Here is a 56,310-nt window from a genome sequence, read left to right as displayed (position 1 = left end):
GCGCCTTCCGCGGTGCCGCCGGTGGCGATGAGATCATCGACCAGGATGACGCGCTCGCCGGGATGGACCGCGTCGGCATGCATTTCCATTTCATCGAGGCCGTATTCCAGCGAGTAGGCGATCCGCACGGTGGTATGCGGCAGCTTGCCTTTTTTCCGGATCGGCACAAAGCCGGCGGAAACCTGATGCGCGACCGCGCCGCCGAGGATGAATCCCCTCGCCTCGATGCCGGCGACCTTGTCGATCTTCAATCCAGCCCACGGCTGCACCAGCTCATCGACGGCACGACGAAAGGCGCGCGCGTCTGCCAGCAGGGTCGTGATGTCGCGAAACAGAATGCCCTTTTTCGGGTAGTCCGGAATGGTGCGGACGGTGGCCTTGATGTCGTGATCGAATGTCATTGGTTTTTCTCAACCCCTCGTTTGTTCACCGTCATTGCGAGCGAAGCGAAGCAATCCACAGCGCCGCATCGAGAAAAGAATGGATTGCTTCGTCGCTTGCGCTCCTCGCAATGACGGCTGCCTTCAATTCGCATTCAGCCGAAACGCATTCTCGACGATACGCAGCCCCACCTCGCCGCCGAGCGACATCAGCGATTCCGGGTGAAACTGCACGCCGCCGACAGGCAGGATCTTGTGTTCGATCGCCATCGCGACGCCGTCCTCCGTGGTCGCGGTGACTTCGAGAACATCGGGCACGCTGTCGCGCTCGACGTAGAGGGAATGGTAGCGGCCGATCACGATCTCATTCGGCAGGTTCTGCATCAAGCGCCCGCCGCGCACCTGAACCCGGGATGGCCGTCCATGCGCCGGTTGGGTGAGCTGACCAAGCTGGCCGCCAAAATATTCGCCGATCGCCTGCACGCCGAGACAGACACCGAAGATCGGCAGTTTTCGGTCCAGCGCCGTGCCTATGGTCTTCGAGATTCCAAAATCTTCAGGGCGACCCGGGCCCGGCGATAATACCAGGAGATCCCAGCCCTTCCGCTTCAGCATCTCCTGTGCATGCACGTGCCGGACCACGGTCACGCTTGCGCCGACCTGCCGGAAGTAATCCGCCAGCATATGCACGAAACTGTCGTCGTGGTCGATCAAGAGCACCTTGCGGCCCGAGCCGGTGGCGTCAGGCGCAAAGGCCGACAGCGGCTTCGGCGCGTCGCCGCGCAGCGCCTGGAACAGCGCGGCCGCCTTCACTTGGCACTCGCGGTCTTCGGCGGCCGGATCGGAATCGAACAGGCAGGTGGCGCCGACGCGCACTTCGGCCAGCCCATCCTTCATGCGGATGGTACGGATGGTCAGCCCGGTGTTGATGCTGCCGTCGAAATTCACGGCGCCGATCGCGCCGGCGTACCAGCGCCGCGACGAGCGCTCATTGTCCTCGACGAACTGCATCGCCCACAGTTTCGGCGCCCCCGTCACGGTAACTGCCCAGGCGTGCGTCAGGAAGGCATCCAGCGCATCAAAGCCCGGGCGCAGCATGCCTTCGACATGGTCAACGGTGTGGAACAGTTTCGAATAGGTCTCGATCTGCCGCCGCGCCAGCACCTTGATCGTGCCGGGAATGCAGACCCGCGCCTTGTCGTTGCGGTCGACGTCGGTGCACATGTTGAGCTCGAACTCGTCCTTTTCCGAGTTCAGTAATTGCCTGATTTGCTCCGCATCGCCGATCGCATCAACGCCGCGCGCGATGGTGCCCGAAATCGGGCAGGTCTCGACACGGCGGCCGTCGGAGCGAACAAACATCTCCGGCGAGGCCGACACCAAAAATTCGCCGTCCCCGAGATTCATTAGCGCGCCATAGGGTGACGGGTTGATGCGGCAGAGTCGCTGGAACACTTCCGCCGGCGAACGCTCGCAGGGCTCGGCGAAGAGTTGCCCGGGCACGGCCTCGAACAGGTCGCCGCGCGCAAACGCCGCACGCGCAACTTCCACGGTCGCCTGATATTCGCCGGGCGCGTGATCGGCAAATCCCTGCCGCGGCGTTTTGGCGTAAGTGCTCTCGGCGGTGTCGCGCGGCAGACTCTGGGTGGACTTCCCCTTCCACGAGAAATCGTAGCTCAGCACGACGCCGCGGCCGGTCGCACGGTCGTAGGCCAAAAGGCGATCCGGTACGTAGAGCACGATGTCGCGCTGGTCAGCCTCCCGCGCCCGCTTCTGCACGAGGTCCTCGATTTGGAACACGAGGTCATAGGCGAAGGCGCCGAACAGGCCGAGCAGCGGATCGTCATTTGCGGTGAAGGCAGCGACGAGATCGCGGACCAGCGACATCACGCTGGCACGGCGGGTGCGCTGGTCTTCCTCGACCGGCGCGGCACCGCGGATGATGTGGCCGGCCAGCCGCGTGGAGCTTCGCTCCGAAATGACGACACAGGGCTCGCGCAGCACGTCGCCGAGGAAGGCGATCAGCACCTCGCCGCGCGCGTTCAGCGCTTGGAGCGAGAAATTCGAGCCGGCCGTTTCCAGCGCCAGCGGCGGATCGGCAAAGCCGAGGTCAAAACTTTCGTAACGCCCCGGCACCGTGGTGCCGGAGGACAGCACCACGCCCCGGCAGCGATCGAGCAGTTCGATCAGGTCGTCAAGGCGCCTGGCGTTGCCGGTGAACTGCTCGACGGCGCGCGAAACCGCCAGACCGCCGCTGGTCCGGTATTCGCTGTGCTCGGGCAGGGAGAAGGCTGTCCTGTTCATGTGATCCTCTTACGAAACTTCGGGAGGGCGCGCCACACAGGACAAACGAAGGGACCGTCGCACTGCGATGGCGACCTTCGACGATTGAAAAAATGAAATCGCACCGGCCACCTCTTAGGAGGTGCGCCACCAGAGACGGGAGGGCGTAACAACGGTGCTCATGGGAACCTAATCACCATCCGGCGGAGGCGATGTCAAGGGAGGGGATGGGCCGGGACGCCCGCCCAAGCCCAACTTTGGGTGACGGGCGGCGCCAAACTTGCGTAGGATTTGAGCAAGCAGCGGCGCTTTCAACGCGCAAAGATAGCAACCCATGGAGGCAAGGATGGCACTGCTGGGTCTGGGATATGCCGGCTTCGGATCTGATAGCCTCGAGGACTGGCGGCAGTTCGGGACCGGTCTCGTCGGGCTGCAGGCAGTCGAGAGCGGCAATTCACTGCTGGCGTTCCGGATGGACGACCGCAAGCAGCGCATCGTCATCGACCGCGCGATCGGCGAAGGCACGCGCTTCTTCGGCTGGGAGGTCGCAGATGCCGCAGCGCTTGATGCGCTGGCGGCGCGGCTGGAAAAGGCCGGCGTGCATGTTGTAGCTGAACCGCAGTCGCGGGCCGACGCGCGCCGCGTGCGCAGCCTGATTTCGTTCCAAGATCCCGCCGGCAACCGGCTGGAGGCGTTCTACGGCGCGGAGATCGACGACACGCCTTTCATACCGGGGCGGTCGATCTCGGGCTTCCGCACCGGCCCGCTTGGGCTCGGGCACGCCGTGCTGACGGTGGAGAACATCGAACCGGTCATGGCGTTCTATGTCGACGTGCTCGGCTTCGGCCTCTCCGACTACATCTCAAAGCCGTTCCGCGCCTACTTCTTCCACGTCAACGCGCGGCATCATAGCCTCGCGTTGATCGAGACCGGCAGGAACGGCATGCATCATCTGATGGTTGAGTTGTTCTCACTCGACGATGTCGGCCAGTGCTACGACATCGCGCAGACGGAGGAAGGCCGCGTCAGCGTCACGCTCGGCCGGCACACCAACGATTTCATGACCTCGTTCTACGCCAAGACACCGTCGTCCTTCATGATCGAGTGCGGCTGGGGCGGCCGCGAAATCGATCCCGCGACATGGCAGCCGGTCGAGATGCAGGACGGCCCGAGCCTGTGGGGCCACGAGCGCGTCTGGCTGCCACCCGAAGACCGCGCAGTCGCGCGCGAGATGCGCCTGCGCGCCGCAGCCTCTGGCCTGCGCGCGCCGGTGCAGGTGATGGAAGGCAATTACAAGCTGATGTCGGGGACGTGCGCGTGGTGGGACGGGGCGAAGCAGAGCAATGAGTAATTACCGCTGCTCCTGCGGCACGATAATTCCAGCTTGCGAAAGCAATCGAAGAGCTGCGTCAATTTCCTTCACCAAGCGCTCGTCCCCGTAGTAGCTAGGGTCCTGAGCACGAGTAGCCGGATCAGCTACGTAGAATGCGAGATCGTAAACGAGATCATCAAGAATATCGAGCACGTCACGGCCGATCGAACGCCGGGCAATTGTGCCGATACGGCCATAGTATCGTTCAAACTCTTTCACCGTCTCCTTACGAGACGATGGCTCTCGCAAGATCTTGGTGAGTAGCCAAAGTATCTCATCGATCGGGTTCACAGCGCCTACTCCCGATAACACCCGCTCTCGATCTCCTCGATCAGGCCGCATGCGGCCGGCCGCCATCCAAGTTCCTGCCGCGCGCGCTTTGCCCGCACCCTGCTATTCGAAGCCATCGTATCCTCGGCCGTACCCTCGCCCCATCCGGCGGCAGCCTCCTGCATCGACATCGCCGCCGGCGGTCCCGCAAAACCCAGCATGCGGTTGATGGCCTCACACACTTCATGCATCGAGCTCTCGCCGTTTTCGGCGAAATAGAACGCACCGGCTGGCGCCTTCTCGATCGCAAGCGCGTAGAGCATCACGAGGTCGTCGATATGCACGTTGGACCAGATGTTCTCGCCGGGCCCGGCATGCGTGGCATTGCCGCGCTTTTTGGCGAGCTTGATCAGCAGCGGCACCTGCACGCTGTCGCGCCCTGCCCCGTGGCCGATGCCGTAGATCAGGCTCGGACAGATGATGACCGGGCGGCAGCCCTTGTCGTGAAAGCCGAGAATGAAGTGGTTCAGCTCGACCCGTGCGGCGCGCGCGGGCGACGGTGTGATCGGCGTATCTTCGTCGAAGATGTCATCGGACCGCTCGCCGCGGGAACGGCTGCCGACGATGCTCGATCCCGATGTGTGGATGAAAACCTTGCCGCTTCCGGCGAGAGTATCGAGCAGTGCGACGACGGCGCCCCTGTGGTCGGCACTTGCGGCGTTCACAACAACATCGGCCGCCTGCGCCGCGCGCGCGAGAACTTGCGCGTCATCCAGCGTGCCCATCACCGGCTCAATCCCTAACGCACGAACGGCATCTGCCTTTTCGCGGGAGCGAACAAGGCCGGTGACCTGATGTCCGGCGGCGATGAGATGAACCGCAACCGACCCGCCGATATAGCCCGATGCGCCGGTGCAGAAGATTTTCATGCGCGGCTAACTCCTTCGCCGAGATGCGCTCAATTTAGCCGAGATGCTTCCTGAAGAACTCCGTCGCCCGGCCCCAGGCGAGCTCGGCGGCCTCGCGATCATGCACGGCCACGCGCTGCTCGTTCACGAAGGCATGTTCGGCATCGTAGCGGAACAGCTCGAGCGACTTGCCGGCGTCCTTCATCGCCTTCTCGAAGGCGTCGACCGCAGCCGGCGTGCACCAGTCGTCCTTGTTGGCGAAATGCGCCTGCAGCGGGATCTTCACGTCGGCAGGTTTTGCGGCCTGCTCCGGCGGGATGCCGTAGAAAACGACGCCCGCCGCTAGCTCCGGAATCTTGGTCGCGCCGATGATGGTCACGGCGCCGCCGAGGCAGAAGCCGGTGAGACCCACCTTAGCGCCGTTGCGCGCGAGATATTGCGCGGCGCCACGTACATTCTGAGTAGTGGCGTCCATGAAATCGAGCGAGGTCATTTGCGCGTTGGCCGCCTCCGTATCGTGATACGGCACCACGACGCCCTTGAAGAGATCGGGCGCCAGCGCATCGAAGCCGGCCATCGCAAAGCGGTCGCACAGACCCTTGATGTTCTCCGACAGGCCCCACCATTCCTGCACCACCACCACGCCCGGCGCGTTGCCGCGCGCGGCATTGGCGAGATAGCCGGCGGTTTCCTTGCCGTCCGGACGTTTGAAGGTGATGTGGGTGCCCATGGGTTCCTCCGGGATTGCTTCTTGAACGTGATGCTTGCGGCCATTTTGGCGGCTGCAAGAGCCGGACGCAATCGCCTGTCGGCGCATTGCTGCGCCCAATAAAAAAGCCCCCGCAGGGGCTTTTCCGAATTGCGGTAAAGACGCCGTGATCAGTGGGCGTTGGCCCAGACCTTCTTCTTGGTGAAGTACAGCAAAACGGTGAGCAGGATCAGGAACACGAACACCTGCAGGCCGAGTTGCTTGCGCGCCTCCATGTGCGGCTCTGCGGCCCACATCAGAAAGTGGGTGACGTCCTTGGCGTATTGCGCAACCGTGGCCGGCGAGCCGTCGTCGTAGGTGACCTGGCCGTCGTTCAACGGCTTCGGCATCTTGATGGCGTGGCCGGGGAAGTAGGTGTTGTAGTATGAACCTTCCGGCAGATTGAAGCCGGCCGGCGGCTTGTCTTCATAACCCTCCAACAGCGCCGTGACGTAATCCGGTCCCTGCTCCTGATACTGGGTAAAGAAATCGATCAGGAACATCGGGAAGCCACGGCTGTAGCTGCGCGCCTTGGTGATCAGCGATAGGTCCGGCGGGAACGCGCCGCCATTGGCCGCACGCGCCGCCTGCTCGTTGGGGAACGGCGACGGGAAATAATCGGCGGGCCGGCCCGGCCGCTCGAACATCTCGCCTTGGTCGTTCGGGCCGTCCTTGACCTTGTATTCGGAGGCGAAAGCCTGCGCCTGGGCCACCGAATAGCCGGGACCGCCGGTTTCTGCGAGATTGCGGAAGGCGACAAACGACAGGCCATGGCAGGACGCGCAGACCTCTTTGTAGACTTTCAGACCGCGCTGCATGGCGCCACGGTCGAACTTGCCGAACGGGCCTGAAAACGACCACTTCTGCGCCGGCGGCTTGGCGCTGCCTTCGGCGGCGCGGGCGCTCTCGGCGCCGCCTAGGAGCAGACCGCCGGCCACCATCAGCGCGATCACGGTCGAGACCATCGGCGCAGGCTTGCCGCCCGTCTTTGCCAGCACGTCGTCCGCGATCGAGTTCGGCACCGGACGGGGCTTCTCGATCCGCGCCAGCAACGGCAGCAGGATCAGGAAATAGGCGAAGTAGAGGAAGGTCAGGATGCGGCCGACGATGACATAGATGCCTTCCGGCGGCTGGGCGCCGAGATAGCCAAGGCCGATGCAGACGACAACGAACATCCAGAAGAACTGCTTGGCGAGCGGACGGTACTTCGACGAGCGGGTCTTGGCGCTGTCGAGCCACGGCAGGAAAGCCAGTATGATAATCGCGCCGAACATCGCCACGACGCCGGCAAGCTTGTTCGGGATCGAGCGCAGGATCGCGTAGAACGGCAGGTAGTACCATTCCGGCACGATGTGCGCGGGCGTGACGGCGGGATTGGCCGGGATATAGTTCTCGGGATCGCCGAGATAGTTCGGCATGTAGAAGATGAACCAGGCAAAGAACAGCAGGAAGCAGGAGACGCCGAACATGTCCTTCATGGTCGCGTAGGGCGTGAACGGCACCGTGTCCTTTTCGGTCTTCGGCTCGACGCCGGCCGGGTTGTTCTGACCCGCCACGTGCAGCGCCCAGATGTGCAGCACGACGACGCCCGCGATCACGAACGGCAGCAGATAATGCAACGAGAAGAAGCGGTTCAGCGTCGGATTGCCGACGGCATAGCCGCCCCACAGCAGCGTCACGATGCTCTCGCCGAAATAGGGCACGGCCGAGAACAGGTTGGTGATGACGGTGGCGCCCCAGAAGCTCATCTGCCCCCACGGCAACACGTAGCCCATGAAGCCGGTCGCCATCATCAGGAGATAGATGATGACACCGAGGATCCAGAGCACTTCACGCGGCTCCTTGTACGACCCGTAATAGAGGCCGCGGAACATGTGGATGTAGACGGCGAAGAAGAACATCGACGCGCCGGAGGCGTGGATGTTTCGCAGCAGCCAGCCGTAATTGACGTCGCGGACGATGAGTTCGACCGACTTGAATGCCATATCGGCATGCGGCGTGTAGTGCATCGCCAGGATCACGCCGGTCAGGATCTGCACACCCAGCATGAACGAAAGGATGGCGCCGAAAGTCCACCAGTAATTCAGGTTACGCGGCGTCGGATACGCCACGAACGAGGAATGCATGAGTCCCATGATCGGGAGGCGCCGTTCGATCCACTTCAAGGCGGGATTGGTCGGCTGGAAATCGGATGGTCCGCTCATTGATGCGATCCTGAGGAAGTAAAACGACGCGACGGCTTAAAGGGTGTCTCGGACTGGCGTCCGAGCCCTTTAGCCGATCTGGATTTTGGTATCGGAGACGAAGGTGTAGGGTGGCACGGCCAGATTGGTCGGCGCGGGTCCCTGACGGATGCGGCCCGAGGTATCGTACACCGAACCGTGGCAGGGGCAGAAGAAGCCGTCGTAGGCGCCCTCATTGGCGATCGGGATACAGCCGAGATGCGTGCAGATGCCGACCACGACCAGCCACTGGTCATGGCCCGGCTTAACCCGCTGCTCATCGCTCTGCGGATCGGGCAGGCTCGATACCGGCACCTTGCGGGCCTCTTCGATCTGCTTCTTGGTTCGATGGCTGATGTAGATCGGCTTGCCGCGCCAGAACACCTTGATGTCCTGTCCTTCGGCGATCGGGGTCAGGTCGACCTCGATCGGTGCACCTGCCGCGACCGTCGAGGCATCCGGATTCATCTGGGAAACCAGCGGCACCACCGTGGCGGCCCCGCCTACGGCGGCGACGGCTCCCGTTGCAACATAAAGGAAATCACGGCGTGTCGGATTGTCCGCCGAAGACGCTGTCGTCACGATCTCAAGCCCTTTCTTATCTGCAACCAGCGGAACCGCCCCGGACCCGCGCAAACGCGCGCCCCGGAGGAGGCTGCCGGCGCCCGCGGCCCCCGCGGCGGCAGAAAAAACCGCTTTTCCTCCCCCATTCCGGCGGAACAAGCAGTCCAGAATCGTTCTATTGGCACCCTTGCCGTGAGAGCGCAAGCCCGCTATCGGCTCGCAAGCGTGCAATGCACTAAATCAGCGCCCGACCGTGATTATTCAGTCATTTCATCCGCGCGTCCGAAGCCTAGACACATGCATATCGCCCTCTTCCAGCCCGATATTCCCCAGAACACCGGGACGATTCTGCGCCTCTGTGCATGCCTCGGCGTGGCCGCCCATATTATAGAGCCGGCCGGATTTGCGACCTCGGACCGCCATTTCCGCCGGGCGGGAATGGACTATCTAGATCATGTCGCCATCACGCGCCATGACTCATGGCAAAAATTCGAGCAATGGCGTAACGAGGCGGGTTTCCGGCTGGTGCTGTTTACGACCAAGGGCTCCAGTTCCTATCTGGATTTCAACTACCGGCCGGACGATGTGCTGCTGTTCGGGCGCGAATCCGCAGGGGTTACCGCCGAAGTTGTGTCTGCCGCCGATGCGCGGCTGGTGATTCCAATCAGGCCGGGCTTGCGTTCGCTCAATGTCGCCATGGCCGCCGCCATGGCATTAGGCGAGGCGCTGCGGCAGACCGGTTCCGCGGTACAAGCGGACGCGGTTCTCAAGGAGAGATGGTGAGCTACGCGGTCAAAGAGATATTTCTGACCTTGCAGGGCGAAGGCGCGCATGCGGGCCGCGCGGCGGTGTTTTGCCGCTTTTCCGGCTGCAATCTCTGGAGCGGCCGCGAGCAGGACCGCGCCAGCGCCACCTGCCAATTCTGCGATACCGACTTTGTCGGCACCGACGGCACGCTCGGGGGCCGCTATGCATCGGCGGACGAACTCGCCGATACTATCGCCGGGCAATGGACGGGCGACAGCACCAACCGCTATGTGGTCCTGACCGGCGGCGAGCCGCTGCTGCAGGTCGATCCCGCCTTCATCGATGCACTGCATGCGCGCGGCTTCGCCATTGGTATCGAGACCAACGGCACGATCGAGCCGCCCGAAGGGGTGGACTGGGTCTGCGTCAGTCCGAAAGCCGGCGCCGATCTTGTGGTGCGCCGCGGTCACGAATTGAAGCTGGTCTATCCGCAGGCGGGCGCGCCGCCGGAAAATTTTGCGGGCCTCGAGTTCGAGCGCTTTTCGCTGCAGCCGATGGATGGACCCGACGTGATCGAGAACACCGCGCGTGCGGTCGATTACTGCCTACGCCATCCGCAATGGCGGCTCAGCCTGCAGACGCACAAGACGCTTGGCATCAGATAGGATGTAGATTTTCAAGATGTGGGAACTGACGAAATCGTTTCGCTTCGAAGCTGCGCATTCCCTGAAGGGAACAACCTTCGGCGCGGCCAGCGAGGAAATTCACGGCCACTCGTTTCGCGCCGAAGTGAGCGTGCGCGGCACGCCCGACCCGGAAACCGGCATGGTGCTGGATCTCGGCCTGCTCGAACGCAGCATGGAAGAGGTTCGGAAAGCCCTCGACCACAAGCTCCTCAACAACGTCGAGGCGCTGGGGGCGCCGACGCTGGAAAATATCTCGCGCTATATCTTCGAGCGAGTCCAGCACGCCGGCAAGATCACCCGCGTCAGCGTTCATCGCGACAGTTGCAACGAGAGCTGCACCTATTTCGGGCCGCAAGGGTAACTTTCACCGTCATTGCGAGGAGCGAAGCGACGACTTGTCCGCCGTAGCTCGAAGAGCGAAGGCGGAAGCAATCCATTCTTTTTCGTGGCACTATGGATTGCTTCGCTCCGCTCGCAATGACGGAAGCAGGCCGGGGAATACCTAATGGACATCTCACTAATCGAGGATCGCAAGAGGCGCGCGAGGGCCTGGTTCGAAGCATTGCGCAACGACATCTGCGCGGCCTTTGAAAAGCTCGAAGACGAAGCGCCGCCTGCCCTCTATCCCGGCGATGCCGGTCGCTTCGTGCGCACGCCCTGGGACCGCACCGACCACACCGGCAGGCCAGGAGGCGGCGGGGTGATGTCGATGATGCGCGGGCGGCTGTTCGAGAAGGTCGGCGTGCACTGCTCGACCGTGCATGGCGAGTTCGCCCCCGAGTTCCGCGCACAAATTCCGGGTGCGGCTGACGATCCCAGATTCTGGGCATCAGGCATTTCGCTGATCACGCACATGCGCAACCCGCATGTGCCGGCGGTCCACATGAACACCCGCTTCGTGGTCACCACCAAGGCCTGGTTCGGCGGCGGCGCGGACCTGACGCCGGTGCTCGACCGCCGGCGCACCCAGGATGACCCCGACACGCTGGCCTTCCATCAGGCGATGAAAGAGGCATGTGGCGGACCGAACAGCGTCGCCGACTACGACAAGTACAAAAAATGGTGTGACGAATATTTCTATTTGCCGCATCGCAAGGAAGCACGCGGCATCGGTGGCATCTTCTACGACTGGCATGACTCGGGCGACTGGGACGCCGACCTCGCCTTTACCCAGGAGGTCGGCCGCGCCTTCCTGAAAATCTATCCTGAACTGGTCCGCCGCAATTTCGCCTTGCCCTGGAATGCCGCCGACCGCGAGGAACAGTTGATCCGGCGCGGGCGCTACGTCGAGTTCAATCTGCTCTACGACCGCGGCACCATCTTCGGGCTAAAGACCGGCGGCAATGTGGATTCTATCCTCTCGTCGATGCCGCCAGAGGTAAAGTGGCCATGATCGCATGATTGGTTGTCATGACTGATCGCTATGGTGCGATTCGTGTCATGTAATCCGAGGAGTAATCATGGATTTGAAACCAGGCGACGTCGTCATTCTGAAGTCCGGCGGCCATCCTCTCAGTGTGGTGGAGGTCAAAGACGGCAACGTTGCGTGCGTATGGATGGGCAATGAAGGCGATCTGTTCCGCGAGACGCTGCCGCTTGCTGTCCTGGAGCTCGCCGAAGCCGATACGTCAGAGGACGACGAAGAAGACGACGAAGACGAGGACGAAGAGGAAGACGAGGACGAGGAAGAGGACGACCGCGCCAACAAGGTGGCGTGAGGCACTTTTTGACGCCGCCGGGATTGATGGTCCGGCGGCGTCGTTTCCCGGGATTGGACCCGGTGCGGGTGATCTGATATTCGCGGCAAGTCCGCCGCTGCTTCCCGCGGCCGACGACGCTCGAAGTGAGATGGCCGCGAAACAATGACCCACCTGCCCCGCGCGATGCTGATCGATATGGATGACACCATCCTGTCGGCCTATGGCCGCCCGGAGATCGCCTGGCACAATGTCACGTCCGAGTTCGCCGCCGAGTTCGCCCCCCTGACCTCGCAGCAGGTTGCCGCCGCCGTTCTGGATTCCGCGCGCAAATTCTGGGCCGTTGCCGAAGCCGAATGGCGGCTGAAGCTCGATGAGGCACGGCGCGTCACCGTCAGGAACGGATTTGCCGCGCTTGCCGAAGGCGGTCACGTTTTGCCTGAAGACCTCGCGATACGGTTGGCAGACCGCTTCACCGCCTACCGAGAAGAGGAAATGTTCGTCTTCCCCGGCGCGCATGACGCCATAGACGAACTGAAGGCGCGCGGCGTCAAGCTGGCGCTGGTGACGAACGGCGCCGCGGGTGCCCAGCGCGCCAAGGTCGAGCGCTTTGCGTTGTCGCACCGCTTCGATCACATCCAGATCGAGGGCGAGCACGGTTTCGGCAAGCCGGATGAGCGCGCCTATCTGCACGCGATGCAGGCGCTCGGCGTCACCGCACCCGAGACCTGGATGATCGGCGACAATCTGGAATGGGAAGTGGTGGCGCCGCAGCGGCTCGGTATTTACGCCATCTGGATCGACGTGCATGGCGACGGCCTGCCGCCGGATTCCACCGTGAAGCCCGACCGCATCATTCGCTCGCTGGCGGAACTGCTGCCCCGCAAGGGGTGAAAGAGCGTCAGAAGTTCCACTATCGGCTCACCGCGGCATGACACGATCGCGTGCAATGTGCGTTGCCTCACAGTGCGGTAGCCCGCAATCGCAGATCGTACCGACGTTGGTCGAAGGTTGAAGTCCGTGGGATGGGAGTTCACCAATGCCGAACGTCGACACGCACAAGCAGCCGCCTCCGGCAGACGATATCGCACCAAAATTCGGCCCGCTCAGGTGGCTCTGGAAGTTCAATCACGGGTTCGACATCGTCAAAGGGCTGTCGATGGTTACCGTGGCGAGCAGCCTTGTGGTCGGCTATTTCCAGTACCTCAACGCCTATCAGGAGAAGGTGGGGAGCCAAGCCAAGGAAGACATGGCCGCGGCGACAGCGACATACACTGAGATTTCGCGCGCATTCGCCGAAATGCAGGCATTGCAGCAAACCCTGTATTCCGATTTCACGCGTGCCGTGAGGGAAAAGTTCGACGCCAGCGACAAGGCGCTCGACACCAAGAATGCGCAGGCGATTTCCGAGCGTTACGAAAAGGCGCGGATCGCACTGCGCGAAAATATCGACGTGCTGACGCGAAAGGCGGAAGTCTATATCGACTGGGCAAGCAATACCTATCGCGACCCGGCCGAGAAGCATAACATCGGCGACGATCCGCTGTCACGGCAGGTGTTGCGCGAGTACGCCTTCGACTGTTCCGACAAGTATAATTTTCCGGCGTTCGGAAACGTGCATGTCGAGGACGATACGCCCACCAAGGAAGTTGCAGACGATGAATATTGCGCAATCGCCGAGAAACGAGGCGTCGACGACCGGACCAAGCCCAAAGATGCATTCGTCCGGATCTGCGCCGGCCCTCAGGACAGGGCAGCAAAGCGAATCTATTGGTACAGCGCCAAGCACCATGTCCTGACGATGCACTACTGCTTCGAGGCCGCGCACGACAGACTAGCAGCAGCGCGGCAATGGGCCTCCCGAAGCGATCGGGACATCGCGAAGGAGAAGGAAATCGTCGAGCGCGAGAAAGAGATCAATGCCCAACTGGACGATCTGGCCGGCCGGGTCAGCGCGTTCAGCAGCCTGGCGCTGCATCAGATGGAGCGAATTCGGGTGAAGTACCGTCCGGTCGGCTTCCTGTGCAGCGTGCCGCTGGTCCGCAACATACCGAATATCAACTGCTTCCCGATCCGCACGGCATCGCTCACGCATTGATCCCAATCAGTGCCGCAGCGCCGCGGTGATCATGACGAGGCCGCCGACAATCACGGCGGTGTCGAGGATCGCAGTATGGATATGCACCGGCATGCGTTCAACGAAGGCTTTCGCAAGGAACGCGCCGGGAATTGCGATGGCGCCGATCAGGAGCGCGAAGGCAAGCACCTGCGCGGTGACGACGCCGGCAAGGCCGAACACCGAAATCTTGATGAGACCGATCACGACCGAGATCACCGCGTCGGTAGCGATCACGGCAGCTCCCTCGAGACCGGAGGCCATCAAGAGCGACAGCAGGATCACCCCGGAACCCGATGTGCCGCCGACCACCACGCCATAGCCTACTGCGCTGACGCCGAGGCCGGTGTCGCCGATCCTGATATCGCGGTGCTTGGCCAGCCGGCGTAGCGGCACGCTCAGGACCAGCATGCCGCCGATTACGAGCGCCGCACCGGCGCTGGTCAGCCGCGTGTAGCCATAGGCGCCGAGCGCTGTTGTGAGCATGGCGGCGCCGATCACGATCAGCGCGCGCCGCCGGTCCGCGTAGCGAAAATACGCCACGAAGCGGCTGATATTGGTGAAGATCGCTGAGATCGCGATGATCGGCACCACGGGCTCGGCGCCGACCAGCGGCACGAGGACCAGCGGCATCAAGGCGCCGGTACCATAGCCGGCAAGTCCGCCGATGACGGAGGCCAATAGCGACATGCCTCCGACCAGCACGAGTTGACCTAGCGAAACATCGGCAAACCCGGCCAGAATATTCACAGCCGGTGATCGCGGGTGAAACGGGCGGCGGCCTGGTCGGCGATCGCGGCAAGCGCGGATGGTTCAAGCGGAAAATCCGCGGCCAACCAGGCGTCTTCCGCAAGCGTCAGCACGTGACCGAGGCCGGGACCTTCGGCAATGCCGCGGGAGATGAAGTCGGCCGCTTTCAGCGGAAATTTCGGCGCGCTCCAGCGCTGCGGCAACGTTGCAAGCTCACGCCAGCGCGCGGCGCCATCACCGATTCCGCCTGCCCGCGCCCACGCCAGCATCAGCCGGTCGCGGTAGGGATCCTCGCCGAGCCGATAGAGAAGCTGCCGCGCTCGCGCGTCGTCCTTGCTCGCAAGCCGCCACCAGCGATGGCCCATTGAATCCAGCGCTTTGGCTTCCGCGTTGGAAAGCCGAAGCCGCGCCGAGACGCGCCTGGCGTCCTCGGTGACGGCGACCGTAAGCGCGGCGAGCCGGCGCACGGCGCTCGGCGGCAGGCCCAGCGCCCGTTCGGCCGCGATCATCGCCGCGAATGTCCCCGTGTAGGCGACGCCGCCGAAGATCAGCAGCAGCAGGCCGGCATCCGCCATCGCCTGCACCGAAACCGCGGCGCCTTCCGCGATCAACAGCTTCAATATCTCCATGCGCACGCGTTCGGCGGAAAGACTCGAAAGCCCCGCACGCCCGTCGATGCAGGCGAGATATCCGGCACGATCAGGCTCGCCCGCCCCGTAGGCGGCATGCATGCGAAAGAAGCGCAGGATGCGCAAATAATCCTCGGCGATGCGCTGTCCGGCGTCGCCGATGAAACGCACGCGTTTGGCCTGGATATCGGCAAGCCCGCCGACATGGTCGTGCACGACACCCTCGGCGTCGACGGAAAGCCCATTGATGGTGAAATCGCGCCGTTCCGCATCGCGAATCCAGTTGCGCCCGAACGCAACCCTGGCCTTGCGGCCAAAGGTCTCGGTGTCCTCACGCAAGGTCGTAACCTCGAATGGGTGAGATTCGACGACCAGCGTGACCGTGCCGTGGTCGATCCCGGTCGGGACGCATTTGATGCCGGCCGCCTTGGCGCGGCGGACGACCTCGTCGGGCAACGCCGTTGTCGCGATATCGACATCGCCGAGAGGAATTTTCAGAAGCGCATTGCGCACGGCGCCGCCGATCACGCGGGCTTCCTCGCCCTCGCCATTGAGCAACGCGAGCACGCGCGCGGCCGGACCGGATCTCAGCCAGGGCGCGTCCGACAGCACGCGTGCCTCGCTCATTTCTCCCCCCCGTGAACCAGCTTGCCGTCTTCCAGCTGCGCTGGAACATAGCTCGAATTCGGCGGTGCGCCGGAAAACTGCGCCAGCAGGACGAAGCTGATGGCGACCAGCAGCAGCGATCCCAGCGCTAGTTTGGCAACAAGATGTGCCGGCCAGGAGGAGGACGCGAAGACGCCGGAACGAGTGGCAATCAGGAACAGCGCGTAGACCGCGAACGGGATCAGGAATATTGCGATTTCGGTGAGAATCGGACGGATCATGCGAGATAAATCCGCTCATATAGCACGCGAAGGATCCCCGCGGTCGCGCCCCATATGTAACGCTCGGCGAACGGCATGGCATAATAGGAGCGCTCCATGCCGCGGAATTCCTTGGAATGGATCTGATGGTTCTCGGGATTCATCAGGAAAGCCAGCGGGACCTCGAAGGCGTCGACCACCTCGCCTTCATTGATCGTCAGCTCAAAGCCGGGCTTCACACGCGCCACTGTCGGCAGGATACGAAACCCGAAGGCGGTTCCATAAAGATCGAGATAGCCGATCGGCTCGATGAACTCGCGCTTGAGACCGACTTCCTCCTCCGCCTCGCGCAAGGCGGCATCGAGCGGCGAAGCGTCGGTTGCATCGATCTTGCCGCCCGGGAAGGAAATCTGGCCGGCGTGGCTGGAAAGATGCGGCGAGCGCTGCGTGAGCAATACGGTCGGCTCGCGATGATCGACCACCGGGATCAACACTGCCGCCGGGCGCACCGGCTGCTCGCGCGCGATGATCTCAAGCATGCGGTCGTTGCCCGCATCACCAGTCCGCGGAACGATGTTGGGATCGACCAGACCGGGCGGCACGTCGAAGTTCAGCCGGGCCTTGCTTCGCGCGAAGAACTCGGTCGAGTTGACCGGAGCCGCCGCCTCCATCTTCTTCAGCATCGGCTCGTTCAAACCGCATCCCTCACCTGCTTCGCGTCCGCCATGGCAAAGAACTCGCCGCCGGACTCGACGCCGAACATCGGCTGACCATCGACCATCCGCTCTTCCCCCAAGTCAACCAGATCGTAATAAAGCGCGCGCGTCACCTTCGCCCACAGATCGGCGCGGACATGCAGGTAGGGAGTCAGCCCACCGTCGGCGGCCACCTCGAAGCGCAGGCGATGCGCGGAATCGCACGGCACCCAGTCGTCGACATTGGTGCGGAAGCGGAGCAGCCGGCCGCGATCGCCGGCCTCGTTTTGCATCTCCACCGCCAGGAACGGCGCATCGTCGACGCGGATGCCGACCTTCTCGACCGGGGTCACGAGAAAGTGCTTGCCGTCCTCGCGCTTGAGAATGGTCGAAAACAGCCGCACCAGCGCCGGACGCCCGATTGGCGTCCCCATGTAGAACCACGTACCGTCGCCTGCGATTCGCATATCGAGATCGCCGCAGAACGGCGGATTCCACAGATGGACCGGAGGCAGTCCCTTTCCGGCTTGGGTGCGATTGACGGCTTCCCTGGCGGCAACCGTCAGACCTTCAAGCCCCTTGCTGTCAGAATCCTTGCCTTCGTGCCGTTGGCCGCTGGTTTGCCCTTGCTTCGCCATTGTTTGCCCTGAGTCTCGGCGCCTCGATTGGCACGATTGGTGCACACATATACCGAGATATGTGTTCCCGACGATTTGGGTCCGTACTATTGCGGATCAAGTCGCCATATCGTGATGCCGTTCATACCCCGAAATACCGATAATGTGGGGATAGTTTAATTCAACGAATGCATGGCCTTTGCACAGGTTTAGCATGAGTTCGTGGCATGACGACGCAACCAGCGGTGTCATGAGCGGTTAGGTGCTTGAAGGAGAAAGTCATGGCGAGTGCAGACGGTGTCGAGAAACTCGAGGACGCGATCGTCCGGTCGGCGGAGCAGGTCGCCGGCCAGATCCGCGCCGCGAAGGAAGCGATCTCCACCGTCATCTTCGGCCAGGAGCGGGTGATCGAAAACACCCTGGTGACGATCCTGTCCGGTGGCCACGCGCTCTTGATCGGTGTTCCCGGCCTCGCCAAGACCAAGCTTGTCGAAACCTTGGGCATCACGCTCGGACTGGACGCCAAGCGCATCCAGTTCACGCCGGACCTGATGCCGTCGGACATTCTGGGCGCCGAGGTGCTGGACGAGAGCAATTCCGGCAAGCGGTCATTCCGTTTCATCTCCGGACCGGTATTCGCGCAGCTCCTGATGGCCGACGAGATCAACCGCGCCAGCCCGCGGACGCAATCGGCGCTGCTGCAAGCCATGCAGGAACAGCACATCACGGTTGCGGGCGCGCGGCATGATCTCCCAAAACCGTTCCACGTGCTCGCCACGCAAAACCCGCTGGAGCAGGAAGGCACCTATCCCCTGCCCGAGGCGCAGCTCGACCGCTTCCTGATGGAAATCGACGTCGATTATCCCGATCGCGACGCCGAACGCCGCATCCTGTTCGAGACGACAGGCGCGGAAGAGACGCTCGCCAAGGCCTCGATGGACGCGGAAACCCTGATCGCGGCGCAGCGGCTGGTGCGGCGCCTGCCGGTCGGCGACAGCGTCGTCGAGGCGATCCTGTCGCTGGTGCGCGCCGCGCGACCCGACCCGGAAGGCGGCAGTGACAAGCTGATCGCCTGGGGGCCAGGCCCGCGCGCCAGCCAATCGCTGATGTTGGCGGTCCGTGCCCGCGCCTTGCTCGACGGCCGCCTTGCGCCGTCGATCGACGACGTGCTCGATCTCGCCGAGCCCATTCTCAAGCACCGCATGGCGCTGACCTTCTCGGCGCGCGCGGAAGGCCGCACCATTCCCGACGTAATCAGACAATTGAAGACGCGGATTGGTTGATGGCCGCAGAGACCAGCCACGAGAACAGGGAGATTGTTGCGATCCGACGTGCCGATGGCGAAAGCCGAACGCTCGCCGCATCGCTGCCCCGTCTCGTGCTCGACGCCCGCCGCATCGCTGCCAACGTCATCCATGGCTTGCACGGCAGGCGCCGCGCCGGCGCCGGCGAGAGCTTTTGGCAATATCGCCGCTTCGTCTCCGGCGAGCCGTCGCAGAACGTCGACTGGCGGCGCTCGGCGCGCGACGATCATCTCTATGTCCGCGAGCAGGAATGGGAGGCTGCGCATACGATCTGGCTGTGGCCCGACCGTTCGCCGTCGATGGCATTTGCTTCCAAGGGCGCCCGCGACTCCAAGCTGGAGCGTGGCCTGATCGTGACATTTGCGCTCGCCGAACTCCTGGTTTCGGGCGGAGAACGCGTCGGCATTCCCGGCCTGATGACCCCGACCGCAAGCCGCAACGTGATCGACAAGATGGCGCAGGCGATGCTGCATGACGATGCGGTGCGCGCGAGCCTGCCGCCCTCCTTCGTGCCGTCGGCGCTGGCCGAAATTGTCGTGCTGTCCGACTTCTGGTCGCCGATGAGCGAAATCAGGACGATGCTCGCAGGGCTTTCGGCCTCCGGCGCCCATGGCACGCTGATCCAGGTCGTCGATCCCGCCGAGGAGACCTTTCCCTATGCCGGCCGGGTCGAATTCGTCGAGCCGGAAGGTTTTGGCGTCATCACTGCCGGCCGCGCCGAGAGCTGGGCCAGCGACTATGTCGCCCGCGTCGCGCTGCACCGCGACGAGATCCGCAGCGAAACCAACAAGCTCGACTGGCTGTTCTCGACCCACACCACCAGCCGGTCCGCCGCCGAACTGCTGCTGTTCCTGCATTCCGGCATGATGGCAGCCAAAGGAAACGTGCGCGGCTCAACGGTCAAGGCGGGGCGCAGCGCATGATGGCAGCCCTCCCCTTAAGCTTTGCGCAACCGCTGCTTCTGCTGGGCCTCTTGAGCCTGCCGGTGCTGTGGTGGCTGTTGCGCGTGATGCCGCCGCGGCCAAGACGGATCGAGTTTCCGCCGACGCGGCTGTTGTTCGACATCAGGCCCCGGGAAGAAACCCCGTCGCGCACGCCATGGTGGCTGACGGCGCTGCGCCTCGCCGCCGCGGCGCTGGTCATCCTTGCCGCCGCCGGCCCGATCTGGAATCCACAGACCGCGGTCGGCGGCAGTAACGCGCCGTTGGTGATCCTGCTCGACGACGGCTGGAGCGCGGCTGCAAGCTGGGACACCCGGATCAAGTCCGCTGACGAACTGATCGCCAATGCCGACAATGACCGCCGCGGCGTGGCGCTGGTTCCGCTCTCCGAACCCGCGCGCGACATCACGCTGATGCCGGCCGGTACCGCGCGCGTCGCGCTGCGCCAGATTGCACCAAAGCCCCATTCGATCGACCGCGTCGAGACGCTCGGCGCGCTCGACCGCTTCCTGAAAGCCACTGGCGACGCCGAGATCGCGTGGCTGTCCGACGGCGTCGATACCGGGCGCGGCGCCGAATTCGTCGAGAATCTCGGCAAGACCATCGGCGAGCGCAAGCTGACGGTGTTCGAGGGCGGCGCGGCGCCTGCGCAGGCGTTGGTCGCCGCCGAAAACGCCGCGGCCAAGATGACGGTCAAGGTGCTGCGCACCACCGGCGGCGTCGCAGCCGGCGTGGTTCGCGCGACCGACGCCAAGGGCTCGCCGATCGGCGAGGCGCGCTACGCTTTCGGCATGCAGGACCGCGAAAGCGAAGCGGCGTTCGATCTGCCGGTCGAACTGCGCAATGACATTTCGCGACTGGAAATTTCGGGTGAACGATCGGCCGGCGCGGTGCAATTGCTCGACAAGCGATGGCGGCGGCGCGCCGTCGGCGTCGTCACCGGCGCGACCAGCGATACCGCCCAGCCGCTATTGGCATCGACTTTCTATCTGACCCGCGCCCTGTCGCCATTCGCCGACGTGCGGCTCGGCGACCGCGGCGCGCCGCAACAGGTGATCGCGCAATTCCTCGATCAGCGGCTGCCGATGATCGTGCTCGCCGATGTCGGCACGCTGTCGCCGGAAATCCGCGAGCGGCTGAACGCATGGATCGATCAGGGCGGCGTGCTGGTGCGTTTCGCAGGTCCCCGCCTGGCGCAGGCCGATGACGATCTGGTGCCAGTGAAACTGCGTCGCGGCGGCCGCACCCTCGGCGGCAGCCTGACCTGGGAAAAGCCGCAGCATCTGGCCTCCTTTGCCGCCGACGCTCCGTTCGCGGGCCTCGCAGTGCCCAAGGATGTCACCGTGAACCGGCAGGTGCTGGCCGAGCCGGATGCGGTGCTCGCCACCAAGACCTGGGCATCGCTGGAAGACGGCACGCCGCTGGTGACCGGCGAACATCGCGGCAGGGGCATTGTCAGCCTGTTCCATGTCGGCGCCGACTCGCGCTGGTCTGACTTGCCGATGTCCGGCAGCTTCGTCGAGATGCTGCGGCGGCTGGTCGACATGTCCGGCTACACCACGAAGCCCGGTGCTGGCGTTGCGAGCGAGGCGACCAATGTCGAGACGGTGGCGCCACTGCGCACACTCGATGGTTTCGGCGCATTCGGGCCACCGCCCTCGACCGCCAAGCCGATGCCCGCGGATTATCGCGATCGCGCCACATCAGACCATCCGCCAGGCTTCTACGGCCCGGCCGATGGCCCGATCGCGGTCAACACCCTAGCTTCGGCCGATCGCATCGCGCCGCTCGATACATCCTCGTTGCGCGCGCAGCGCGCCAGCTACACCAACGCCGAACCGCGCGATTTGCGCGGCATCCTGCTGTCATCGTCGCTGGTGCTGTTCCTGATCGACGCGGTCGTGGTCGCGATGCTGGGCGCGGGTCTTGCCGCTCTGTGGCGGCGGCGCACGGCGGCTGCCACCGTTCTACTGGCCCTGATCCTGTCTGCGAGTTCGATCGCGCCCTCGCCGACGCGGGCCCAAGGCAACGATGAGTTCGCCATGAAGGCGGTGTCGCAGACGCGCCTTGCCTATGTCGTCACCGGAAACGCCGACGTCGATTCCATCGTCAAGGCGGGCATGGCCGGACTGACGCTATTCCTGGCGCAGCGCACGGCGCTAGAGGCCGGCGATCCCGTCGGCATCGATCCCGCAAAGGACGAACTGGCGTTTTTCCCACTGATCTACTGGCCGGTGGTACCGGGCGCGCCGAAGCCGCCGCAGGACGCCATCAACCGCATCGACGCCTATATGAAACAGGGCGGCACGGTGCTGTTCGATACCCGCGACGCGGTCGAGGCGCCGCCGGGCGAGAACGGCGCGTCGCAGACGTCGGGCATGCGCACCTTGCGCGAAATTCTCTCCTCCCTGGACGTGCCTGAACTTGAGCCGGTGCCGCGCGAGCATGTGTTGACCAAGACGTTTTATCTGCTGCGCGATTTTCCCGGCCGCTTCACCTCGGGCCAGACCTGGGTCGAGACCCTGCCGCGCGAGGATGAAGACGAGACGGCCTCGCGCCCGGCGCGCGGCGGCGACGGCGTCTCGCCCATCATCATCACCTCGAACGATCTCGCCGGCGCCTGGGCGCATCGCCCGGACGGCCAGCCGATGCTGCCGCTGACGCCGAACGAGCCGCGCCAGCGCGAATTCGCCTTCCGCTCCGGCGTCAACATCGTGATGTACACCCTGACCGGCAACTACAAGGCCGACCAGGTCCACGTGCCGGCCCTGCTCGAACGGTTGGGGCAATGATGGGCGCGATGAACGTTACTGGCTTCCACAATCACGCCGTCGTGGCCGGGCATCGCCGTCTCAAGGACGGCGTCGCTGTCGCACGCCTATACCCGGCCGTCCACGCTTTGATACTTGGCGAGAAAGACGTGGATACCCGGGACAAGCCCGGGCACGACGATGCCGATAGGAATACGCCATGAGCTACGGTATCGCGTTCACTCCCCTCGTTCCGGCAATCGTGCTCTGGATCGCGCTGGCCGCGATCGTCGCGATTTCTGCGCTATTGCTGCTCGGCCGTGCGCGCGGTGCCGCGGTGCGCGTCGCGGCGCTGGCGCTGATCCTGCTGGCGCTCGCCAATCCCTCCTTCACCCGCGAGGACCGCGAGCCGTTATCATCCGTCGCCGCCGTCGTGATCGACAAGAGCCCGAGCCAGAATTTCGGCACGCGTAACCAGGAGACCGCGAAGGCGCAGGAGGCGCTGGTCGATACGCTGAAGAAGATTAAGGGACTGGAAGTCCGCGTCGTCGAGGCTGGACAGGCCGACGGCGAAACCGACGGCACAAAACTGTTCGGCGCGCTGTCCTCGGCGCTATCAGACGTTCCCGTCGACCGCGTCGCCGGAGCGTTCCTGATCACCGATGGCCGGGTGCATGACATTCCTGCCAACGCCGCGGCCGTCGGTTTCCAGGCGCCGGTGCATGCACTCATCACCGGCCGCAAGGACGAGCGCGACCGTCGCATCGCGATTTCGGCTGCGCCGCGTTTCGGTATCGTCGGACAGCCGCAGACCATCACATACCGGCTCGACGATCAGGGCGTTACCGGCCAGCGCGCCAAGATCGTGGTGCGCCGTGACGGTGAGGTGATCAATGAGCGCAACCTCTCGAGTGGCCAGACCGCCAATGTCGAGGTCGACATCAAGCATGCCGGCCCGAACATCATCGAGATTGAGGCTTCGCCCCTCGAGAACGAACTGACTCCGGTCAATAACCGCGCTGTGGTCGCAATCGAAGGCGTGCGCGACAAGCTCCGCGTGCTGCTGGTATCAGGCGAGCCGCATTCCGGCGAACGCACCTGGCGCAATTTGCTGAAGTCGGACGCCAGCATCGACCTCGTCCATTTCACGATTCTGCGCCCGCCGGAGAAACAGGACGGCACGCCGATTAACGAATTGTCGCTGATCGCGTTTCCGACGCGCGAATTGTTCCAGCAGAGGATCAACGAATTCCAGCTGATCATCTTCGACCGTTATGCCCGCCAGGGCGTGCTGCCGATTGCCTATTTCGACAACATGGCGCGCTATGTCCGCGCCGGCGGTGCGGTGCTGGTATCGGCCGGCCCCGATTACGCCTCCACTACCAGTATCTGGCGCACGCCGCTGGATACGGTGCTGCCGGCCGAGCCCGTCGGCGTCACCGAGAAGCCGTTTTACGCGCATCTGAGCGACGCCGGTAAGCGTCATCCGGTGACGCGCGGCCTCGAAGGCTCCGCCAGCGAGCCGCCGCGCTGGAGCCGCTTCTTCCGTACCGTCGATACGCGCAACGCGATCGGCTCTCCCGTGATGACCGGCGCCGACGGCAAGCCGTTGCTGCTGCTGTCGCGCTTCGGCGAAGGCCGCGTTGCGCTTCTATTGTCGGACCACATCTGGCTGTGGGCGCGCGGCTATGAGGGCGGCGGCCCGCATCTCGATCTGCTGCGGCGGATGTCGCACTGGCTGATGAAGCAGCCTGATCTCGACGAAGAAGCGCTGCGCCTTCAAACCCAGGGCAAGGACCTCGTGGTGCTGCGCCAGACCATGGCCGACAACGTGCCGCCGGTAACGGTGACCTCGCCGAGCGGCGCCACCAAGGAGCTGACGCTGACGGCAAGCGAGCCCGGCACCTGGCGGGCGACCATTCCTGCCAACGAGCTCGGGCTGTGGCAGGCAACCGACGGCGCGCTGAAAGCGCTGATCAATGTCGGGCCGACCAACCCGAAGGAATTTTCGGAAGTCACCTCGACGACCGAAATGCTGAAACCGTTAGCGCAGGCCACCGGCGGCGACGCCCGCCGCGTCGCCGATGGCGGAAGCGTCGACCTGCCCCGCGTCGTGCCGGTGCGTGCCTCCGGCATCTTCCACGGCGACGGCTGGATGGGCGTCAAAATGCGTGACGCCAGCGTCGTCAAAGGCGTCGGCGTACTGCCGATGTTCGCCGGGATTGTCGGATTGCTGCTGCTGCTCGGCGCGTTCGCCGCGACCTGGGTGCGCGAAGGGCGCTGAGGGCACGCCCGCCTCGCCGATGCGCCCTACGCAGCCTCGGCCGCGCGTCGCCACCTCGGGAATGGATCGACGAGCCCGGACCATTCCGCAACGCGCATTCCCGGCTTTCCTGAAACAAGGCACGCATCAAGACGTGCCGTGATCGCCTCCTGATCCATATTCGTGCCGATGAAGACGATCTCCTGCCGGCGATCACCGTACACCTCGCTCCAGTTCTTCTTGAGCGATTGTCGCCAGAACGGATCGTCCGGCCACCGATCTACCGGCACATTCGCCCACCAGAAGCCCAGCCCTTCGGTTCGGACGATCGCGCCGGCCTGGCTCAATTCGCCAAGCCATTGCGGGCGAGTTGCGATCCAGAAATGTCCCTTGGCGCGGATGACGCCAGGCCAGCTTTCTTTCAGGAATTGGTGAAATTTCGCAGGCTCGAACGGCCGTCGCGCGCGATAGACGAAGTTCTTGACGCCGTATTCTTCGGTCTCGGGCCTATGGTCTGCAAAGCCATAAAGCTCCTTGAACCACAGCGGGTGTTGCTGCGCGCGCTCGAAATCGAAACGGCCGGTATTGAGAATGCGCTCCAGCGGTGCATTGGAGAAATTGGTCTCGATGATATCGGCCTCGGGATTTAGAGACCGGATAATCATTCGGGCGGAGTCGCGTTCTCCCTGCGACGCCGCATCGATCTTGTTGAGTACGATCACATCGGCAAATTCGATCTGCTCGACCAAGAGATCCACCAGTGTGCGCCTGTCGCTTTCGCCGAGCGACTCACCGCGATCCGCCAGAAACACGGTAGAGGAATAGTTCTTCAGCAGATTGGCGGCATCGACGACCGTGACCATCGTGTCGAGGCTTGCCACGTCGGACAGGCTTTCTCCGTCTTCGGACCGGAAATCGAAGGTCGCCGCGACCGGAAGCGGTTCCGAGATGCCGGTGGATTCGATCAGCAAATAGTCGAACCGTTCGCTCTCGGCGAGCGCCCGCACTTCCTTCAACAAATCGTCGCGCAGCGTGCAGCAGATGCAACCGTTGGTCATCTCGACCAGCTTTTCGTCAGTCCGCGAGAGGTTCGCACCGCCATCGCGGACGAGGTCTGCGTCGATGTTGACTTCGCTCATGTCGTTCACAATCACCGCAACCTTCAGGCCTTGGCGATTGTTGAGCACGTGATTCATCAAAGTTGTCTTTCCAGCCCCGAGGAAGCCGGACAAGACGGTGACGGGGAGTTTTCGCATGGAGATCGAAAAGCCTCTTGAGCTCACGGGGCCCCAACCGGAGAGGAAGACGCATGCAAGGGACACCGTCGGTGGCGAAAAATGCAATGTTATAACATAACAGCGGAAGGTTGCGAGGTTGTCAACTGGCAAAACAGGCGGGGTGCGCGCTAGCAGATGCACACATTGCCGGCTGCGACGGAATGACTCGATGTCTTGATTTGGCCTTCCGCAGCGACGGTCTGCTGTGATTCTGTATCTGGCACTTCGATTCCATTGAGGTGCCAAGATGTTGAACGAACAATTCAGGCTTGGTCGGTTCGGGGATGGCCGTCTCGATAAAGGGGGGCGGCTCTGCTCGAAGGGATGGTCACGCGCGCCAGCTCGTGCTTGCGTCGAGCGGCGGATGGTGATCGGGCCAAGATAGTCCGATACGGCCGATTTCTCGCCAATGAGAACGTGAGCTTGGAAGCACTGCTCGCAGGCTGGGGCGAACAGACGGCGGTTGCGGCGGCCGGCCGGCACGTGCTGGCGATCCAGGATACAAGCGAGATCAACTTTAGGACCCAACCCGAGCGTCGGCGCGGGCTGGGTGAGATCGGCAAAGGGAACAGCCACGGCTTGCTGTTGCATGCGATGGCCGCCGTGGATGCCGCCAGTGACGCCTGTCTGGGGCTGGTAGGCGGGAAGATTTGGACGCGCCAGGGCCGGGTTACGGTGCCGCACGATCAGCGGCCACTGGAGCAAGGAGTCGGAACGTTGGATCAGCACGGCCCATCGAGCCAAGCAGGTGCTCTCTGCGGCCACGATGGTCACGGTGATCGACGATCGCGAGGGCGACATCTATGCCAAATGGGCGAGCGTATCGGCCTCAAACTTCCATCTGTTGACGCGGAGCATGCATGATCGCGTGCTGGCCGACGGTGCAAGCATGTATGCCACCGCCAGCAGTTGGCCCGTCGTCGACACTGCCACCATCGACGTTGTGGCGCGTGCCGATCGGCCCGCCCGACAGGCCAAGCTGGTGCTGCGGTTCGGTCGGGTCACCCTCAGAAGGCCGCAGAACGCGTCTGCCGACTTACCGCGGACAGTCGAACTCGCTTTGGTCGAGGTCGTTGAAGTCGATCCGCCAGCGGGCGTCGAGCCGCTGCACTGGTACCTGCTGACGACCCATGACGTGAACGATGTCGCGTCTGCCTGGCAGATCGTCAACTGGTACAAAAAGCGTTGGATTATCGAGCAGCTGTTCCGCCTGATCAAAACGCAGGGGCTGCAACTCGAAGACAGCCGGATCGAAACCGCCGATCGGCTGCTCAAGCTCACCGCGATCGCCGCCAAGGCTGCCGTCGTGATCCTGCAACTGGTTCAGGCTCGCGACGGACGCAGCGCCGAACCTGCCAGCAACGCGTTCAACAAAGAGCAGATCAAGCTGCTCGCCGCACTGGCCACCAAGTACGAAGGCAGAACCAAACTCCAAAGCAATCCACATCGCCCGCAAACCTTGGCTTGGGCCTCATGGATCATTGCTCGCCTCGGCGGATGGGATGGATACCCTCGCACCAAACCCGGCCCCATCACCATGAGGCATGGCCTCCAATACTTCTTGGGCGTGGCTTCCGCCTGGGAGACCCTCAAAGATGTGTGAATCAGCTAGGGGGTGCGCGGGGGCAAAAGCGCCGATGTTGCGCGAATCCCACACTTGGCGGAATTGTCAGGGCTCCGGAAAGACGGCACTCCGGTGTCGATTGACACTCCGCGGTCTTCGCGACGTTATAATGTAACACTGGGACGGCGAGATGCCTGAGCCGCCCCGGGGACAAGGCGTCAATCGTCGTGAACTGGTTCCGAAAACACCTCAAGCACGGCTCGCGGTTGGCGCTGTTTGCGCTCGCGATCCAGTTTGCGCTGTCGTGCGGGCATTTTCACGCGGCGGCCACGCAGGCCCCACCGGCCGTTCAAAGCGGGCTGGTCGGCGCAAATCTTGCGGTCGTCACGCCCGTTGCTGCAGGAGATGTGCACCCCGAAGCCGCGCAGCCGCAGCAGCCTGCGGGCCACGATGACGACCAGCACACGGCCAATACCTGCGCGATCTGCGCCGTCCTCTCCCTGGCCAACAATTTCCTGTTCATCACGCCGCCCGTACTGCAGTTGCCGGGGGCTGTCGAACTTCTGTACCTGGTCACCGGCGCTGAATTCGCGCACCTCGGCTCGTCTCATCTCGCGTTCCAGTCTCGCGCACCGCCCGCCTCCTGACACCGATTGAATTAGTGCACTCCCCAAGGGATTGCCGCGTGAGGCGCGGTTCTTGAGGGAATCGGAATCGTCCGTCGCACATCGACGGAATCAGGATCGGACCATGACATTCAAGAAGAAACGTGCGTTCCACATCGGTGGGGCTAGCTGGCTATTGCTGTGCGCAGCGGGCACCGCCGCGATGGCGCAGGGCGCGGCATCGCCAACCGCTTCGACACATCTGCCCGAAATTACCGTGACGGCGCCGAGCCCGATCGTGCGGCGCAAACCCGTGCCCGTACGAACGCCGGCGCGCGTCGCCCGCGCAGCGCCCGGCCAGAACCGCGAGCGCGCGCCAGAACCGCAACCGGCCCCCGTCGCCGCCGCGCCCCAGCAGGGCGTGCTGCCGGTCGTGACCGACCAATTCGCAACCGTTACCGTCGTGCCCAACGAGGAGATCCGCCGCCAAGGCACCGCCCAGCTTGGCGATCTACTGTTTTCGAAGCCCGGCATTACCGGCTCAACCTTCGCGCCCGGTGCCTCGAGCCGGCCGATCATCCGGGGCCTCGACGTCAATCGCGTCGGCATCATCGAGAACGGCACCAACGCTGGCGGCGCCTCCGATCTCGGCGAAGACCATTTCGTGCCGGTCGATCCATTGGCGACAAACCAGGTCGAAGTCATCCGTGGTCCGGCGGCGTTGCGCTACGGATCAACATCGATCGGAGGCGTCGTCAGCGCGACCAACAATCGCATCCCGGACGCCCTGCCTTCATGCGCGGCCACACCATTCCAGACCTACGGACTGCCGGCGAAGGCGCCGCTCGCAAATGTGGGATCACCTTCCTGCGTCACGGTCGAAACCCGAACGGCCGTCAGTTCCGTCGACCGCGGTGTCGATGGCGGCATCCTGATCGATGCCGGCGGTGGCAATTTCGCTGTTCATGCCGACGCCTATGGCCGCAAGGCCAGCGATTACAGCATTCCGAGCTATCCGTATTTGTTCGACCAGACCCGCCCGGTCAACGGCCGGCAGCCCAATTCGGCGATGCAGGCGGCTGGTGCATCGATTGGCGGCTCCTACATCTTCGATGGCGGATTTATCGGCGCGGCGATCACGCAGAACGACACGCTGTACCGCATTCCCGGAATTGAGCCCTCCGATCACCAGTCCCGGATCGACGCGCGCCAAACCAAATTCACGGCCAAGGGCGAATACCGGCCGGATGGGGCGGCGATCGACGCCATCAGGTTCTGGGCAGGCGCCACCGATTACAAGCACAACGAGATCGCGCTCGCCGATCCCGCCGACTTCTCGTCCCTTGGCGTGCGGCAGACCTTTACCAACAAGGAGCAGGAAGGGCGTGTCGAGGTGCAAATGGCGCCGTTCAACGCGCGCTTTGCCGCTGTGACGACCGCCTTCGGTTTGCAGGCCGGGCATCAGGAACTGACGGGATCAAGCCCGGACGATCCGGGCAGCCCGCTTAACGGGTTGTTTGATCCTAACAAGAATAACAGGGTCGCCGGCTATGTCTTCAACGAGTTGAAGTTCACTGACTCAACCAAGGCGCAGATCGCGGGTCGTATTGAGCATGTCAGTCTCAGCGGAACGACGCCGGCATTTATTCCGGAGCTGTTCGACCTCAATGCCAATCCCGGCGACGTAGGCCCGCCTACGGCGCGCAATCTGAGCTTCACGCCGAAGAGCGCGAGCATCGGCTTGATCCAGGATCTTCCAGGTCAACTGGTCGCAAGCATCACCGCTCAATACATCGAGCGCGCGCCCAAGCCGGCGGAATTGTTTTCGCGCGGACCGCACGAAGCAACTGTCACCTTCGATATTGGCAATCCCAATCTCGGCATCGAGACCGCCAAATCGATCGAGATCGGACTACGGCGCGCCACCGGCCCCTTCAGGTTCGAGGCGACGGCTTACTACACCAAGTTCAATGGCTTCATTTACCGCCGTCTCACCGGCAATACCTGCGAAGATGTCGCTTGCGTCGGTCCTGCGGACCCGGCTTTTCCCCTTGAGCTGAACCAGGCGATCTATTCGCAGCGCGACGCTACCTTCCGTGGCGGTGAGTTCCAGAGTCAGTTGGACGTCGGGCCGCTCTACGGCGGCACCTGGGGCATCGAGAACCAGTTCGACGTCGTCCGCGCAACCTTCGACGACGGCACCAATGTCCCGCGCATCCCGCCCGTGCGCGTGGGCGGCGGCCTGTTCTGGCGCGATGCCAATTGGCTCACGCGGATCAATCTGCTGCACGCCTTCGCCCAGAACGACATCGCCCCGATCGGCGAGACGTCAACGGCAGGCTACAATCTGTTGAAGGCAGAGATCAGCTACAAGACCAAGCTTGATTCTTCCTGGTTCGGCGCACGCGAGATGATGGTCGGCCTCGTCGGCAACAACCTGTTGAACGAGAACATTCGCAATTCGGCGTCCTTCAACAAGGACGAGGTCCTGCTGCCGGGCATCGGTGTGCGGGCATTCGCGAACTTGAAGTTCTAGCCGGACGGCATGGTCCATGGGGTGGCGTTAGCTGGTGCTACCAGCTAACGTCCCTGTGGGACGACGGTGGATACCGCGCACATCCGCCGTCAGATATCCCTTGCCCCATGGAAGCGAATGCACAACCGGTAGATGACCGCGCCTATCAATATTCCCGTCTACAGCGACGCGCTCGTCCTGCTCGGCACCGCGGGCGTCGTCATTCCCTTGGTGCGGCGGTTCGGCCTCAATCCCGTTCTCGGCTATCTAGGTGCCGGCGCGATCCTGGGCCCTCTCGGATTGGGATCGTTTATCGAGAGTTTTCCGTTTCTCTACTGGTTCACCGTTGTTGACCCCAAAAACGTTTCAGGGATCGCGAACCTTGGCGTCGTGTTCCTGCTCTTCCTCATCGGGATGGAGCTGTCCTACGATCGACTAAAGGCAATGCGCCGCCTGATATTTGGGCTAGGCAGCTTGCAGATCGTACTCTCCACCGTGGCAATCGGCGCGGCTGCGGCCCTTGTCGGCAACAAGGCTCCGGTAGCGCTCATTCTCGGCGCCTGCCTTGCCTTATCCTCGACAGCCATTGTCGTCGAAATCCTTTCCAGGCAACGGCGGCTCAGCACAAGCGCAGGCCGGGCAAGCTTCGCGACGCTGCTCGCGCAAGACTTGGCAGTCGCCCCTCTCCTGCTTTTTATTTCCATTTTTGGCGCGAGCGAATCCGGTTCGGTCGCTGCGACGCTCGTTCTCGCACTCACCAACGCTGCCGTCGCGCTCGCAGTGATCGTCATCGTCGGCCGCGTCGTAATGCGACCGCTGTTCCGTCTGGTGGCATCAGTGGGCATGAGCGACCTGTTCGTCGCGACGACGCTGTTCGTGATCGTCGCCACGGGAGTGGCTGCTGCCGTGGCCGGCTTTTCCATGGCGCTCGGCGCCTTTGTCGCCGGACTGCTGCTTGCCGAGACGGAATTTCGCAAGGCGATCGAGACCGCCATCGATCCATTCAAGGGCCTGCTGCTTGGCCTGTTCTTCTTCACGGTCGGCATGAATATCGATTTCCGCGAGCTTGCGCGCGAACCGGTCTGGCTGATCACGGGTGCGGCCGGACTGATCGCCGTGAAGGCCGTCATCCTCATCTTCCTGGCGCGGATGTTTCGCCTCTCATGGCCGGCTTCTATCGAAGTCGGTCTGCTGCTGGGTCCCGGCGGCGAGTTCGCTTTCGTCGGGATCGGAATGGCGACGACGCTTGGTCTGATCGATGCCAGCGTATCGAGCTTCACGGTCGCACTGACCTCGCTGACCATGATGCTCACCCCTGCGCTATCTCATGTCGCGCGGCGACTGGGGCCGATGATGCGCGAAGACAAGCCGACTGACCCTGAACTCGCCGTTGCGCCAAGCGGCGGAAGCGGCCATGCCATTGTCGTCGGACACGGCCGCGTGGGACAGGTCGTCTGCGCGATGCTGGACCGGCACCAGTTCAAGTACATTGCGGTCGACAATGATGCCGCGGCCGTCCCCGAGCAGCGAAGGCAGGGACGTACCGTCTTTTACGGTGACGCAACCAACCCGGAGTTTCTGAAGAGCTGCGGCCTGATGGAAGCCGCCGCCGTCATCGTCACCATCAACGAGCCTGAAGGCATCGACGAAATTGTCACGCAGGTCCGCGCGCTGAGGAAAGACATGCTGGTGGTTTCGCGGGCCCGCGACGCCGACCACGCGCGGCATCTCTACCAGATCGGCGTTACCGACGCGGTGCCAGAGACCATCGAGGCAAGCTTGCTGTTATCGGAAGCTGCCTTGATCGGGCTCGGGGTGGCGATGGGTCATGTCGTCGCCAGCATCCACGAGAAGCGCGAGGAGTTCCGGCACGAATTGCAGAAGGCCGCCGGCAGCGCACGATCTGCGCCGGTTGAGACGACCGGTACCAAAAGGCGTCGATTTTTCTGACGGATCGCGACGGCAGCCCTACCGCGCCTTGCTCCAGTCCGGACGGATATTGCCGGACACGCCGTCGAACGCGCCCTCGACCAGTTCCGCCACCAACAGGCGGCTGTAATCGACCGGTCCCGGCATGGTCACCCTTCCCTTTGGTATGACCTTGAAGCCGACGCGGCTGTAATAGGCTTCGTCGCCGACCAGAATGACCAAGCGATGGCCCTTGGCCTTGGCATCCCGCAGCGAACGATCGAGCAGCATGCGGCCGACGCCGCGGCTGCGAAATGGCGGCTCGACCGTCAGCGGCCCGAGCATCAGGGCCGGCGTGTCGCCGATGCAGATCGGCAACTGGCGCACCGAGCCGACCAGCAACGTGCCGATCCGCGCCGTGAACGAGAGGTCCAGCAGGTGATCGACATGCTCGCGCAGGCGGTAGGCACTCAGCACGAAACGGCCGGGACCGAACGTGCGCTCGTGCAGCCGTTCGATCGCCTGGGCGTCCTTTGGTGTTTCGGCCAGGATGGTGACGTCAAGTTCGCTCATGATGGGGCGCGGGATAGCATCTGGCGACGGCGCGGTCCATTGCTGGAAGATGGCAATCCCTGTATTGCCTCAATCCAGGACGCGGGCGGGTTGGGACAAATAGGCCAGGAGCTTCATTTCGCGGCGGCCGCGCGTCACCGTATCCAGCACCAGCCCCGAGCTTACCGACAGCACCGCCACGATCATCAGGCCCATCGACAGCACCGCCGTCGGCAGCCGTGGAACGATGCCTTCCTCGAGATAGGTGATGATCACGGGGATTGCGAGGCCGACCGAGACCAGCATCAGGAAGACGCCGATCACCGTGAAAAACCGCAGCGGCTTCTCCGACCGGTACAGCTTCAGGATGGTGCCGAGGATCCGGAAACCGTCGCGCCAGGTGTTGAGCTTACTGAACGATCCCTCGGGCCGGGCATAATACGGCGTCTCGACTTCCGCCACCGGCAGCGCCAGTTCGAGCGCGTGAACGCTGAGCTCGGTTTCGATCTCAAAACCGTCCGACAGCACCGGAAAGGATTTGACGAAGCGACGCGAGAACACGCGGTAGCCGGAAAGGATGTCCTTGAACGCCTGGCCGAACACCGAAGAAAGGAAGCTCGTTAGCATCCAGTTGCCGGTGCGGTGGCCGGGCCGGTAGGCCGCGATCGATTGATCAATGCGAAAACCGACCACCATATCGAGATGGTCCTTGACCAGCGCATCGATCATGCGCGGCGCGCTCGGCGCATCATAGGTGGCGTCGCCGTCGACCAGCACATAGACGTCGGCATCGACATCGGCGAACATGCGCCGCACCACATGCCCCTTGCCCTGGCGGCGTTCGCTGCGCACGATGGCGCCGGCTGCGTGCGCGACCTCGATGGTGCGGTCCTTGGAATTGTTGTCGTAGACGAAAATCTGAGCCGTCGGCAGCGCCTTGCGGAAATCGGAGACCACGGTGGCGACCGCGGCTTCCTCATTGAAGCACGGCACCAGAACCGCAATCCGCAGCGCCGGTCCCGTCATCGCACGCTCACCGAATCAAGTCTGTCCATAGCGCGTTATATCGCAATCAGGCGTTGGCCGGTTGGTGAAAGGCCGCGCTGTCGGCGGCCCGTTCGCCGCGCAGGTCGAGCGTTGCGAACAGCAGAGTCCAGAGCGAGAGCATGTCGATCGGAATGATATAATATGGCGTAAATATCGGATGGGTCATGAAGAAAATCAGGTTCACGGCGAGGTTTGCCGCGACCAGAACGGCTATCCGCCCGGCTCTTGCGCGATTAAAGCGCCATAGCAGGCCGGTCCAGACGGCCGCAATCCCCAGCAGGATAAACTGAACGTCGACGAAATATCGCCAAAGAATGCCCGGGTTCAGCTCCGGCGGAACGACGTCGACGCCGCTATAGGTTGTCGAGAGCGGATTTCCCGCATTGATCGTGTTGGCGATCAGCGTCGGCGCCATTCCAATCAAAAGCGCGACACCGAACACGACGCCCTGCAGGAACATTTCCCTGCTTCTAGTCCACAGGAATGCGCCGCCAAGATAAAGACAGTAGCCGGCCGCCAGAAACAGGTTCGGCAGGCGGACGTTGACGGAGATACCTATTAGCAGGCCAATCAATGCGAGCAGAAAAAGCCGCTGCTGAGGCCCGTCGGTGAAGAGCTTCGCAGTCAGAAATCCCGCGAGCGCGCAAATCATCATGGTCGGCGCCACCGAATAACTTGCCTTCGTCGGATTGATCATCAGATAGATGGCGGCATCACCGAACGCGGCGACCAGCATAAGTTGATAAAACGTGGACGCATAGGTCAGCGCGATCAGCGAAAAGCCGACGGCGACGACCGACGTCAATATGTAGAGCGGGACGACCTGAAATCCGGTGGGAAACAGCGACAGGATGAAGCCGGTCCCGGGCGGATATTGCAGCACATATTTGGCCGCATTGGCGATCCAGGTGTGGCAGGGAATTCGCTTTGGATCGTTCCAGTCCGAAAAGCCGATCTCCTTCAGCTGGCCGGCAAGATAATGATCGTCATCGAGGACAATGTTGGTGTCGATGCCACGAAGTCCGAATCTCTCGAACAGATGCGCCTGCCGCAGGTAGCAAATATCGTCGTAGACCCCACGCGCTTCGACCCAAGTGGATATCGACCAGATGTTGCTGACCAGCACGACGAGGAAGCCGACGGCGCAGAAGACTTTCAGGAATTTCATCTTTGTCCCGTCGGCGGCGGCGTTCGATGGTGCTCTGAAGGGGTCAATAGCACGAGCTCTCCCTAGCGCCAGGTCGCGGTCCGCGCGGCGCCGTCGAGCACTTCGGCGATCCGGAGCCGCGTGCCCCTGGTCGTCTCCGCCGGCAGCGCCCCTGCCGCGTAGAACCCGCACTCGACAATCTCGTGGTTGGGCTGCGGCAGGCGGTCCTGCCGGAACTGCCTGACGACGTAGACCGCGACATGGTCGCGGCGGGAAACGTGGCCGTTGAAGAACAGGCCGTGCAGGACCGGCTCTCCGGTCAATTCGATCCGCCCCTCTTCCAACAGCTCCCTTCGCAAGGCTTCGAGAAAGGTTTCGCCGACCTCCACCCCACCGCCTGGCAGGTGCCAGCCCGCGACATAGCTGTGCCTGACCAGAAACACCCTGTCGTCGCCATCGAGCACGACGCCGCGAACTCCCAGCGTCATGCCGCGGGCCATCCGCCAATAGAGGTGAAAGGCCTGCCGCAATTGCGGCTCCAGACGTTTTCGCAAGTGCTGCAGCGCCGTCACGCAAACCTCGGATGGACAGCTATCACGTTTGATCCTTATATCGCCGACATGATGGTGCGACGGCTCTATATCACAGAGAATGCGGCGGAGCGCGAATGACCGCTATCTTCACGCTGGCGCATCTGTCGGACCCGCATCTGCCGCCGCTGCCCGCGGCGCGGCTGCGCGATCTCGCGGGGAAACGTGCGCTCGGCTACTTCAACTGGACCCGCAACCGCCATAAATATCACCGTCGCGAGGTGCTGGACGCACTGGTTGCCGATATGCAGGCGCAGCGGCCGGACCACATCGCGGTGACCGGCGATCTCGTCAACCTGGCGCTTGAGGCGGAATTCACTCCGGCCCAGGCCTGGCTCGAAAGCGTCGGGACGCCACAGCAGGTCACGGTTGTTCCCGGCAATCACGACGCCTATGTGTGGGCGACGCGGCATCATTTCACCGGCGCGTTCGAGCAATATCTGCGCGGCGATGCCGCGACGGACGGCGCGTCGTTTCCATTCGTGCGCCGCCGCGGTCCGCTGGTGCTGATCGGGGTCTCCTCAGCGGTGCCGACGCTGCCATTGATGGCAACCGGCCGGCTCGGCCGCGCGCAGCTCGATGCGCTCGACCGCCAGCTTGCCCAGTTGCGACCGGACGAGGCGTTCCGGGTGCTGCTGGTCCATCACCCCCTGGAATCGACTTCGCGGATGAAGCGGCTGACCGACTCGAAGGCGCTTCGCGCCGTGCTGAAGCGGCGCGGCGCGGAACTGGTGCTGCACGGCCATGACCACATCCATTCGACGATGTGGCTTGAAGGCGCCGGCCACCAGATCCCCGCGGTTGGCGTGCCCTCGGCATCGGCGCTGGCGCACCGGCATTATCCGGCCGCGGCCTACAATTTGTTTTCGATCACGCGCGACGGCGGCAAATGGCGCTGCGTGCAGACCGTGCGCGCCGTCGATGCCGACTTCCGTGTCAAACAAATCAAGCAGGCGACGCTGCTCTAGCGTTTCCTCACGCCTGCAACTGGGCGAATTTCTCAATCCCCGCCGCCGCAGCCACCGCCCCCGTCGCCACCACCGCCGCCATCACCACTTGCGTCGCTGCCGGCGTCGCCAAACCCGTCCGTAGCACCATCGATCGAGCCATCGGCGAAATCGCCGCCGCAATACGCAGCGCCGCTGCCGTTCTTGCGCAGCTCTTCGCAGTCGGGGTGGTAGACGAAGCCGTTGGCGATGTTGAGCTTGCTGTCGAGCGCAAACAAGAGCGGCAGGCGCGTCGGACGAACCGGATCGATATTCTCGTATTTGCAGCAATACCACCAGACGCGGCGGAGGCCTTCGTTGCTCTTGCGGTGCTCGCTGAGCACGACGGCGGGCGTGTGGTGGAGGAAACCGCCGAAGGCGCGCCGGCAGAACGTGTCGTACTCGCGCGTGTACAGAATGAATTCGTGCCAGAGATCGTCGGCGACCTGCGAGGGCATCGAGACGTAGCGCTTGCCGCTCATGAGATAGGCGAGAAAAAACTGCCGCAAGCCCCGCGATACCAGCGCGCTGTCCTTGCGCTGAAAACCGGGATGATGCTTCTCGAGCCGTTCGAGCAGCCCGCGCGGCCACCGAAAGGTGCGGATGAATTCGGCGCGGCGCAGCGTACGCCACTTGCCGTACAGATAGGACGTTCCGAACAGCGCTGCGGCAAGCAGCGCGATCAGCGGTATGGATGACGCCACAATGCCCCCGAATGCCCGACCGCCGGCTCTGGCTACATATTGCTCAAGCTCGCATACAGCGCCAATCCGAACAGCGCCACCGCGCCCAGTGCGAAGCCGAGCACGAACATGCCCAGGCCGCGACGGCGCGGTTTCTTTTCCACAACAGGCTCGGCCACGGGCATTGCCACCATCGCATGCTCGCGCTCGATCATGCGGCGCGCGACATAGCCGGTGACGGCATCGACGATGACGGGTACGTCATGCGACTCCGCAAGCACGATGCGGCCGAAGCGCGTATCCTGCACGAAGCGGTACATGCGCTTGTCGCGTCCCATCACGATATGCGCCACCACGTCGATCCACAGCCGCGGCGTTTCGCCCTGGCTGACACCGCGATCGAACAGATCGACCTGCTCGGGCACCTCTGCGAACAGCGGATCGAGCGCCTCGTTCAGTATCTCGAGCCGCGCGACCTCGGCATCGCGCAGTTCGACCACGACGCCGGTCCGATCGGCAGCCTCGATCCGCGCCTGGCGGAGCGCATCGCGCAGCCGGGTCGGTCGCATGTCGCGGGCTTCGTTGCCGGTATTTTGCGCGTTTGACATCGGTAGCCGCCTTTATCCTGCAGGGGTTAGCCTGAGCTTAACCTAGCAGTAACCATGCCTGGCGCAATGGTTGTTTGTTTTCAATGAGTTATGCTTCCAGCTTTATCCCCCGTGGCGGCACCCCCACCGTAGCCGATGCTCTGCATCGGCGTTTTTCTTCAAGGACCGCGGCCGCAGGCCGCCTACGCCGGCCCCGCGAGCGGGAGAGGGTGAAGAAAAGGCTATCCTCAAAACCGCAAACGGCCCCACCCGGGGTTCCGGATGGGGCCGCCTGTCCTTGGACGTTTCTTCTGATAATTCGGCAGCAGCCGGTCAGGCCGAGACGCGCGAGGGCTCTTCGACGATCGAGAAGCGTACCCCGGCTTTATGGCGGCTCTCTTCCGAGACCTCCTTCCAGCACTCTTCGGCTTCCTTGCGGGTCTTGAACGGGCCTCTGACCTGGGCCGAGCCTTCGACGAGCTTGTGGAAGTTCATCGAGCCGAACTCGCCGCCGATCACCCAGAAATTGCTGCCTTTGGTCATTGTCGTCTCCTGTTGTCCGAGTAGCGCGACCAGTCTGGCATCCGACCAGACCCCAGACTGATCAATTCCACCGTTAGCCGAACTGGTTCATCGTGTTGTGGACGCCGCCCGCCTTCAGAGCGGCTTCACCGGCGAAATACTCCTTGTGATCGTCGCCGATATCGGAGCCGGCCATGTTCTGATGCTTGACGCAGGCGATACCCTGACGGATCTCCTGGCGCTGAACATTCTTCACATAGCCCAGCATGCCCTGCTCGCCGAAGTACTCCCTCGCAAGATTGTCAGTCGACAGAGCTGCCGTGTGATAGGTCGGCAACGTGATCAGGTGGTGGAAGATGCCGGCACGCTTTGCCGAATCGGCCTGGAAGGTGCGGATGCGCTCATCGGCTTCGATGGCCAGCGGCGTATCGTCGTATTCCGGCTTCATCAGGTCGGCTCGATTGTACTTGCTGACGTCCTTGCCGGCTTCCTTCATCGCGTCGTACACCTGCCAACGGAAGTGGAGCGTCCAGTTGAACGACGGCGAGTTGTTGTAGGCCAGCTTCGCGTTCGGAACCACCTCGCGAATGCGGTCAACCATCTTGGCGATCTGCTCGATGTGCGGCTTCTCGGTCTCGATCCACAGCAGGTCGGCACCGTTCTGCAGCGAGGTGATGCAGTCGAGCACGCAGCGATCTTCGCCAGTGCCGGCACGGAACTGATAGAGGTTGCTGGCAAGCCGCTTGGGACGCATCATCTTGCCGTTGCGGTTGATGATGACATCGCCATTCCTGGCGTTGGCGGCTGTCACGTCCTCGCAATCCAGGAAGCTGTTGTACTGATCGCCGATGTCGCCGGGCTTGTGGCTCACAGCGATTTGCTGCGTGAGACCGGCACCCAGCGAGTCGGTGCGCGTCACGATGATGCCGTCTTCGACGCCCAGCTCGAGGAAGGCATGGCGGCAGGCCCGGATCTTCGCCAGGAACACCTCGTGCGGCACAGTCACCTTGCCGTCCTGGTGACCGCACTGCTTTTCGTCGGAGACCTGATTTTCGATCTGCAGAGCGCACGCACCTGCTTCAATCATCTTCTTTGCGAGCAGATAGGTCGCCTCCGCATTACCAAAACCAGCGTCGATGTCGGCGATGACGGGCACGACATGCGTCTGGAAGTTGTCGATCTTTTCGATCAATGCCTTTTCCTTCGCCTGGTCGCCTGCCTTGTGGGCGGCGTCGAGGGCGCGGAAGATATCGTTGAGCTCACGGGAGTCCGCCTGACGGAGGAAGGTGTAGAGCTCTTCGATCAGCGCCGGCACCGAGGTCTTCTCGTGCATCGACTGATCAGGAAGCGGCCCGAATTCGGAGCGAAGCGCGGCGATCATCCAGCCGGAGAGATACAGATAGCGGCGATCGGTCGTACCGAAATGCTTCTTGACCGAAATCAGCTTCTGCTGCGCGATGAAGCCGTGCCAGCAACCGAGCGACTGGGTGTATTTGGTGGGATCGGCGTCATAGGCAGCCATATCGCTGCGCATCAGCGCCGCGGTGTACCGGGCGATGTCCAGGCCGGTCTTGAAGCGGTTCTGCAGACGCATGCGCGCCACGGCTTCGGCGGTGACGCCGTTCCAGGTCGGCTTGGTCTTGAGGAGCGCCTCGGCAGCTTCAATCTCGCTCAGATAGGAAGCCGGTCCCTGGATAGCCCGGTCGCTGATCCCACGTGGCTGGTAGTTCATCTGCGTGATCCTTTCGGTGACGACAAAGCTGCAGCGCTATCTGCTACTTCTCTATCGACATTCTTGACAGTGCATTGCGAAATGCGTGGCAAGAGCTAAACGCGAGAAAGAGAAATTCGTATAGATGTCTTGTTTTTTATTGGTGATGTCATGTAACATATGAACTTGTCACATATGTCATGTTGTAAATTTTGTCACAAAGTTGGGTCAGGAACTCTGCCATGGCCGCTGATACCGGAAAGAAGCTCTTCGTCGGCCCCCGCTTCCGGCGGATCCGCCAGCAGCTTGGGCTGTCGCAGACCCAGATCGCGGAAGGGCTCGGGATTTCGCCGAGCTACATCAACCTGATTGAGCGGAACCAGCGCCCGGTGACGGCGCAGATCCTGTTGCGGCTGGCCGAGACCTATGACCTCGATTTGCGCGATCTCGCCACCGCCGACGAGGACCGCTTCTTTGCCGAACTGAACGAGATTTTTTCCGATCCGCTGTTCCGCCAGATCGACCTGCCGAAGCAGGAACTGCGCGACCTCGCCGAACTCTGCCCGGGCGTGACCCATTCGCTGCAGCGCCTCTACGCCGCCTATACCGAGGCCCGCCGCGGCGAGACGCTCGTGGCGGCGCAGATGGCCGACCGCGATGAAGGCGCCCGCTTCGAGGCCAACCCGATCGAGCGCGTGCGCGATCTGATCGAAGCCAACCGCAATTATTTTCCGGAGCTGGAACAGGCTGCGGAAAATTTGCGCGACGAACTCCACGCCTCCGCCGAAGAATTGTTTGCTGCGCTCGCGGCGCGCTTGCGCGAAAAGCATTCGATCGTCACCCGCATCATGCCTGTTGACGTGATGCGCGAGACGCTGCGGCGGTTCGACCGCCATCGGCGCCAGCTTCTGATCTCCGAACTGGTCGACGGCTCGGGCCGCGCCTTTCAGCTCGCGCTGCAAATTGGCCTCGCCGAATGCAGCGCGTCCATCGACGCCATCGTCAACCGCGCCGGCCCGCTCGACGACACGCCGCGGCGGCTCTACCGGATTACACTGGCGAATTACTTCGCCGCCGCCGTCATGATGCCCTATCAGCCATTCCACAGCGCGGCGGAAAACCTGAACTACGACGTCCATGTGCTGGCGCAGCGTTTCAACGCCGGCTTCGAGCAGGTCTGCCACCGCCTCACCACACTGCAGCGCCCGAACGCACGCGGCGTGCCGTTCTTTCTGCTCCGCGTCGACAATGCCGGCAACGTCTCCAAGCGGTTTTCCTCCGGCACGTTTCCGTTCTCGAAATTCGGCGGCACCTGTCCGCTCTGGAACGTGCATTCGACCTTCGACACACCGGATCGCCTGCTCAAGCAGGTCATCGAACTTCCCGACGGCACGCGCTACTTCTCGATCGCGCAGATGGTGCGCCGGCCGATCGCCCCGCATCCGCAGCCGCAGCCGCGCTTTGCGATCGGTCTGGGCTGCGAAATCCGCCATGCGTCGAAACTCGTCTATGCCGCCGGGATGGACCTGGAGAAGGCCGAGGGCACGCCGATCGGCGTCAACTGCCGGCTCTGCGAACGCGAAAACTGCAGCCAGCGCGCCGAGCCACCAATCACGCGGACGCTGATTCTGGACGAGAACACGCGGCGGGTGTCGTCGTTCGCGTTTTCGAATGCGCGGGAGTTGTGAGGGTGCGATCGCCCTCCGCTTGTCGTCGCCCGGCTTGACCGGGCGATCCAGTACGCCGCGGCTTCTCGATTCAATCACTGGCGTCTCTGGAATACTGGGTCACCCGCTCCAGTGCGCAATTGCCCACAAGGCGGGTGACTACACTGAACATGACTTCGCCGTCTCGCGACGTGGATAGCGCCCGAGTTGTGCTTGAATTCTTCGCCCCGAATTCAGGGGCGCAGGGAAGGCCGGGTGCTGGCTGGCACCCGCGGTCTCCTGTGCAAGGATGCGGGATCATGTGTTTACGCGGAAGATGAAGGTTTGTTCATCAGCATTGCGCGTCAGCCGTGAGCGGGAAAAAGTGGAACACCACCGCGAGCGAGACGTTGCTTGGTTTCCTGCAACAGGAGAGACCGCCAATGCTGAAGACTTTCATTACCGTTTCGACCGTGCTGCTGACGACCGCGGCGTTTGCGCAGGGCACCACGAAATCCAAGGGCTCCTCCGAGTACGCCCCGGGACAGAAGATGCAGAAGAGCAAGACTTCGACCGCGCCGGGCGCGTCGGAATACGCACCGGGACATCAGAAAAAGACGGCGAAGGGCCACTCGGAAAGCGCGCCCGGCCAGCAGACGACAACCGGATCGGCTGCGAAGAAGAAGTACTAATTCTCCAACAGCGCGGCCCGGCATCGATGCCGGGCCGTTTTGCGTGCGCGTGTAGGTTGATCTTTTCCGCAGGTCTCTGCGTCATTTGCACAGTGCGATGCATCAATGGACCGCTTTCTCTCACCGGAAAGCCGCTTCTGTGTCCCGCTGGTGACGATCACATTTAAAACGTGGGTATTCCGTAATTTTGCGATGGAACGGCCATGCCGATTCGCTAGTTTGAAGGTAGCGATTCCCAGAACTCGCAGATGGATGCAAAGGACGATGTTGCGACTCGCCAAGCTGATAAACCCGTTCGAAATCGCCCAAGACCGGGTCAGTCAAGACCGGATCACCCACGACCGGCCGCAGCCGATCGAGCGCAAGGTGGTGAATCGCGCTGCCCGTTCGACGCCGGTGTGCGACGCCTGCGGTTCCGACGACATCATCTGCCACGCCACCGCGCAGTGGAGCAACGAAGCGCAGGAATGGCAGCTCGCCAACACGTTTAATCAGCCGGCGCGCTGCAACACCTGCCACACCGACTGCAACCTGGTGTGGCTGACGCTGAATTAGGGCGCGCAATGCGGCGGCATAACGCCTAGAGTAGCCCGGATGGAGCGCAGCGAAATCCGGGGGCGATCTCACCACAGCGCGACCTGTCCCGAATTGCGCTGCGCTCCATCCGGGCTACGATTCTCGCCCGCGTCAAATCTCCGCATATACCTCCAGCAGATTCCCATCGGGATCCCTGAAGAATAGCGTGCGATGGCCGAACGGCTGGTCGGTCGGCGGCTCCTGCAGATCGACGCCGTGCCGCACCAGTTCGTCGGCGCAGCGATCGACGTCGTCAGCACCAACCTTGAAAGCAAGCTGCAACGAAGCGCTGCCGGCGGGCACCGGCGCATCCTTCGCCGTCCGGCTCGGCCGCGCCAGCGCGAGCGTGTTGCCGCCGATCTGATATTCGATCCAGCCCGCCGACAATTCGCGCGTCAGCGGAAACCGAAGGACGCCCTCATAGAAGCGGCGCATCGCCGCCATGTCGCGCACGAAGATGACGGTGTAGTCGATCGCGTGGATGGAGTGGAAGGGGGAGGTGGTGGGTGGATTTTGATCGTTCACGATATTTCCATAATGAGATCCTGCGGACACTCATCGGCATCCGCTTCGGTTCGATATCGATGTAGCGACAGGGCGACACCTGCATCGCGTCAGTCACACACGTTAGATGAGCATACATTTTCGACAACGTGCACCACGCTATGAAGGGCTCGCTCATCGGGGCCACCTCACTTACTTCGCCGCTCCTCGTTGCAAAAACTCAAACCTCACCGTCCGGTCTCGCCCCAGATACGCTGCTCAGTCCAACCCAGCTCCGCGAACTCCGCCGCCCGCAACGGCGCTTCACCCGCCGAGAAAAACTCGTCGAGTTGCGGCGGACTCACCGACGTGCCGCTCAGCATGCAGTGGACCTGGCCGCGATGGTGCACCTGGTGCTGGAACAGATGCAGCAGCAAACGGTCCATCCGCTCGCGCTGGATAGAGGTGCCGCGATGCACGGAGACGATACTTTGCAGTCCGGTTCCGTCGAGCGCTTCGACGATCTTGAGCAAACGCCGATCTACCGCGGCTTGGGCTTCCTTCAGCTCGGCAACGGTTGCGCAGGGCTCTTCGTCCGCCCAGGCGGCGGGTCCGAGCGTGCCGCCTTCCATCGCATCGACGTAGAAGTGGTCGATGATCAGGATGTGGTTGAGCGTGGCGCGCAGGCTCGGAAAGAAGCCGGTTCGCTTCGCGGTGAATTCATCCTGCGTCAGCCCGAGGCAGGCGGTGAGCAGCCGGTGGTTTGCCCAGGCGTTGTTATACGCCATGGTGCGATAGGGAAGCACATCGTTCATTGGCGTTGCCAGCTTGTAGCCCGCATGAGCGCAGCGATATGCGGGGAACGACAATGAAGGACCCGGATATCGCTTCGCTCATCCGGGCTACGCATGCTTTTGGGAAGTCGCCTACGGGGTTGGTCATTTGCCTCCTAGCTCGATAGATTTCCAGTCTGGCTTTTCTCGAAGGCTCAGGAGCCGCTTCACAAGAGCAACATACAAGTCGCAGCTCTCCTGAAGTACTTCGTCGACTGATGTCTTAGCCGACTTTGTTTTCAACGTAGCGCCGTGCGCTGCCTGATTTCGAAGCTCATAAAGCGCACCGATTTTTTCGCGTGTTTGCTGACGGGCTGCCAGAGGGCCACCAATCATTTGTGCAGAACGAACACTGACCTTCCAACCTGGAGGCGCATTGTCGCCCCGTTCGCTCACAGCAATTTCGAACGCGAGAGCAAGATCGAGAACGCGGTCAACCGCTTCCCGGCGCGACTGGCTAAGCCTAAACCGTTCCATCGATCTAAACAGTCTGCCGCGCTGTTCTTCCGGGAGAAGATAGTAACCCGCTACGCTGGCTTGAATATCATCGACGTCCACGGAAATGAGGCGCTTCACATGAGGAGGAATTTCGGGAAGCAACCAAGTGCAGTCGTTTTCCCATTCAGCGTATTCAAGCTCGGAATCGGCATACTCAAACCAACACGCCACAGCTAATGGATGACCTATGCAGGCGGCTTGCGCTAGAATAAAGAATTCATGAGCCTTCCAAATCAGTTCATCCATCTTCAAGAAGGCTGCGTTATCCTCCCGGATGTAGGGAAAGCCACGGACTTGCTCCACGAATGCGGCAGACGGAGCATCAAAATAGTTTTGCGTCATCCACACCGAACCGTCGTAACAACGTCGAATGCGCTCTACAATTTTTCGCCGCATGTAGGAGTCCGGCAAAACTGCAAAGGGCATCAACCATGACGTTTCAGCTAATGCGACGTCTCGATCAATGCTGAGTCCCCACACGGCGGCCTTGAACAAGCCGGTGGTCTCTCGCGTGGTCATCAGGCGGATTAGCCAGTCGACGGCCTCCGACGTATTTCTAGAGGATAGCGCCCTTTTCCCAAAAAGCCGCGTTGCCAACGAGTGAGCATCCAGGACTGGACCGTCACCACCGCTGAAAATAACCAAACCCGCGATTGCTCTATAGGTTGCGCACCGTTCGATGGCTTCCGTCAGAATGTTCAAAGTTTCCTTGCTGGGACCGCCAAGTATTGTCGGGCGCGGCATGGCTTGATCATGGAGGACTATCGCTCTCTCCAGAGCCTCTCCTAGACTATCGCTCTCTCCAGAGCCTCTCCTAGGATGACTCTATCGTCTTCATAGTCCATTGTGATTTCAGCGGTCGGCTTGGAGGGGCATTCCAGCTTCTCTACCACCTTCGGCAGTGACATCGGTAATAAGTAGCGTGGATTAGCGAAGCGCAGATCCGCCGTTATTGCCGCAAGCGGTGGGTTACGCCTTCGGCTAACCCACCCTACGAAGCCGATCCCTACTCCGCCGCCTGCTGCACTGGCTCGTCCAGCTTCTCCAGCACCTTTGGCGGCGACATCGGTAGCGCATAGAACCGCTTGCCGAGCGCGTTGTAGATGGCGTTGGCGACTGCGGCCATCACCGGCACCAACGGCACCTCGCCGACGCCCTTGACGCCTTGCGGGTGTTTCGGGTTCGGGATCTCGACCATGATGCAGTCGATCATCGGCAGGTCGGAGCAAACAGGCATGCGGTAGTCGAGAAAGCCGGGATTATCGACCTTGCCTTCTTTGGTGTAGATGTATTCCTCGTTCAGCGCCCAGCCGATGCCTTGCGCGACGCCGCCCTGGAGCTGGCCTTCGACATAGCCGGGGTGAATGGCGCGGCCAACATCCTGCACGGCGGTGTAGCGGATCACGCGCGCGATGCCGAGATCGACGTCGACCTCGACGTCGCAGATATGCGTGCCGAAACCGCCGTCGGCGCCCTGGGTATTGAGCTGCACGCCGGCCCCAATGGGTCCACCCATCGCGGGCGCCTTCTCGGCGAGTTCTTCCAGCGTCAGCGGTTCGAACTGGCCGGCGTTCGGGCTCACCGGATGCGCCGCGCCGTTCTCCCATTTCACCGCTTCGGGGTCGATCTCCCAGATTTTTGCCGCGCGCTCGCGCAGCGTCTGGATGATCTTCTCGGTCGACTGCGTCACCACCATCGACGAGGCGAACAGCACGCGGCTGCCGCCGGTGAGGTTGGAGAAACCGACCGTCTGGGTGTCGCCGATGATGACGGAGACGCGGCGGTAATCAATACCAAGGAGCTCGGCGCAGATGTTGGCGATGCCCGCGCGCGAGCCCCCAATGTCAGGATGGCCTGTCGTTACGACGACGTTGCCGTCTTCGGTGATATTGACCTGCGCGGAAGACTCACCGCCGGCGTTGAACCAGAAGCCGGACGCCACGCCCCTGCCCCTGAGCTTGCCGTTTCCGTCGCCGAGCGGCGCGGCATAATGCGGCGAGGCTTTGGCTGCTTCCACCGTCTCGATATAGCCGATGCGCGGGAAGACCGGGCCGTGCGCGGCTTTGGTGCCTTCCTTCGCGGCGTTCTTCAGGCGGAAGTCGAGCGGGTCCATCTTCAAGGCTTCGGCGACTTCGTCGAGCACGCATTCGACCGCATAGGCGCCGATCGGCGCGCCCGGCGCGCGGTAGGCCGCGACTTTCGAGCGGTTGGAGCAGACGTCAAAACCTTCCGAGAGCAGGTTCGGGATGTCGTAGGGCGTGAAGCTGCATCCGGCCGCACCGCGGATCGGCGAGCCCGGGAAGGCGCCGGCCTGGAGATAGAAGGTGCCGTGCGCGGCGACGATTTTGCCGTCCTTGGTCGCGCCGATCTTCACCGTGCTCTTCGAGCCTGAGGTGGGGCCGGTCGCGCGCATCACTTCCTCGCGCGTCATCACCATCTTCACCGGGCGGCCGGATTTTTTCGCCAGCAGCGTCGCCAGCGGTTCGAGATAGACGATGGTCTTGCCACCAAAGCCGCCGCCGATCTCCGCAGGGATGGCGCGGATGTCGCTCTGCGGGATGCCGGTGAGATAGGCCGTCATCGCGCGGACCATGAACTGGCCCTGGCTGGAGCTCCAGATCGTTGTCTTGCCGTCTGGCGCCACCGAGATCAGGCAGGCATGCGGCTCGATATAGCCCTGGTGCACCGGGCGCGTGGTGAAGGTGCGCTCGATGACGGTGTCGGCCTGCTTGAAACCTTGCTCGATGTCGCCCTTCTTGTGCTCGAGGCGGCCGACAATGTTGGACGGCTTGCCGTCGAACTTGTTGAACTCGTGCAGGATCGGCGCGTCGGGCTTGATCGCGTCGTCGATCTTGATCGACCACGGCAGCACCTCGTAATCGACCTCGATCAGCGCGCATGCTTCGGCCGCGATCGCTTCCGTGGTCGCGGCGACGGCAGCTATCGGGTGCCCGGGAAACAGCGCCTTGTCGCGCGCCATCACGTTGCGGCACATCCAGCGCATATCCTGGATGCCCAGCATCACCGCGCCCTTCTCGATCGGGAAATCGACGATGTCCTTCGAGGTGACGACGGCCTTCACGCCCGGCAGCTTCTCGGCCTTCGAGGTATCGATCGATCTGATGCGTGCATGCGGATGCGGGCTGCGCAGCACCTTGCCCCAGATCATGCCGGGCATCGTGGTGTCGGCGGCGAACTGGGCGCGGCCGGTGACCTTGTCCATGCCATCGGGGCGAATGGTGCGCTGGCCGATCCACTTGTTGTTGGTGACGAGGTTCATTGGGCTATCTCCCGCAATTCATTGCGCGCGCATTTCGGCAGCGGTTTCCATCACCGCGCGGACGATCTTGTCATAGCCGGTGCACCGGCAGAGGTTGCCGGCGAGCCAGAAGCGGACTTCCTCTTCGGTCGGGTCCGGGTTTTTCTTGAGCAGCGCATCGGAGGCGACCAGCATGCCCGAGGTGCAGATGCCGCACTGAAGCGCGGCCATTTCCAGAAATTTTTGCTGCAGCGGATGAAGCCTGTCGCCCTGCGCCAGGCCCTCGATGGTCCTGATCTCGTGCCCCTCGGATTCGACCGCGAGCATCAGGCAGGAGCAGACCAGCCGATCGTCAATCGTGATCGAGCAGGCGCCGCAATCCCCGGAGGCGCAGCCTTCCTTGGAGCCGGTCAGCGCCAGCGGCCCGCGCAGCGCGTCGAGCATGGTGTCTGATGGCTCGCACAGAAATTCCATCGGCTCGCCGTTGATTGACGTGGTGACGTGAACTTTGGCCATGAATTATTTTCCGATCTCAGTTCTTTTGGGTCGCGCGTTGGGCGGCGATCACGGCGGTGCGCTTGAGCAGCACGCCGGCCACCTTGGTGCGATAGGCGATGGTGCCGCGCTTGTCGTCGATCGGGCGGCAGGCGGCGGAGCATGCAGCGGCGGCCTTCGCCAGCGCGGCGTCGTCGAGCTTTGAGCCGATCAGCGCCTTTGCGGCGTCTTCCACCAGCAGCACGGTCGGCGCCACCGCGCCGAGGCTGACGCGGGCGGCGATGACGGTGCCGTCCTTCATGGTAAGGCTGACGCCGCAACCGACCACGGCGATATCCATTTCAGTGCGCGGGATCATGCGCAAATAAGCATCGCTCGATCCGGGCGGGCGCGGCGGCAGCGTGAAACCGACGAGGATCTCGCCAGGCTTCAGATTGGTGCGGCCGGGGCCGGCGGGGACATCCTCCACCTTCATCTCGCGGCGGCCGTCCGGGCCCTGCACGGTGACGATGGCGCCGGCCGCGACCATCGCGGGCACGCTGTCGCCTGCGGGCGAGCCGTTGCAGAGATTGCCCCCCGCAGACGCCCTGCCCTGCACCTGCTTGGAACCGATCAGGTTGACCGCTTCGAGTACGCCGGGCCAGACTTTGCCAAACGTCTTTTGTTCGGCGAGAGCCATACCCGAAACGGCGGCGCCAATGCGAAAGCCGCCGTCGGCGGTCTGTTCGATTGCCGTCATCTCGGGAATATTCTTGATGTCGACGATCAGGCCGGGCTTGAGCGCGCCCGATCGCATCTGCACCAGAAGATCGGTGCCGCCGGCCAGGATGCGCGCGGCGCTGCCGGCTTTCGCAAATGCGCCGACCGCTTCGTCAAGCGTGCCAGGCGCCAGATATCGGAGTTCCGTCATGGTCTTTCCGCCATCTCCCTCGTTCCGCCCGCCCCAGTGATTGTCGGCTCACCTTCAAAAGTCGGGCAGACGGCAAGCCTACACGGGGAAAAGCGGTTGGAACAGCCTGCGAGATCAGGTTGATACGGCAGGCTCCTATGCACAAGGCGGGATTGTGTGGGCGGCAGGGCTGGTCGGAATCGCCAATTTGTGGTCGAGATCGCTACTTTCGTTTTGATGAGGGAAATGCCGGATGACAGCAAGGCTCGCGGGCAAGGTCGCGATCGTGACAGGAGCCGGACGCGGCATCGGCAGCGCAGTGGCTAGGGCGCTTGGCCGCCAGGGAGCATCGGTGGTCGTGAACTACGCGCATAACCACAGCGCGGCAAAGGAGACGGTCGCTGCGATCGAGGCCGGGGGCAGCCGCGCGCTCGCGGTGCAGGCGGAACTGAACGGCGAGGCCGCCGTGCGCGCGCTATTCGACGCGGCGCTGGCCGCATTCGGCCGCGTGGACATGCTGGTGAACAACGCCGCCATCGCCCGGTTTGCGAAGATCGACACGGTGACCGAAGTCGACCAGACGGTGGCCGTGAACGTCAAGGCGGCGTTCTTTGCCTTTCAGCAGGCCGCGCTGCGGATGGCGGATGGCGGTCGGATCGTGAGCATTTCGGCGGCCATGACCGCGGTAGGTTATGAGAACACGGTGCTCTATGCCGGCACCAAGGGCGCACTGGAGCAATTCGGCCAGGCGGCCGCGAAGGAGCTCGGCAAGCGCAGCATCGTGGTTAACACCGTCAGCCCTGGCGCGACGGAGACCGAACTTTACCTTGGCCTCAGTACCGAAGCCGGGCGTGCCGCGGCAGCGCAGCGTTCGCCGTTCGGGCGGATTGCGAAACCTGAAGACATCGCGGATGTGGTCGCCTTCCTGTGCGGGCCGGAAGCGCGCTGGCTGTCCGGCGAACGGCTCCGGGTCAACGGCGCGGCATTGTTCTGATGGCGTGCGCTGGGCTGATGACGGTACGGCTCGGGGACTCTACGATCCCTCTGATTGCGGCGGTGACATTGATGCCAACTTGCAGATTTCTCCTGGTCGCCGCGGCATCGTTGGCATTCTCATCGGCAAGCATAGCGCAACCGGCGCCCACCCCCGTCCGGCCCGCCGCGGTCCGGCCCGTGGCAGCGCCGAGACCTCCGGTCGCCGGCGTTGCCGCCCAGCCGGTCGCCCTCGCCCCCTCGCCCCGCGCGGCGGCCTGCCACAACGGCATGTCGTTCGATCGTTTCCTTGCCGACCTCAAGCAGCAGGCGGTTGCGGAAGGCGTCTCGCAGCGCACGTTGGCCGAAGCCGCACCTTACCTCGTCTATGACCAGGGCATCGTCAACCGCGACCGCGGCCAGCGCGTATTCGGCCAGGTGTTCACCGAGTTCGCGCGGAACAGGGCCTCCGATGCCGCGGCAAGAAATGCGCAAGCGCGAATCCGGATGCATGCGGCCGCGTTCAACCGCGCCGAGAAGGAATATGGCGTGCCGCCGGCCGTGATCGCCGCGTTCTGGGGGCTGGAGAGCAGTTTTGGCGCCGAGTTGGGCAATCTGCATACGCTGCGCTCGCTGGTGTCGCTGGCCTATGACTGCCGGCGCTCCGAGATGTTCCAGAAGGAAACCATCGCCGCGCTGAAGATCATCGACCGCGGCGATCTCACGGCAAGCGAGATGATCGGCGCATGGGCCGGCGAGCTCGGGCAGACGCAGTTTCTTGCGACGCACTACTTCAATTACGCGGTGGACTATGATGGCGACGGCCATCGCAACCTGTTGCGCAGCGCGTCCGACGTAATCGGCTCGACCGCGAACTATATCGCCAACGGATTGAAATGGCGGCGCGGCGAGCCGTGGCTGCAGGAAGTGCGCGCGCCGCAAAATTTTCCGTGGGAGCAGGCTGACCTCACGACAAAACTCCCGCGCGCGAAATTCGCGCAGCTCGGCGTTACCTATCCCGACGGCCGGCCGCTGCCGAACGACGACTTGCCGGCCTCGCTGCTGTTGCCGATGGGCCGCACCGGGCCGGCGTTCCTGGCGTATGCGAATTTCGCCGCGTATACCGAGTGGAACAACTCGCTGATCTATTCGACCACCGCAGCCTATCTCGCCACCCGTATCGCCGGCGCCCCGCCGATGCGGCAGCCGTCGGCGCCGGTGGCGCAACTGCCGCTTAACGAGCTGAAGGAATTGCAGCTTTTATTGGTGCGCGCCGGCTCCAATGTCGGCAAGGTCGACGGCGTGATGGGGCAATTGAGCCGCACGGCGGTGAAGGCGATGCAGATCAAATACGGCCTGCCTGCGGATTCCTGGCCGACGGCGGAGCTCTTGGCGCGAATGCGCGGCCCCAGCGTCCAGGCGCAGCCCGCCGGCCTGGTAATGCCGGCGGCGCGGTAGCACCCCAGTCATTCCCCGCGAAGGCGGGGAATCCAGTACGCCGCGGCCTATCGGGTTAATCGCAACTGCTCTGGAATACTGGATCGCCCGGTCAAGCCGGGCGACGACGAGCGGAGAATATTTGACCGCGTTCGGTAAGCTGCGAGCGTTGTATTTCCTTCGCAGCTCCCCATCTCGAACAAGCCTCATCCTCCCGAGGCACCATTCCACATCACGAAAAGAGCATCGCATGTCATTCCACGACCTAACCGTGCCGGCCTTCCTGCAAATTCTCGGCAGCCTTTCCGGCCTGCTCACCAAAGCGGAAGCGCATTGCAAGGCAAAGAACATCGAGCCCGAGGTGCTGCTCAATGCGCGGCTCTATCCGGACATGTATCCGCTGATCCGCCAGGTGCAGACCGTCTGCGATTTTGCCGCGAAAACCTGCGCGCGCCTCACCGGCAGCGAAGTGCCGTCCACGCCCGACACCGAAAAGAGTTTTGAGGAATTGCAGCAGCGGATCGCGAAGACGGTCGACTATGTGAAGGCGTTCAAGCCGGCGCAGTTTGAGGGTGGCGAGATGCGCGAAGTGACCTTCCCGATCGGCCCCAGCAACACCATGACGGTGAAGGGCCAGCAATATCTCGTCAATTTTGCGTTCCCGAATTTTTACTTCCACGCCGCCACCGCGCACGGCATTTTGCGCCACAACGGCGTGGAAATCGGCAAGCGGGATTTTCTCGGGGTGAGGTAATCGTCAGCGCAAGGACGCCAGTTCGCGCGCAAGGTTTTCGCGGGCCTGCCGGTCATATCTCGCAGCAAAGGTCGCATCGGGAAAGATCACCGGCCGCGCGGCGAACTGGCCGAGCACCCTGGCGCGGCCGGCGCGATAGTCGGCGTTCGGCACGTGGATGAACTCCTGCCGGATCGCGGCGGCGTAAGCGTCGTAGCGCGCGGGCTCGGCGCCGAGGATGCTGAGATCGATCGAGATCAAAATGGCGCCCAGACGATCGCCGGGCTGGACGTCATGCGTCTTCGTCAGGCGGATCAGGCGGGCTACTTCCGCTCCGATATCCTCGCGGACGTGCTGCTCGGCCGATTGCGCGCTGAGCTCTTCATTGTCCGAGCGGGTCGGATCGTAAACGACATCGTGCCACCAGATCGCCTCGGTGAGGATTTCGCGCTCGGCTGCCGAAAGATTGTCGACGCGCGAGAGCGCAGCAAGGCAGTCCTCGATGTGCGTGAGGTTGTGGTAGTGGCGGCCCGGGGCAGAGTAAGCGGCGATCAATTGTTCGCGGTTCATCGCAAGGCTCCGCGTCCCTGCCGTAGGGTGGGCAAAGGCGCGAAGCGACGTGCCCACCATCCAAGACACTGATCAAAATGGTGGGCACGCTGCGCTTTGCCCACCCATCTCTTTTCTACCGCATGGTGATCGCTAGCCCGCTGAGATCCGCGTTCGCCATCAAGCCGACCTGGTGCCCGGTCAATTCCAGCACCGCGCCCTTCTGGTTGGTGAGCACGATCGCGCGCGCGCCGCGGCCGATCGCAAGGCCCGCGCCGGCTGCGCCGTAAACGCCGGCGACGTCGCTGGGGCGATAGATGTTGCTGACGCGGCCGCGCAGCACCGTCTTCGATCCGCCGAACACCAGGCCGTAGTCGAGCCCGCCGGTCGAAAGCGGGTAGCGCCGCCCGCGGAAATCCAGGACGCCGCTGCCGCCGGAGCCGCCGATCACCCAGCCCGCCTTGTAGATCGTGAGCTGCACGAAACCTTCGTCGGCATGCGCGGCGGAGGACAGCGTGACGCCCGCAAAAGCCGCAAGCGCGAGCACGGCGGCGCGAAGGGCGGATGGCATGTTCATGGATCGTATCTCCGGAGGCTTGCAAAATCAGAAAGTGTCGGGTGGGCTTTGCGGCTCAGATTGAGTCGCAACTATCGGATTGTAACCGATCGGCGGAAGGGGCAAAGCATATTCAGGCCCCTGCGCGACGGACTCCGCGTCGACCCGCGCCGTGCGCCCGACACAATTTCATCACGATTGCACGAACACAAAATCCCGGCCCTGTGAACTGCATTACTGTCACAGCAACCGTAACCCGCTATTTCGTGTCGGGCGAATTTCCCTGACTTGCGGGACCTTCAAACCAATCGGCGGGTCGTGAAGCGCGTGCGCCGCTGCCTTTCCAGCGAGGCAGCGGCGCGTTAGGCTTGAATGCACCGAACCATCCACGAGGTGTCCCATGCCCCCGATCCAGCATTTTGCGCCGCCTGCCGGCGTCAAGGCCCCGCCGCTATCCTTTGCCACGCGCACCGGCGACCTGCTGTTCATCTCGGGCATTCCGGGCTTTGACGACAAGGGCGCGCTGGCGGATGGTTTCGAGGCACAGTTCGGCTTCGTCGTCGCCAATATCAAGCGCGTGCTCGACGAAGCCGGCGCGACGTTTCGCGATCTGGTCAAGGTCAACGTGCTGCTGACGCGCGCATCCGACGTCGCCACGATGAACGTGCTGTATGCGGCGGCGTTCGGGCCGGCGCCCTACCCCGCCCGCACCACCTGCGTGGTGCAGGCGCTGCCCGACCCGAAGATGCTGATCGAGATCGAAGCTGTTGCCTCACTGACGAAGGCGTAGGGCGGATTGGCTCTACTGCGTCACCTGCTTGAACCCCTCATCCTGAGGAGCCTGCAGAGCGGGCGTCTCGAAGGATGTAGGCCACGGACCGGGCCTCATGGTTCGAGACGGCGCGGAGCCTGTCATCGGGCCGCGCTTTGCGCGGACCCGTTGGCGCTCCTCACCATGAGGGGCTTATGACGCTCACGGCTTCGGCATGGATTCCTTCAGCGCATTGCCGACGAAATCGGCGGCATGGCGATAGGCGGCATCGTTATCGCCGCGGAACGTCACGGTTCGCCGCATCAACAGTTTCTCGGCTTCGAGGTCGAGCAACTGGATTTCGCCCCATTGCACCAGCGTGCTCATCTTGCGGATGCCGCCATAGACCACAAGGCGCGCGCCAGCCTTGCGGGCAGCGGCGATGAAGAGGTCCTGCGACATGCTGGTGGCCGTGCAGGGATGATCGGGACATTCGATCGGCACCACGCGATAACCGCCCTGCGCCGCCAGATTATCGCGCAGCAACGCGGCAAACGACGCCACGCGAGCGCGATGCTCCGCGCTCTGGTCCAAAACCTCGCCGGAAGTATCGAAATAATCGAAATCCGCTACGGCGACCGCGATCGGCGCGGCGGCCGGCGATCCGCCCGATGCAAACGACAATGCGGCCAGCGCGCACAGCATCGTCAGCACGCCGCTGCGCCGGCGCGACGCTCGCCATCCGGTTGCCGTTTGCGTCATGCCTGGCCTCCTTCAACTCCAACGGCATCGCGCCGCGGCCGACGGCAGCAAATTGGAACAGGGCCTGAGGATTTCGCTAACCCATTCCGCAGCTCTCATCTTTGAACCTTCTCGCCCTCCTCGCTACTCAATCGGTGATCGGGCGCTGAGCGCCGTATGCCAAACAGGAGATTGAAGATGCGTCGCATTTTTGCCCTTTGCGCCGTTGCCGTTATCGGTTTCACCGCACTTGCCGCGTCGAGCCCGGCGCAGGCCGCGTATCACCTGATCCGCTGGCAGGACACCGGCTTCTGCCAGATCTGGGACCGGAGCATCCCGACCGCGCCGTATCCCGGGAATTATGCTGTGATCGCCGGCAGCGAAGTGCCGACGTTCGGCGACGCGCTGCTCTTCAAGGACGGCATGCTGCGCAACGGCACCTGCTCGTTCTGACTTCGTTCGTAGCCCAGCGATATCCGGGTCCTTCGAACAGACCCGCATGTCGCTGCGCTCATGTGGGCTACGAAAAAGGGGCCGGCGAGAGGATGACTCGCCGGCCTTTTTCGTGAGGCACGTTTGAACCAATCACGGGTCGGTTACACCAAAGGGATGCCCGGTCATCCCGGCCGGAAGCCCGCTCCGTCAATTCCCCTTGCGGAGCGCGGCCACGTATTTCTAAGACAGGAGTATTTTGCCCA

56 protein-coding genes (2 of these 56 only partly in view) are annotated in these 56,310 nt (G+C 63.0%); 26 read left to right on the top strand and 30 right to left on the bottom strand.

The window, feature by feature from the left end; all coding sequences use genetic code 11:
* On the bottom strand, positions 1 to 401 hold the 5' portion of the coding sequence (locus tag RX328_RS14260) for an adenine phosphoribosyltransferase (RefSeq protein WP_057841738.1). The gene continues 139 nt to the left of window position 1, outside the view; the window shows 401 of its 540 coding nt (coding positions 1–401); it begins with the start codon at positions 399 to 401; its stop codon lies off the left edge, out of view.
* 123 nt (positions 402 to 524) lie between these two features.
* Complete coding sequence (locus tag RX328_RS14255; protein ID WP_213252204.1) at positions 525 to 2,684, bottom strand: anthranilate synthase component I; 2,160 nt, start codon at positions 2,682 to 2,684, stop codon at positions 525 to 527.
* A gap of 325 nt (positions 2,685 to 3,009) precedes the next feature.
* On the opposite strand from RX328_RS14255, the gene RX328_RS14250 reads away from it, so the two are divergent.
* Positions 3,010 to 4,014, top strand: a complete 1,005-nt coding sequence (locus tag RX328_RS14250; RefSeq protein WP_213252203.1) for a VOC family protein — start codon at positions 3,010 to 3,012, stop codon at positions 4,012 to 4,014.
* On the opposite strand, the gene RX328_RS14245 is transcribed toward RX328_RS14250, so the two are convergent.
* The 5 genes from RX328_RS14245 to petA form a co-directional block, all read right to left on the bottom strand.
* Positions 4,015 to 4,326 (bottom strand): hypothetical protein, encoded by a 312-nt coding sequence (locus RX328_RS14245; RefSeq protein ID WP_213252202.1) that lies wholly within the window; start codon positions 4,324 to 4,326, stop codon positions 4,015 to 4,017.
* 5 nt (positions 4,327 to 4,331) lie between these two features.
* Complete coding sequence (locus tag RX328_RS14240) at positions 4,332 to 5,234, bottom strand: NAD-dependent epimerase/dehydratase family protein (protein ID WP_213252201.1); 903 nt, start codon at positions 5,232 to 5,234, stop codon at positions 4,332 to 4,334.
* A gap of 34 nt (positions 5,235 to 5,268) precedes the next feature.
* Positions 5,269 to 5,943 carry a dienelactone hydrolase family protein gene (locus RX328_RS14235; protein WP_213252200.1) on the bottom strand — a complete coding sequence of 225 codons (675 nt, stop codon included), beginning with the start codon at positions 5,941 to 5,943 and terminating at the stop codon, positions 5,269 to 5,271.
* Positions 5,944 to 6,092: 149 nt separating this feature from the next.
* Positions 6,093 to 8,165: a cytochrome c1 gene (locus RX328_RS14230; protein ID WP_213252199.1), complete on the bottom strand. Its 2,073-nt coding sequence runs from the start codon at positions 8,163 to 8,165 to the stop codon at positions 6,093 to 6,095.
* Positions 8,166 to 8,234: 69 nt separating this feature from the next.
* Positions 8,235 to 8,765, bottom strand: a complete 531-nt coding sequence (petA, locus tag RX328_RS14225; protein WP_213252198.1) for a ubiquinol-cytochrome c reductase iron-sulfur subunit — start codon at positions 8,763 to 8,765, stop codon at positions 8,235 to 8,237.
* A 279-nt stretch (positions 8,766 to 9,044) separates the two neighbouring features.
* Here petA and RX328_RS14220 point away from each other — a divergent pair, with 279 nt between their 5' ends.
* From RX328_RS14220 to RX328_RS14190, 7 genes are all read left to right on the top strand, one after another.
* Positions 9,045 to 9,530, top strand: a complete 486-nt coding sequence (locus tag RX328_RS14220) for a tRNA (cytidine(34)-2'-O)-methyltransferase (protein WP_213252197.1) — start codon at positions 9,045 to 9,047, stop codon at positions 9,528 to 9,530.
* Entirely contained in the window at positions 9,527 to 10,159 is a 633-nt protein-coding gene (gene queE, locus RX328_RS14215; protein ID WP_213252196.1) for a 7-carboxy-7-deazaguanine synthase, read from the top strand. Before RX328_RS14220 ends, queE begins: the two co-directional genes overlap by 4 nt.
* Before the next feature lie 16 nt (positions 10,160 to 10,175).
* Complete coding sequence (locus tag RX328_RS14210; RefSeq protein ID WP_213252195.1) at positions 10,176 to 10,541, top strand: 6-pyruvoyl trahydropterin synthase family protein; 366 nt, start codon at positions 10,176 to 10,178, stop codon at positions 10,539 to 10,541.
* A gap of 144 nt (positions 10,542 to 10,685) precedes the next feature.
* Positions 10,686 to 11,573: an oxygen-dependent coproporphyrinogen oxidase gene (gene hemF / locus RX328_RS14205; RefSeq protein ID WP_213252194.1), complete on the top strand. Its 888-nt coding sequence runs from the start codon at positions 10,686 to 10,688 to the stop codon at positions 11,571 to 11,573.
* Between the two features lie 67 nt (positions 11,574 to 11,640).
* A complete protein-coding gene (locus RX328_RS14200; RefSeq protein ID WP_213252193.1) occupies positions 11,641 to 11,898 on the top strand; it encodes a YodC family protein in 258 nt (85 codons plus the stop codon).
* A 144-nt stretch (positions 11,899 to 12,042) separates the two neighbouring features.
* Entirely contained in the window at positions 12,043 to 12,771 is a 729-nt protein-coding gene (locus RX328_RS14195) for an HAD family hydrolase (protein WP_213252192.1), read from the top strand.
* 145 nt (positions 12,772 to 12,916) lie between these two features.
* The gene (locus tag RX328_RS14190; RefSeq protein ID WP_213252191.1) at positions 12,917 to 13,975 is read left to right on the top strand and encodes a hypothetical protein; all 1,059 of its coding nucleotides are present in this window, start codon (positions 12,917 to 12,919) and stop codon (positions 13,973 to 13,975) included.
* 6 nt (positions 13,976 to 13,981) lie between these two features.
* Here RX328_RS14190 and RX328_RS14185 read toward each other — a convergent pair whose 3' ends face one another.
* Genes RX328_RS14185 through RX328_RS14165 form a run of 5 tightly spaced genes read right to left on the bottom strand, consistent with a single transcriptional unit; the run spans position 13,982 to position 17,571 of the window.
* A complete protein-coding gene (locus RX328_RS14185) occupies positions 13,982 to 14,743 on the bottom strand; it encodes a sulfite exporter TauE/SafE family protein (RefSeq protein WP_213252190.1) in 762 nt (253 codons plus the stop codon).
* Complete coding sequence (locus RX328_RS14180) at positions 14,740 to 15,999, bottom strand: CCA tRNA nucleotidyltransferase (protein ID WP_213252189.1); 1,260 nt, start codon at positions 15,997 to 15,999, stop codon at positions 14,740 to 14,742. The genes RX328_RS14185 and RX328_RS14180 overlap by 4 nt, the downstream gene beginning before the upstream one ends.
* A complete protein-coding gene (locus tag RX328_RS14175) occupies positions 15,996 to 16,259 on the bottom strand; it encodes a DUF6111 family protein (protein ID WP_213252188.1) in 264 nt (87 codons plus the stop codon). The genes RX328_RS14180 and RX328_RS14175 overlap by 4 nt, the downstream gene beginning before the upstream one ends.
* On the bottom strand, positions 16,256 to 16,921 hold the full coding sequence (locus RX328_RS14170; RefSeq protein ID WP_409410813.1) for a CoA pyrophosphatase: 666 nt from the start codon (positions 16,919 to 16,921) through the stop codon (positions 16,256 to 16,258). Before RX328_RS14170 ends, RX328_RS14175 begins: the two co-directional genes overlap by 4 nt.
* A gap of 8 nt (positions 16,922 to 16,929) precedes the next feature.
* Positions 16,930 to 17,571: a DUF1285 domain-containing protein gene (locus RX328_RS14165; RefSeq protein ID WP_213252186.1), complete on the bottom strand. Its 642-nt coding sequence runs from the start codon at positions 17,569 to 17,571 to the stop codon at positions 16,930 to 16,932.
* A gap of 260 nt (positions 17,572 to 17,831) precedes the next feature.
* On the opposite strand from RX328_RS14165, the gene RX328_RS14160 reads away from it, so the two are divergent.
* The 4 genes from RX328_RS14160 to RX328_RS14145 all read left to right on the top strand — a co-directional run bounded on the left by RX328_RS14160 (position 17,832) and on the right by RX328_RS14145 (position 24,829).
* Positions 17,832 to 18,833 (top strand): AAA family ATPase, encoded by a 1,002-nt coding sequence (locus RX328_RS14160; RefSeq protein WP_213252185.1) that lies wholly within the window; start codon positions 17,832 to 17,834, stop codon positions 18,831 to 18,833.
* Entirely contained in the window at positions 18,833 to 19,777 is a 945-nt protein-coding gene (locus RX328_RS14155; protein ID WP_213252184.1) for a DUF58 domain-containing protein, read from the top strand. Before RX328_RS14160 ends, RX328_RS14155 begins: the two co-directional genes overlap by 1 nt.
* Positions 19,777 to 22,587: a DUF4159 domain-containing protein gene (locus RX328_RS14150; protein WP_213252285.1), complete on the top strand. Its 2,811-nt coding sequence runs from the start codon at positions 19,777 to 19,779 to the stop codon at positions 22,585 to 22,587. Before RX328_RS14155 ends, RX328_RS14150 begins: the two co-directional genes overlap by 1 nt.
* Positions 22,588 to 22,765: 178 nt before the next feature.
* Positions 22,766 to 24,829, top strand: a complete 2,064-nt coding sequence (locus tag RX328_RS14145) for a hypothetical protein (RefSeq protein ID WP_213252183.1) — start codon at positions 22,766 to 22,768, stop codon at positions 24,827 to 24,829.
* Between the two features lie 26 nt (positions 24,830 to 24,855).
* Here the strand turns inward: RX328_RS14145 and zigA are convergent, their stop codons facing one another.
* Positions 24,856 to 26,064: a zinc metallochaperone GTPase ZigA gene (zigA, locus tag RX328_RS14140; protein WP_213252182.1), complete on the bottom strand. Its 1,209-nt coding sequence runs from the start codon at positions 26,062 to 26,064 to the stop codon at positions 24,856 to 24,858.
* A 769-nt stretch (positions 26,065 to 26,833) separates the two neighbouring features.
* Here zigA and RX328_RS14135 point away from each other — a divergent pair.
* The 4 genes from RX328_RS14135 (at position 26,834) to RX328_RS14120 (ending at position 32,719) form a co-directional block, all read left to right on the top strand.
* Complete coding sequence (locus RX328_RS14135) at positions 26,834 to 27,688, top strand: IS4 family transposase (protein WP_317258735.1); 855 nt, start codon at positions 26,834 to 26,836, stop codon at positions 27,686 to 27,688.
* A 188-nt stretch (positions 27,689 to 27,876) separates the two neighbouring features.
* Positions 27,877 to 28,296: a DUF2946 family protein gene (locus RX328_RS14130; protein ID WP_213253863.1), complete on the top strand. Its 420-nt coding sequence runs from the start codon at positions 27,877 to 27,879 to the stop codon at positions 28,294 to 28,296.
* Between the two features lie 103 nt (positions 28,297 to 28,399).
* Positions 28,400 to 30,790, top strand: coding sequence for a TonB-dependent receptor (locus RX328_RS14125; protein ID WP_213253862.1), 2,391 nt, complete (start codon positions 28,400 to 28,402; stop codon positions 30,788 to 30,790).
* A 132-nt stretch (positions 30,791 to 30,922) separates the two neighbouring features.
* A complete protein-coding gene (locus tag RX328_RS14120; protein WP_213253861.1) occupies positions 30,923 to 32,719 on the top strand; it encodes a cation:proton antiporter in 1,797 nt (598 codons plus the stop codon).
* A gap of 18 nt (positions 32,720 to 32,737) precedes the next feature.
* Here RX328_RS14120 and RX328_RS14115 read toward each other — a convergent pair whose 3' ends face one another.
* The 4 genes from RX328_RS14115 to RX328_RS14100 all read right to left on the bottom strand — a co-directional run bounded on the left by RX328_RS14115 (position 32,738) and on the right by RX328_RS14100 (position 35,995).
* On the bottom strand, positions 32,738 to 33,250 hold the full coding sequence (locus RX328_RS14115; protein ID WP_213253860.1) for a GNAT family N-acetyltransferase: 513 nt from the start codon (positions 33,248 to 33,250) through the stop codon (positions 32,738 to 32,740).
* A 69-nt stretch (positions 33,251 to 33,319) separates the two neighbouring features.
* Entirely contained in the window at positions 33,320 to 34,255 is a 936-nt protein-coding gene (locus tag RX328_RS14110; protein ID WP_213253859.1) for a glycosyltransferase family 2 protein, read from the bottom strand.
* A gap of 46 nt (positions 34,256 to 34,301) precedes the next feature.
* The gene (locus tag RX328_RS14105) at positions 34,302 to 35,444 is read right to left on the bottom strand and encodes a hypothetical protein (protein WP_213253858.1); all 1,143 of its coding nucleotides are present in this window, start codon (positions 35,442 to 35,444) and stop codon (positions 34,302 to 34,304) included.
* Positions 35,445 to 35,506: 62 nt separating this feature from the next.
* A complete protein-coding gene (locus RX328_RS14100) occupies positions 35,507 to 35,995 on the bottom strand; it encodes an NUDIX domain-containing protein (protein WP_312018085.1) in 489 nt (162 codons plus the stop codon).
* A 95-nt stretch (positions 35,996 to 36,090) separates the two neighbouring features.
* On the opposite strand from RX328_RS14100, the gene RX328_RS14095 reads away from it, so the two are divergent.
* Positions 36,091 to 36,981 carry a metallophosphoesterase family protein gene (locus RX328_RS14095; RefSeq protein ID WP_213253857.1) on the top strand — a complete coding sequence of 297 codons (891 nt, stop codon included), beginning with the start codon at positions 36,091 to 36,093 and terminating at the stop codon, positions 36,979 to 36,981.
* A gap of 32 nt (positions 36,982 to 37,013) precedes the next feature.
* Here the strand turns inward: RX328_RS14095 and RX328_RS14090 are convergent, their stop codons facing one another.
* The 4 genes from RX328_RS14090 to RX328_RS14075 form a co-directional block, all read right to left on the bottom strand.
* Entirely contained in the window at positions 37,014 to 37,703 is a 690-nt protein-coding gene (locus RX328_RS14090) for a hypothetical protein (RefSeq protein WP_312018084.1), read from the bottom strand.
* 32 nt (positions 37,704 to 37,735) lie between these two features.
* Positions 37,736 to 38,290: a hypothetical protein gene (locus tag RX328_RS14085; RefSeq protein WP_213253856.1), complete on the bottom strand. Its 555-nt coding sequence runs from the start codon at positions 38,288 to 38,290 to the stop codon at positions 37,736 to 37,738.
* 312 nt (positions 38,291 to 38,602) lie between these two features.
* Complete coding sequence (locus tag RX328_RS14080) at positions 38,603 to 38,812, bottom strand: hypothetical protein (protein WP_028347002.1); 210 nt, start codon at positions 38,810 to 38,812, stop codon at positions 38,603 to 38,605.
* Between the two features lie 73 nt (positions 38,813 to 38,885).
* Positions 38,886 to 40,523 carry an isocitrate lyase gene (locus RX328_RS14075; protein WP_213253855.1) on the bottom strand — a complete coding sequence of 546 codons (1,638 nt, stop codon included), beginning with the start codon at positions 40,521 to 40,523 and terminating at the stop codon, positions 38,886 to 38,888.
* Positions 40,524 to 40,744: 221 nt separating this feature from the next.
* On the opposite strand from RX328_RS14075, the gene RX328_RS14070 reads away from it, so the two are divergent.
* The 3 genes from RX328_RS14070 (at position 40,745) to RX328_RS14060 (ending at position 43,395) form a co-directional block, all read left to right on the top strand.
* Entirely contained in the window at positions 40,745 to 42,190 is a 1,446-nt protein-coding gene (locus RX328_RS14070) for a short-chain fatty acyl-CoA regulator family protein (protein WP_213253854.1), read from the top strand.
* Positions 42,191 to 42,591: 401 nt separating this feature from the next.
* Positions 42,592 to 42,840, top strand: coding sequence for a hypothetical protein (locus RX328_RS14065; protein WP_249726875.1), 249 nt, complete (start codon positions 42,592 to 42,594; stop codon positions 42,838 to 42,840).
* A 264-nt stretch (positions 42,841 to 43,104) separates the two neighbouring features.
* On the top strand, positions 43,105 to 43,395 hold the full coding sequence (locus RX328_RS14060; protein WP_213253853.1) for a hypothetical protein: 291 nt from the start codon (positions 43,105 to 43,107) through the stop codon (positions 43,393 to 43,395).
* A gap of 132 nt (positions 43,396 to 43,527) precedes the next feature.
* On the opposite strand, the gene RX328_RS14055 is transcribed toward RX328_RS14060, so the two are convergent.
* The 6 genes from RX328_RS14055 to RX328_RS14030 all read right to left on the bottom strand — a co-directional run bounded on the left by RX328_RS14055 (position 43,528) and on the right by RX328_RS14030 (position 49,894).
* Entirely contained in the window at positions 43,528 to 43,944 is a 417-nt protein-coding gene (locus RX328_RS14055; RefSeq protein WP_213253866.1) for a VOC family protein, read from the bottom strand.
* 203 nt (positions 43,945 to 44,147) lie between these two features.
* Entirely contained in the window at positions 44,148 to 44,714 is a 567-nt protein-coding gene (locus tag RX328_RS14050; protein WP_213253852.1) for a DinB family protein, read from the bottom strand.
* Between the two features lie 123 nt (positions 44,715 to 44,837).
* Positions 44,838 to 45,974: a HEPN domain-containing protein gene (locus RX328_RS14045; protein WP_213253851.1), complete on the bottom strand. Its 1,137-nt coding sequence runs from the start codon at positions 45,972 to 45,974 to the stop codon at positions 44,838 to 44,840.
* A 262-nt stretch (positions 45,975 to 46,236) separates the two neighbouring features.
* The gene (locus tag RX328_RS14040) at positions 46,237 to 48,510 is read right to left on the bottom strand and encodes a xanthine dehydrogenase family protein molybdopterin-binding subunit (protein WP_213253850.1); all 2,274 of its coding nucleotides are present in this window, start codon (positions 48,508 to 48,510) and stop codon (positions 46,237 to 46,239) included.
* Between the two features lie 18 nt (positions 48,511 to 48,528).
* Complete coding sequence (locus RX328_RS14035; RefSeq protein WP_213253849.1) at positions 48,529 to 49,005, bottom strand: (2Fe-2S)-binding protein; 477 nt, start codon at positions 49,003 to 49,005, stop codon at positions 48,529 to 48,531.
* Positions 49,006 to 49,021: 16 nt separating this feature from the next.
* Positions 49,022 to 49,894, bottom strand: a complete 873-nt coding sequence (locus tag RX328_RS14030; RefSeq protein WP_213253848.1) for an FAD binding domain-containing protein — start codon at positions 49,892 to 49,894, stop codon at positions 49,022 to 49,024.
* Positions 49,895 to 50,126: 232 nt separating this feature from the next.
* Between RX328_RS14030 and RX328_RS14025 the strand changes: the two genes are divergently transcribed.
* The 3 genes from RX328_RS14025 to RX328_RS14015 all read left to right on the top strand — a co-directional run bounded on the left by RX328_RS14025 (position 50,127) and on the right by RX328_RS14015 (position 53,036).
* Complete coding sequence (locus RX328_RS14025; protein WP_213253847.1) at positions 50,127 to 50,867, top strand: SDR family oxidoreductase; 741 nt, start codon at positions 50,127 to 50,129, stop codon at positions 50,865 to 50,867.
* Between the two features lie 71 nt (positions 50,868 to 50,938).
* Positions 50,939 to 52,303, top strand: coding sequence for a lytic murein transglycosylase (locus tag RX328_RS14020; RefSeq protein WP_213253846.1), 1,365 nt, complete (start codon positions 50,939 to 50,941; stop codon positions 52,301 to 52,303).
* Positions 52,304 to 52,532: 229 nt separating this feature from the next.
* A complete protein-coding gene (locus tag RX328_RS14015; RefSeq protein WP_213253845.1) occupies positions 52,533 to 53,036 on the top strand; it encodes a DUF1993 family protein in 504 nt (167 codons plus the stop codon).
* 3 nt (positions 53,037 to 53,039) lie between these two features.
* Here RX328_RS14015 and RX328_RS14010 read toward each other — a convergent pair whose 3' ends face one another.
* Positions 53,040 to 53,585 (bottom strand): phosphohydrolase, encoded by a 546-nt coding sequence (locus RX328_RS14010; RefSeq protein ID WP_213253844.1) that lies wholly within the window; start codon positions 53,583 to 53,585, stop codon positions 53,040 to 53,042.
* Positions 53,586 to 53,700: 115 nt separating this feature from the next.
* The gene (locus RX328_RS14005) at positions 53,701 to 54,141 is read right to left on the bottom strand and encodes a hypothetical protein (protein WP_213253843.1); all 441 of its coding nucleotides are present in this window, start codon (positions 54,139 to 54,141) and stop codon (positions 53,701 to 53,703) included.
* 379 nt (positions 54,142 to 54,520) lie between these two features.
* On the opposite strand from RX328_RS14005, the gene RX328_RS14000 reads away from it, so the two are divergent.
* Entirely contained in the window at positions 54,521 to 54,910 is a 390-nt protein-coding gene (locus RX328_RS14000; protein ID WP_213253842.1) for a RidA family protein, read from the top strand.
* A gap of 183 nt (positions 54,911 to 55,093) precedes the next feature.
* On the opposite strand, the gene RX328_RS13995 is transcribed toward RX328_RS14000, so the two are convergent.
* Positions 55,094 to 55,633 (bottom strand): DUF2380 domain-containing protein, encoded by a 540-nt coding sequence (locus RX328_RS13995; protein WP_213253841.1) that lies wholly within the window; start codon positions 55,631 to 55,633, stop codon positions 55,094 to 55,096.
* Between the two features lie 177 nt (positions 55,634 to 55,810).
* On the opposite strand from RX328_RS13995, the gene RX328_RS13990 reads away from it, so the two are divergent.
* Together RX328_RS13990 and RX328_RS13985 are read left to right on the top strand one after the other, a co-directional pair.
* The gene (locus RX328_RS13990; protein WP_213253840.1) at positions 55,811 to 56,065 is read left to right on the top strand and encodes a hypothetical protein; all 255 of its coding nucleotides are present in this window, start codon (positions 55,811 to 55,813) and stop codon (positions 56,063 to 56,065) included.
* A gap of 244 nt (positions 56,066 to 56,309) precedes the next feature.
* On the top strand, position 56,310 holds a 1-nt sliver of the coding sequence (locus tag RX328_RS13985) for a hypothetical protein (RefSeq protein WP_213253839.1). 251 nt of this gene lie beyond the right edge of the window; a 1-nt sliver of its 252-nt coding sequence is all that appears in the window; its start codon straddles the right edge of the window (only 1 of its three bases is visible, at position 56,310); its stop codon lies off the right edge, out of view.

It is taken from the genome of Bradyrhizobium sp. sBnM-33 (genome assembly GCF_032917945.1).
GTDB lineage: Bacteria > Pseudomonadota > Alphaproteobacteria > Rhizobiales > Xanthobacteraceae > Bradyrhizobium.
This window is presented reverse-complemented; position numbering and strand designations above follow the sequence as displayed.

Bases quoted from the DNA above. Each gene is read 5' to 3' on its own strand.
- RX328_RS14160 (WP_213252185.1), top strand. From the start codon at position 17,832: ATGGCGAGTGCAGACGGTGTCGAGAAACTCGAGGACGCGATCGTCCGG.
- RX328_RS14115 (WP_213253860.1), bottom strand. From the start codon at position 33,250: ATGAGCGAACTTGACGTCACCATCCTGGCCGAAACACCAAAGGACGCC.
- RX328_RS14040 (WP_213253850.1), bottom strand. From the start codon at position 48,510: ATGAACCTCGTCACCAACAACAAGTGGATCGGCCAGCGCACCATTCGC.
- RX328_RS14025 (WP_213253847.1), top strand. From the start codon at position 50,127: ATGACAGCAAGGCTCGCGGGCAAGGTCGCGATCGTGACAGGAGCCGGA.
- RX328_RS14150 (WP_213252285.1), top strand. From the start codon at position 19,777: ATGGCAGCCCTCCCCTTAAGCTTTGCGCAACCGCTGCTTCTGCTGGGC.
- RX328_RS14035 (WP_213253849.1), bottom strand. From the start codon at position 49,005: ATGGCCAAAGTTCACGTCACCACGTCAATCAACGGCGAGCCGATGGAA.
- RX328_RS14145 (WP_213252183.1), top strand. From the start codon at position 22,766: ATGAGCTACGGTATCGCGTTCACTCCCCTCGTTCCGGCAATCGTGCTC.
- RX328_RS14170 (WP_409410813.1), bottom strand. From the start codon at position 16,921: ATGCTGAAGAAGATGGAGGCGGCGGCTCCGGTCAACTCGACCGAGTTC.
- RX328_RS14020 (WP_213253846.1), top strand. From the start codon at position 50,939: ATGCCAACTTGCAGATTTCTCCTGGTCGCCGCGGCATCGTTGGCATTC.
- RX328_RS14060 (WP_213253853.1), top strand. From the start codon at position 43,105: ATGTTGCGACTCGCCAAGCTGATAAACCCGTTCGAAATCGCCCAAGAC.
- RX328_RS14210 (WP_213252195.1), top strand. From the start codon at position 10,176: ATGTGGGAACTGACGAAATCGTTTCGCTTCGAAGCTGCGCATTCCCTG.
- hemF (WP_213252194.1), top strand. From the start codon at position 10,686: ATGGACATCTCACTAATCGAGGATCGCAAGAGGCGCGCGAGGGCCTGG.
- RX328_RS14065 (WP_249726875.1), top strand. From the start codon at position 42,592: ATGCTGAAGACTTTCATTACCGTTTCGACCGTGCTGCTGACGACCGCG.
- RX328_RS14050 (WP_213253852.1), bottom strand. From the start codon at position 44,714: ATGAACGATGTGCTTCCCTATCGCACCATGGCGTATAACAACGCCTGG.
- RX328_RS14005 (WP_213253843.1), bottom strand. From the start codon at position 54,141: ATGAACATGCCATCCGCCCTTCGCGCCGCCGTGCTCGCGCTTGCGGCT.
- RX328_RS14080 (WP_028347002.1), bottom strand. From the start codon at position 38,812: ATGACCAAAGGCAGCAATTTCTGGGTGATCGGCGGCGAGTTCGGCTCG.
- RX328_RS14180 (WP_213252189.1), bottom strand. From the start codon at position 15,999: ATGAGCGAGGCACGCGTGCTGTCGGACGCGCCCTGGCTGAGATCCGGT.
- RX328_RS14045 (WP_213253851.1), bottom strand. From the start codon at position 45,974: ATGCCGCGCCCGACAATACTTGGCGGTCCCAGCAAGGAAACTTTGAAC.
- RX328_RS14220 (WP_213252197.1), top strand. From the start codon at position 9,045: ATGCATATCGCCCTCTTCCAGCCCGATATTCCCCAGAACACCGGGACG.
- RX328_RS14195 (WP_213252192.1), top strand. From the start codon at position 12,043: ATGACCCACCTGCCCCGCGCGATGCTGATCGATATGGATGACACCATC.
- RX328_RS14125 (WP_213253862.1), top strand. From the start codon at position 28,400: ATGACATTCAAGAAGAAACGTGCGTTCCACATCGGTGGGGCTAGCTGG.
- RX328_RS14175 (WP_213252188.1), bottom strand. From the start codon at position 16,259: ATGATCCGTCCGATTCTCACCGAAATCGCAATATTCCTGATCCCGTTC.
- RX328_RS14240 (WP_213252201.1), bottom strand. From the start codon at position 5,234: ATGAAAATCTTCTGCACCGGCGCATCGGGCTATATCGGCGGGTCGGTT.
- RX328_RS14085 (WP_213253856.1), bottom strand. From the start codon at position 38,290: ATGTCAAACGCGCAAAATACCGGCAACGAAGCCCGCGACATGCGACCG.
- RX328_RS14120 (WP_213253861.1), top strand. From the start codon at position 30,923: ATGACCGCGCCTATCAATATTCCCGTCTACAGCGACGCGCTCGTCCTG.
- RX328_RS13990 (WP_213253840.1), top strand. From the start codon at position 55,811: ATGCGTCGCATTTTTGCCCTTTGCGCCGTTGCCGTTATCGGTTTCACC.
- RX328_RS14165 (WP_213252186.1), bottom strand. From the start codon at position 17,571: ATGGCGAAGCAAGGGCAAACCAGCGGCCAACGGCACGAAGGCAAGGAT.
- RX328_RS14000 (WP_213253842.1), top strand. From the start codon at position 54,521: ATGCCCCCGATCCAGCATTTTGCGCCGCCTGCCGGCGTCAAGGCCCCG.
- RX328_RS14235 (WP_213252200.1), bottom strand. From the start codon at position 5,943: ATGGGCACCCACATCACCTTCAAACGTCCGGACGGCAAGGAAACCGCC.
- RX328_RS13995 (WP_213253841.1), bottom strand. From the start codon at position 55,633: ATGACGCAAACGGCAACCGGATGGCGAGCGTCGCGCCGGCGCAGCGGC.
- RX328_RS14200 (WP_213252193.1), top strand. From the start codon at position 11,641: ATGGATTTGAAACCAGGCGACGTCGTCATTCTGAAGTCCGGCGGCCAT.
- RX328_RS14255 (WP_213252204.1), bottom strand. From the start codon at position 2,684: ATGAACAGGACAGCCTTCTCCCTGCCCGAGCACAGCGAATACCGGACC.
- RX328_RS14250 (WP_213252203.1), top strand. From the start codon at position 3,010: ATGGCACTGCTGGGTCTGGGATATGCCGGCTTCGGATCTGATAGCCTC.
- RX328_RS14110 (WP_213253859.1), bottom strand. From the start codon at position 34,255: ATGACGGGACCGGCGCTGCGGATTGCGGTTCTGGTGCCGTGCTTCAAT.
- RX328_RS14010 (WP_213253844.1), bottom strand. From the start codon at position 53,585: ATGAACCGCGAACAATTGATCGCCGCTTACTCTGCCCCGGGCCGCCAC.
- RX328_RS14075 (WP_213253855.1), bottom strand. From the start codon at position 40,523: ATGAACTACCAGCCACGTGGGATCAGCGACCGGGCTATCCAGGGACCG.
- RX328_RS14095 (WP_213253857.1), top strand. From the start codon at position 36,091: ATGACCGCTATCTTCACGCTGGCGCATCTGTCGGACCCGCATCTGCCG.
- zigA (WP_213252182.1), bottom strand. From the start codon at position 26,064: ATGCGAAAACTCCCCGTCACCGTCTTGTCCGGCTTCCTCGGGGCTGGA.
- RX328_RS14105 (WP_213253858.1), bottom strand. From the start codon at position 35,444: ATGAAATTCCTGAAAGTCTTCTGCGCCGTCGGCTTCCTCGTCGTGCTG.
- RX328_RS14190 (WP_213252191.1), top strand. From the start codon at position 12,917: ATGCCGAACGTCGACACGCACAAGCAGCCGCCTCCGGCAGACGATATC.
- RX328_RS14015 (WP_213253845.1), top strand. From the start codon at position 52,533: ATGTCATTCCACGACCTAACCGTGCCGGCCTTCCTGCAAATTCTCGGC.
- RX328_RS14230 (WP_213252199.1), bottom strand. From the start codon at position 8,165: ATGAGCGGACCATCCGATTTCCAGCCGACCAATCCCGCCTTGAAGTGG.
- RX328_RS14070 (WP_213253854.1), top strand. From the start codon at position 40,745: ATGGCCGCTGATACCGGAAAGAAGCTCTTCGTCGGCCCCCGCTTCCGG.
- RX328_RS14155 (WP_213252184.1), top strand. From the start codon at position 18,833: ATGGCCGCAGAGACCAGCCACGAGAACAGGGAGATTGTTGCGATCCGA.
- RX328_RS14030 (WP_213253848.1), bottom strand. From the start codon at position 49,894: ATGACGGAACTCCGATATCTGGCGCCTGGCACGCTTGACGAAGCGGTC.